Annotated in this window: 33 protein-coding genes; 21 read left to right on the top strand and 12 right to left on the bottom strand. The window is 69.4% G+C overall.

Translation table 11 applies throughout. The features are described 5' to 3' along the window. From BM144_RS21405 to BM144_RS21415, 3 genes are all read right to left on the bottom strand, one after another. The coding region (locus BM144_RS21405) for a dihydrodipicolinate synthase family protein (protein ID WP_175526102.1) at window positions 1–488 on the bottom strand (488 nt) is incomplete at its 3' end. 69 nt (window positions 489–557) lie between these two features. After that, window positions 558–1,529 (bottom strand): Bug family tripartite tricarboxylate transporter substrate binding protein, encoded by a 972-nt coding sequence (locus BM144_RS21410; RefSeq protein WP_092957430.1) that lies wholly within the window; start codon window positions 1,527–1,529, stop codon window positions 558–560. Window positions 1,530–1,622: 93 nt separating this feature from the next. Beyond that, complete coding sequence (locus BM144_RS21415) at window positions 1,623–2,441, bottom strand: FadR/GntR family transcriptional regulator (RefSeq protein ID WP_092957510.1); 819 nt, start codon at window positions 2,439–2,441, stop codon at window positions 1,623–1,625. A 65-nt stretch (window positions 2,442–2,506) separates the two neighbouring features. Here BM144_RS21415 and BM144_RS21420 point away from each other — a divergent pair, with 65 nt between their 5' ends. The 8 genes from BM144_RS21420 to BM144_RS21455 all read left to right on the top strand — a co-directional run bounded on the left by BM144_RS21420 (window position 2,507) and on the right by BM144_RS21455 (window position 10,691). Beyond that, a complete protein-coding gene (locus tag BM144_RS21420; protein WP_092957433.1) occupies window positions 2,507–3,319 on the top strand; it encodes an NAD-dependent epimerase/dehydratase family protein in 813 nt (270 codons plus the stop codon). 5 nt (window positions 3,320–3,324) lie between these two features. Next, window positions 3,325–4,263, top strand: a complete 939-nt coding sequence (locus tag BM144_RS21425) for an SMP-30/gluconolactonase/LRE family protein (protein ID WP_092957514.1) — start codon at window positions 3,325–3,327, stop codon at window positions 4,261–4,263. Window positions 4,264–4,371: 108 nt separating this feature from the next. Continuing rightward, window positions 4,372–5,340, top strand: a complete 969-nt coding sequence (locus tag BM144_RS21430; protein WP_092957436.1) for a TRAP transporter substrate-binding protein — start codon at window positions 4,372–4,374, stop codon at window positions 5,338–5,340. A gap of 114 nt (window positions 5,341–5,454) precedes the next feature. After that, window positions 5,455–5,943, top strand: coding sequence for a TRAP transporter small permease (locus BM144_RS21435; protein WP_092957439.1), 489 nt, complete (start codon window positions 5,455–5,457; stop codon window positions 5,941–5,943). A gap of 3 nt (window positions 5,944–5,946) precedes the next feature. Then, window positions 5,947–7,242 (top strand): TRAP transporter large permease, encoded by a 1,296-nt coding sequence (locus tag BM144_RS21440; protein WP_092957441.1) that lies wholly within the window; start codon window positions 5,947–5,949, stop codon window positions 7,240–7,242. 22 nt (window positions 7,243–7,264) lie between these two features. Further along, window positions 7,265–8,368, top strand: a complete 1,104-nt coding sequence (locus BM144_RS21445) for a lactonase family protein (RefSeq protein ID WP_092957444.1) — start codon at window positions 7,265–7,267, stop codon at window positions 8,366–8,368. Window positions 8,369–8,549: 181 nt separating this feature from the next. Beyond that, a complete protein-coding gene (locus BM144_RS21450) occupies window positions 8,550–9,626 on the top strand; it encodes an SMP-30/gluconolactonase/LRE family protein (protein ID WP_092957447.1) in 1,077 nt (358 codons plus the stop codon). Between the two features lie 69 nt (window positions 9,627–9,695). After that, window positions 9,696–10,691, top strand: a complete 996-nt coding sequence (locus BM144_RS21455; protein WP_092957450.1) for a Bug family tripartite tricarboxylate transporter substrate binding protein — start codon at window positions 9,696–9,698, stop codon at window positions 10,689–10,691. Window positions 10,692–10,754: 63 nt separating this feature from the next. Here the strand turns inward: BM144_RS21455 and BM144_RS21460 are convergent, their stop codons facing one another. From BM144_RS21460 to BM144_RS21490, 7 genes are all read right to left on the bottom strand, one after another. Next, window positions 10,755–12,923: a TonB-dependent receptor family protein gene (locus BM144_RS21460; protein WP_092957453.1), complete on the bottom strand. Its 2,169-nt coding sequence runs from the start codon at window positions 12,921–12,923 to the stop codon at window positions 10,755–10,757. A 14-nt stretch (window positions 12,924–12,937) separates the two neighbouring features. Beyond that, complete coding sequence (locus tag BM144_RS21465) at window positions 12,938–13,666, bottom strand: superoxide dismutase family protein (protein ID WP_092957456.1); 729 nt, start codon at window positions 13,664–13,666, stop codon at window positions 12,938–12,940. A 150-nt stretch (window positions 13,667–13,816) separates the two neighbouring features. Further along, window positions 13,817–14,716: a 3-hydroxyisobutyrate dehydrogenase gene (gene mmsB, locus BM144_RS21470; RefSeq protein ID WP_092957459.1), complete on the bottom strand. Its 900-nt coding sequence runs from the start codon at window positions 14,714–14,716 to the stop codon at window positions 13,817–13,819. 86 nt (window positions 14,717–14,802) lie between these two features. Next, window positions 14,803–15,189: a TfoX/Sxy family protein gene (locus BM144_RS21475; protein WP_092957462.1), complete on the bottom strand. Its 387-nt coding sequence runs from the start codon at window positions 15,187–15,189 to the stop codon at window positions 14,803–14,805. 26 nt (window positions 15,190–15,215) lie between these two features. Beyond that, on the bottom strand, window positions 15,216–16,382 hold the full coding sequence (locus BM144_RS21480; protein ID WP_092957465.1) for an acyl-CoA dehydrogenase family protein: 1,167 nt from the start codon (window positions 16,380–16,382) through the stop codon (window positions 15,216–15,218). Window positions 16,383–16,434: 52 nt separating this feature from the next. Beyond that, window positions 16,435–16,821, bottom strand: coding sequence for a lysozyme inhibitor LprI family protein (locus BM144_RS21485; RefSeq protein ID WP_092957517.1), 387 nt, complete (start codon window positions 16,819–16,821; stop codon window positions 16,435–16,437). Between the two features lie 164 nt (window positions 16,822–16,985). Continuing rightward, window positions 16,986–18,509: a CoA-acylating methylmalonate-semialdehyde dehydrogenase gene (locus BM144_RS21490; RefSeq protein ID WP_092957468.1), complete on the bottom strand. Its 1,524-nt coding sequence runs from the start codon at window positions 18,507–18,509 to the stop codon at window positions 16,986–16,988. 174 nt (window positions 18,510–18,683) lie between these two features. Here BM144_RS21490 and BM144_RS21495 point away from each other — a divergent pair, with 174 nt between their 5' ends. From BM144_RS21495 to BM144_RS21510, 4 genes are all read left to right on the top strand, one after another. Then, on the top strand, window positions 18,684–19,580 hold the full coding sequence (locus BM144_RS21495; protein ID WP_092957471.1) for a LysR family transcriptional regulator: 897 nt from the start codon (window positions 18,684–18,686) through the stop codon (window positions 19,578–19,580). Between the two features lie 476 nt (window positions 19,581–20,056). Beyond that, on the top strand, window positions 20,057–21,358 hold the full coding sequence (locus tag BM144_RS21500; protein ID WP_092957474.1) for an ATP-grasp domain-containing protein: 1,302 nt from the start codon (window positions 20,057–20,059) through the stop codon (window positions 21,356–21,358). Window positions 21,359–21,727: 369 nt separating this feature from the next. Continuing rightward, entirely contained in the window at window positions 21,728–23,176 is a 1,449-nt protein-coding gene (gene cycA, locus BM144_RS21505; RefSeq protein WP_092957477.1) for a D-serine/D-alanine/glycine transporter, read from the top strand. Between the two features lie 224 nt (window positions 23,177–23,400). Beyond that, window positions 23,401–23,988, top strand: coding sequence for an EF-hand domain-containing protein (locus BM144_RS21510; protein WP_092957480.1), 588 nt, complete (start codon window positions 23,401–23,403; stop codon window positions 23,986–23,988). A gap of 116 nt (window positions 23,989–24,104) precedes the next feature. On the opposite strand, the gene BM144_RS21515 is transcribed toward BM144_RS21510, so the two are convergent. After that, window positions 24,105–24,263, bottom strand: a complete 159-nt coding sequence (locus BM144_RS21515) for a DUF3309 family protein (RefSeq protein WP_092957483.1) — start codon at window positions 24,261–24,263, stop codon at window positions 24,105–24,107. A gap of 221 nt (window positions 24,264–24,484) precedes the next feature. Here BM144_RS21515 and BM144_RS21520 point away from each other — a divergent pair, with 221 nt between their 5' ends. Next, window positions 24,485–25,909 carry a hypothetical protein gene (locus BM144_RS21520; protein WP_139225807.1) on the top strand — a complete coding sequence of 475 codons (1,425 nt, stop codon included), beginning with the start codon at window positions 24,485–24,487 and terminating at the stop codon, window positions 25,907–25,909. A gap of 193 nt (window positions 25,910–26,102) precedes the next feature. Continuing rightward, on the top strand, window positions 26,103–26,666 hold the full coding sequence (locus BM144_RS21525) for a sugar O-acetyltransferase (protein ID WP_092957489.1): 564 nt from the start codon (window positions 26,103–26,105) through the stop codon (window positions 26,664–26,666). 148 nt (window positions 26,667–26,814) lie between these two features. On the opposite strand, the gene BM144_RS21535 is transcribed toward BM144_RS21525, so the two are convergent. After that, window positions 26,815–28,659, bottom strand: a complete 1,845-nt coding sequence (locus BM144_RS21535) for an ABC transporter ATP-binding protein (protein WP_092957492.1) — start codon at window positions 28,657–28,659, stop codon at window positions 26,815–26,817. 222 nt (window positions 28,660–28,881) lie between these two features. Between BM144_RS21535 and BM144_RS21540 the strand changes: the two genes are divergently transcribed. The 7 genes from BM144_RS21540 to BM144_RS21570 form a co-directional block, all read left to right on the top strand. Then, window positions 28,882–30,156, top strand: a complete 1,275-nt coding sequence (locus tag BM144_RS21540; RefSeq protein ID WP_092957495.1) for an SLC13 family permease — start codon at window positions 28,882–28,884, stop codon at window positions 30,154–30,156. Window positions 30,157–30,357: 201 nt separating this feature from the next. Next, window positions 30,358–33,519, top strand: coding sequence for a bifunctional diguanylate cyclase/phosphodiesterase (locus BM144_RS21545; protein WP_092957498.1), 3,162 nt, complete (start codon window positions 30,358–30,360; stop codon window positions 33,517–33,519). A 16-nt stretch (window positions 33,520–33,535) separates the two neighbouring features. Beyond that, a complete protein-coding gene (locus tag BM144_RS21550) occupies window positions 33,536–33,871 on the top strand; it encodes a YnfA family protein (RefSeq protein WP_092957501.1) in 336 nt (111 codons plus the stop codon). Between the two features lie 281 nt (window positions 33,872–34,152). After that, the gene (gene smc / locus BM144_RS21555; protein WP_092957504.1) at window positions 34,153–37,680 is read left to right on the top strand and encodes a chromosome segregation protein SMC; all 3,528 of its coding nucleotides are present in this window, start codon (window positions 34,153–34,155) and stop codon (window positions 37,678–37,680) included. A gap of 66 nt (window positions 37,681–37,746) precedes the next feature. Beyond that, window positions 37,747–38,871, top strand: a complete 1,125-nt coding sequence (locus tag BM144_RS21560) for a cell division protein FtsZ (RefSeq protein ID WP_092957507.1) — start codon at window positions 37,747–37,749, stop codon at window positions 38,869–38,871. Between the two features lie 77 nt (window positions 38,872–38,948). After that, complete coding sequence (gene ligA, locus BM144_RS21565; protein WP_092957520.1) at window positions 38,949–41,132, top strand: NAD-dependent DNA ligase LigA; 2,184 nt, start codon at window positions 38,949–38,951, stop codon at window positions 41,130–41,132. Window positions 41,133–41,337: 205 nt separating this feature from the next. Further along, window positions 41,338–41,776: contractile injection system protein, VgrG/Pvc8 family (locus BM144_RS21570; protein ID WP_281246078.1), on the top strand; the 439-nt coding region annotated here is incomplete at its 3' end.

Raw genomic sequence — 41,776 nt, forward strand, 5'->3', positions numbered from 1 at the left:
AGGTTGGCATTGCGCTCGGCCAGGCGCGCGAGCGTCTCGGGCGCGAAGCGGCTCTGGCCGCGGTTGTAGACGATGACGCCGAACTTCACGCTCTTGCACACGGCCTCCACGTGGGCGGCCAGGCCTTCCTGGCCCGCTTCGGTGAGGTAGTGCGGCAGCAGCAGGATGCCGTGGGCGCCGGCCTTCTCGGCCGCCTGGGCGCACTGGATGGCGAAGCGGGTCGGGCCGCCCGCGCCAGCGATGATCGGCACCTTGCCGCGGCAGGTCTGCACGGCGGTTTCGATGATGGCGGGGTATTCCTCGGCCGTGAGCGAGAAGAACTCGCCCGTGCCGCCGGCCGCGAAGAGGGCGCTGGCGCCATAGGGCGCGAGCCATTCCAGGCGCTCGGCGTAGCCGCGGGCGTTGAAGTTGCCTTCGCTGTCGAAGTCGGTCAGCGGGAACGACAGCAGGCCGGAGCCCATGATGGTCTTGAGTTCTTGAGGATTCATGGCAAGGAAACCAGAGTGGAAAGAAAAGGGGGAAGAAGCGGGCCAGGCCCGCGGTGGTTCACGCGGGTTTCAGTCCAGGCGGATCTGCGCTGCAGACACCACGCTGGCCCAGCGGGCGCGTTCTTTTTCGAAGAATTTGTCCTGCTCCGCCGTCGTCATGGTGACGACCTCCGCACCCTGGCCGGCGAGGCGGGAGCGGATGTCGGGCGTGCGGATGACGGAAATGAGCGCGCTGTTGATGCGCTGCACGACGGCTTCCGGCGTGCCGCGCGGGACCAGCACACCCTGCCAGGTGCCCGACTCGAAACCGGGCAGGCCCTGTTCGGCAATCGTGGGCACGTCGGGCAGCAGCGGCATGCGAGAGCCCTTGGACAGGCCCAGCACCTTGAGTTTGCCGCTCTGCACGTGCGGAAGCGTTGCCAGCATGCCGTTCATCAGCACCTGGGTCTGTCCGGCCATGGTGTCCTGGATGGCAGTGACACCGCCCTTGTAGGGCACGTATTGCCAGCGCGCGCCGCTCGCCGCGGCGAGTGCCACGCCGGCTAGGTGTGGTGCGCTGCCGGTGGCCGTGACCGCGAAGTTGAGATCGCTGGTCTTGGACAGCGCGATCAGCTCTTTCAGGTTGTTCGCCGGCACCGAAGGATGGACCACGAGCATGTGGGGCGAGTAGGCCAGCATGGTCGCGCCGCGCAGGTCCTTAGACGGGTTGAAGGGCAGCTTGGTGTAGACGGAAGGGCTGATCGCCAGGGCGCCCACATCGCACAGGAGCAGCGTGTAGCCGTCCGGCGAGGCCTTCGCCACGAAGTCGGCCCCGAGGTTGCCGTTGGCACCCGGCTTGTTCTCCACCACCACGGGTTGCTTGAGCGCTTCCGAGAGCGGCTGGCTGATGGCGCGGGCGATGATGTCCGAGCTGCCTCCCGGAGGGTAGGGCACCACGATGCGCAGCGGCTTGGAGGGCCATGGGGCGGGCTGGGCGCCCACGGAGGCGCATGCGAGGGCGAGGGCGCCTGCGGTCAGCAGGGTGCGGCGAGGAAAGGCCATGTCTCTGTCTCCACGGTTATGTTGTATGTCATCATACAACTTGATTCGCGGCAGAGACAAGCAGTTTGCTGCCGTTCGGAAGCCCGCTCAGGGTTAATGCGGAGAGGGTGCGGAGCCGCCCGACTGGTTTTTGGCGGCTTCCTGGGCCAGGCGCAGGCGCTCCCGGCTGTTGGTGAGGTGGATGCGCATGGCGGCACGCGCCGAGTCGGGGTCCTGGCGGGCGATGGCGGAATAGATTTCCTCGTGCTCGCGGTTCACGCGGCTCAGGTATTCGCTGCTGCGCTGCACACGCAACGCGGCGATGCGCGTGCGAGGAATCAACGTCGTGCCCAGGTGGTTCATGATGTCCGCGAAGTACGGATTGCCCGTGGCTTCTGCGATCTGCAGGTGGAAGCGGAAGTCGTGCGCCACGGTGTCCTTGCCGTTCTGGACATTGCGCTCGAAATCGTCCAGCGCCTCCCGCATCACGGCCAGATGGGTCTCCGTGCGGCGCATGGCGGCCAGGCCTGCAGACTCGGTTTCGAGGCTGATGCGCAGCTCCAGCACGGCCAGTACGTCGACCGATGTGCTGAGTTCGGACGGGTCCAGGCGGAACACGCCGCCCGCGCGCGGCGGCAGCACGAAGGTGCCGATGCCGTGCCTGGTTTCCACCAGCCCCGCCGCCTGCATCTTGGAGAGCGCCTCGCGCACCACGGTGCGGCTCACTTCATGCGCCCGCATGATTTCCGACTCGGTCGGGAGCTTGTCGCCCGGGTTCAGGATGCGGTCCCGGATCCGGCCGGAAAAGTCCTCGACGACCGCGTTGGCGAGGCCGCGGGCGCGCCGCACCGGCACCCCGCGCGCAGCTACTGCCGAGCCGGAAAGGTCGGCGGGTGGGGGGTATGCGGGTAATCCCTTTGTCGAGGTGGCCATGGCGTTGATCATAATCGCCTCGCGTTGTACGACAACATATGACAAATACCAGCCAGAGGAATTTCATGAGCCAGCCGTCCCGTTTCCACCGACTTCTGTTGACCGGTGCTGCCGGCGGACTTGGAAAGGTGCTGCGTGAGCGCGTCAAGCCGTTTGCCGAGATCGTGCGGCTGTCCGACATCGTGGAGGTCGGCGCAGCCCAGGGGGCTGACGAAGAGGTGGTGGCTTGCGATCTGGCCGACAAGGCGGCGGTCGATGCGCTGGTCGCGGGATGCGATGCCATCGTGCACCTGGGCGGGGTCTCGGTGGAGCGGCCGTTCGAGCAGATCCTCGAAGCCAACATCAAGGGCGTCTTCCATATCTACGAGGCGGCCCGCCGCCACGGGGTGAAGCGCGTGGTCTTCGCCAGTTCCAACCACGTGATCGGCTTCTACAAGCAGACCGACCGCATCGACGCCTCGGCACGCCGCCGGCCGGACGGGTACTACGGGCTCTCGAAATCGTTCGGCGAAGACATGGCGAGCTTCTATTTCGACCGGTACGGCATCGAGACGGTGAGCCTGCGCATCGGATCCTCGTTCCCCGAGCCGCGCGACCGCCGCATGATGAGCACCTGGCTCAGCTACGACGACCTCACGCAGTTGGTGCAGAAGGCCCTGTTCACGCCGGATGTGGGCCACACCGTGGTCTACGGCGCATCGGCCAACCGCGACCTGTGGTGGGACAACCATGCGGCGGCCCACCTCGGCTACGAGCCCAAGGACAGTTCCGAGCCGTTCCGTGCCAAGGTGGAAGCCCAACCCGCGCCGGCGCCGGGCGACCCCGGTGCGGTCTACCAGGGCGGCGCCTTCACGGCCCAGGGGCCGTTCGAGGGATGAGCGCCATGGCTGCTGCACCATCCTCCACGGCAGAACTGGTCCTGGATGCGCGCTGCGCCACGGGCGAGAGCCCTGTCTGGCGCGCCGCGGAAGAGTCGCTCTACTGGACGGACATTCCCCGGGCCGTGCTGCACCGCTGGTCGGCGCGCACGGGCGCCCAGGCCCAGTGGAAGGCGCCCGAGATGGTGGCCTGCATGGCCGCCTGGGCCGGCCAGCCAGGCCGCTGGATCGCCGGGCTGGAGAGCGGCCTCTTCGCGCTCGACCTGCCGGACGGCCCGGGCGATCTCGCGGCACGCCAGCTCGCAGGCGCGCCCCACGCCGCGCCCGGGATGCGTTTCAACGACGGCCGCTGCGACCGGCAGGGCCGCTTCATCGCCGGCACCATGCTGCAGGACATGGGCGCGGCGGCGCGGGTCGGGGCGGTCTACCGCTTCGGTGCGGCCGAACTCGCCGCCGGCAGCGCGACCGACCTCGGCCTGGGCGAGCTGATCGTGCCCAACGGCATCGCCTTCAGCCCCGATGGCCGCACGATGTACCTCTCGGATTCGCATCCCCAGGTCCAGAAGATCTGGGCGTTCGATTACGACACGGCCACCGGCACGCCGCACAACCGGCGCCTCTTCGTCGACATGGCCCCGCTGCCCGGCCGGCCCGATGGCGCGGCGATAGACGTCGATGGCGGCTACTGGATCTGCGGTAACGATGCCGGGCTGGTCCACCGCTTCACGCCCGATGGCCGCCTGGACCGGTCGCTGGCCGTGCCGGCCAAGAAGCCCGCCATGTGCGCGTTCGGCGGCCCGCGGCTGGACACGCTGTTCGTGACGTCCATCCGCCCCGGTGGCGACGCGGACCTCTCCGACCAGCCCCTGGCCGGCGGCGTCTTCGCCCTGCATCCCGGAACGCAGGGCGTTCCGGAGCCCGAGTTCAACCCGGTGCCGCTCTGACCGCGGCGCCGATGTGTGTCCATTCGATACGGTTCAGTGTTCCGTAAGCCGGCACCCGAAAGATCGGCCCCTTTTCCCACCTGACGAGAGTCTCTAGAGGTAGACAACATGAAGTTGATGAAGACCACCCTGGCCGCCGTCGCGGCCTGCCTTGCGGCTTTCTCCGCGCAGGCAACGGAGTTCCGCTCCGCCGACATCCACCCCGACGACTACCCCACCGTGACCGCGGTGAAGTTCATGGGCGAGCGACTCAAGGCGCTGTCCGGCGGCAAGCACACCATCAAGGTGTACAGCAGCGGCGCCTTGGGCAACGAAAAGGACGCCATCGAGCAGGCCAAGATCGGCGCGCTGCAGATGGTGCGCATCAACATCGGCGCGATGAACAACATCTGCCCCGAGACCGTGGTGCCGACGATGCCCTTCCTGTTCCGCTCGGTCGAGCATCTGCACAAGGTGCTGGACGGCCCGGTGGGCGAGGAGATCCTGAAGTCCTGCGAACGCCAGGGCTTCGTGGGCCTGGCCTTCTACGACAGCGGCGCGCGCTCCATGTTCACGGCCAAGAAGCCCGTGCGCAAGTTCGAGGACATGAAGGGCATGAAGGTCCGGGTGCAGCAGTCCGACCTGTGGGTGTCGATGCTCGAAGCCATGGGCGCCAACGCCACCCCGATGCCGATGGGCGAGGTCTACACGGGCCTGAAGACCGGCCTGATCGATGCCGCCGAGAACAACTACCCGACCTACGAGAGCTCGCGCTCCTTCGAAGTCGCCAAGTACTACACGAAGACCGAGCACTCGATGGCGCCCGAGATGCTGCTGTTCTCCAAGCGCGGCTGGGACCGCCTGTCCGCGCAGGAGCAGGGCTGGGTCCGCCAGGCGGCCAAGGAGTCGGTGCCCTACATGCGCAAGCAGTGGGCCGAGCGCGAGGTGAAATCCCTCGCCACCGTGAAGGCCGGCGGCGCCGAGATCATCGAGATCGACAAGGCGCCATTCCAGGCCGCGATGAAGCCCGTCTACGACAAGTTCATCACCGACGCCAAGCTGAAGGACCTCGTCAAGCGTGTGCAGGACACGCAGTAAAACCCATCCCCGCGCCGCGCACGGCGCGGGGATTTTTGTTTAAACGCTCCTGAATTGATAGCTGAAGTTTCAATGAAGACGGCGGCATCGGCAGGTTTTCGCTCTCAAATTAACATGTATACCCAAATTTGCCGCACGCTCGCGCGTGTCTGCATGTGGCTGGGCATCCTCGGCCTCGTGGCGGTGATCTGCGCCGTGAGCTGGCAGGTGTTCGGCCGGTACGTCCTCAACAACACCCCCACCTGGGCCGAGAGCCTGGCGCTGCTGCTGGTGATCTACGTGACGATGTTCGGCGTGGCCGTGGGCGTGCGCGACGCCGGCCACATCGGGCTCGAATCGTTCCTCGTGCTGGCGCCCGACTGGCTGCGCCTGAAGATGGAATACCTCATCCACGCGCTGATCCTGCTGTTCGGCGCCGCCATGGCCTGGAACTGCGGATCGCTCGCGCAGTCGGTGTGGGAATACCGCCTGCCCACGCTCTTCATCTCCGAAGGCTGGAAATACGTGCCGGCCAGCATCGCCGGCGTCCTCATCGTGATGTTCTCCGTCGAACACATCATCGCGTTGGCCCAAGGCCGCGAAGTCGAACCTTCCTGGGGCTGATCCATGACCGTGCCACTCCTGATCCTGAGCGTGTCATTTACGCTGTTCCTGCTGCTGGGCGTGCCGGTGGCCTTCTCCATCGGCCTTTCGGCCCTGGCCACGCTGCTGTACGAGGGCCTGCCGCTGGAGGTGGGTTTCCAGCAGATGACCTCCGGCATGGGCATCTTCTCGTTCCTGGCGATCCCGTTCTTCATCTTCGCGGGCGAGCTGATGCTCTATGGCGGCATCGCCGACCGCATCGTCAACTTCGCGCGGGCCCTCGTCGGCCACGTGCGCGGCGGCCTCGGCATGTCCAACGTGGTGGCCTGCACGCTGTTCGGCGGCGTCTCGGGCTCCCCGGTGGCGGACGTGTCCGCCATGGGCGCGGTGATGATCCCCATGATGAAGAAGGAGGGCTACCACGCCGACTACGCCGTGAACGTGACCACGCACGCGGCGCTCGTCGGGGCGCTGATGCCCACCAGCCACAACCTCATCATCTATTCGCTCGCTGCGGGCGGCAAGGTATCGATCGCTGCGCTGATCCTGGCGGCACTGGTGCCGGCCGTCGTGCTCACCGTGAGCAACCTCGCGGCTGCGTACTTCGTGGCGGTCAAGCGCGGCTACCCGAAGGGCACGTTCCCCGGCTGGCACATCGTCGGGCGTTCGTTCGCCGCCGCGCTGCCCGGCCTGTTCATCGTGGTGCTGATCCTGGGCGGCATTCTCTCGGGCATCTTCACGGCGACGGAATCGGCCGCGGTGGCGGTGCTCTACGCCCTGGCGCTCACGATCTTCCTCTACCGCACGCTGACCCGCGAGCACTTCATCAAGGCCGCCTCGAAGGCCGTGCGCACGACGGGCGTGATCCTGCTGCTGATCGGCATCTCCACCACGTTCGGCTACCTCATCAGCCTCTACGGCGTGGCCGAGATGACCGGCGAGATGCTCTCGCAGATCACATCCACCCCGTGGGTGATCTTCCTGCTCATCAACATCATCCTGTTCGTGCTGGGCACGTTCCTGGACATGGCCGCGACCATCCTGCTGTGCACGCCGATCTTCCTGCCCATCGCGCAGCATTACGGCATGAGTTCCGTGCAGTTCGGCATCGTGATGCTGATCAACTGCGCGCTGGGCCTCAACACGCCGCCCGTGGGCACGACGCAGTTCGTGGGCTGCGCGATCGGCGGGGTGTCGGTGGGCACGGTGATGCGGACCATCTGGCCGTTCTACGGCGCGCTGATCTTCGCCCTGGCGCTGGTCACGTTCGTGCCGGCGTTCTCCACGTGGCTGCCCAGCATGTTCATGGTGGTCCGCTGAGGCCGCCGCAAGGAGTGTCGCGATGAAGAACCTCTCCCGCTCGCCCGCGCTGCACAAGGCGCGCATCGCTGCCGCGGCCCTGCTGACCTGCCTCGCGGCCGGCACCGCCTCGGCCGCGACCTGGGTCTACGTGTCCAACGCCGACAGCCAGGACGTGTCGGTCTACGAGCTGGACCGCGCGGCGGCCGTGCTGACGCCCGTGGAGACGCAGGCGCTCGGTGGGCAGGCCATGCCGATGGCCGTCTCGCCGGACAAGCGCGTGCTCTACGTGGCGCTGCGTTCCCAGCCCTTCCGCGTGGCGAGCCTGGCGATCGATCCGGCCACGGGCCGGCTGCGCAAGCTCGGCGAAGCCGCGCTGGCCGACAGCATGGCCAACATCGACACCGACGCCACCGGCCGGTGGCTGTTCGCGGCCTCCTACCCGGGGCACAAGATCACGGTCAACAGCATCGGCCAGGACGGTACGGTGGGCGCGGTGCAGCAGCTCATTCCCACGGCGCCCAACGCGCATGCGATCCACGCCGATGCGTCGAACCGTTTCGTGTTCGCCACCAGCCTGGGAGGGGACCATCTCTCGAGCTGGCGCTTCGATCCGGACAAGGGCGTGCTCACGGCCAACGAGCCCGCGCTCACGCCCGTCGCCCCGGAAAAGTCGGGCCCGCGCCATTTCGTCTGGGACAAGGCGCAGCGCTACATGTACGTGCTCGATGAACTCGATGCCGGCCTGCACGTCATGGCCTACGACGCGGGGCGCGGCACGCTGCGTGCGGTGCAGCGCACCACCACGCTGCCGGCCGGGTTCGCAGGCAAGCCCTGGGGCGCCGACCTGCACCTGTCGCCCGACGGGCGCACCCTGTACGCGTCGGAGCGCAGCTCCAGCACGCTGTCGGCCTTTCGCGTGGATGGCGCCACCGGCCAGCTGCAGTTGCTGGGCCAGGTGGCGACCGAGAAGACGCCGCGGGGCTTCGCCATCGACAGCTCGGGCCGCTTCCTCATCGCGGCGGGGCAGGATTCGCACAGCGTCTCGCTGCACCCCATCGACCCCGCCACCGGCCTGCCGGGGGCGCCGAGCCGCGTGGCGGCCGGCCGCAACCCGAACTGGGTCGAGATCGTCGAGCTGCCCTGAACGCCAGCCGGCCGGCCGTCCGGGCCGGCGGCGCGGTTGCCAGGCCGCCCGCAGCCTGACTGCCTGCCTCCCGCGGGAAGCGGCCACGTCCGGAGCGGCGCAGGTGCCCACCCATGCCCGTGGCCCATGCGCAGAGCCCGGCCCCGGATTTCCATTCCAGAACGACAAGGAGAGAGACAACATGACGGCAGAACAAGCATCCACCGCCCACGGCACCGGCCGCCGGGCGTTCCTCGGCGGCGCCATCGCCTCGGCGGCCGGCGCGGCCGCCTGGCCCGCCGGCGCGGCGGCGCAGGCATTCGACTTCAAGCCGAACCAGCGCTACCCCGATCCCGCCGTCCAGGTGCTGGACCCGTCGTTCGGCAAATACCGCATCTTCAGCAGCAGCGTCGAGCAGGTCGCCACGGGCCTGCGCTGGGCCGAAGGTCCCGTCTGGTTCGGCGACGGGCGCTACCTGCTGGTCTCCGACATTCCCAACAACCGCATCGTGCGGTGGGACGAAGCCACCGGCCAGCTCGGCGTGTTCCGCCATCCCTCGAATTTCGCCAACGGCCTGGCGCGCGACCGGCAGGGCCGGCTGCTGGCCTGCGAGCACCTGACGCGCCGCATCACCCGCACCGAGTACGACGGCAGCATCACCGTGCTGGCGGACGGCTACGCCGGCAAGCGCTTCAATTCGCCCAACGACATCGTCTGCAAGAGCGACGGGTCGGTCTGGTTCACCGATCCGCCGTTCGGCATCGCGGGCCATTGGGAGGGCGACAAGGCGGCTGCGGAACTGCCGCACTCGGTCTACCGCATCGATCCGCAGAGCGGCAAGACCGAACTCGTGCTGGACGACCTCGCGGGCCCGAACGGGCTGTGCTTCTCGCCGGACGAGCAGCGCCTCTACATCGTCGAATCGCGCGCGCAGCCGCACCGCGTGGTGTGGGCGTTCGATGTCGCGCCGGGCGGCAAGCGGCTCTCGAACAAGCGGGTGCACATCAATGCCGGCGGCCCCGGCGCGCTCGATGGCATCAAGTGCGACGAGGACGGCAACCTCTGGTGCGGCTGGGGCAGCAACGGCTCGGCCGGCGCCAGCGCGGCCGATCTGGACGGCGTGATGGTGTTCAACCCGCAGGGTCAGCCGATCGGCCACATCCGGCTGCCCGAGCGCTGCGCCAACCTGGTGTTCGGCGGTGCCAAGCGCAACCGGCTTTTCATGGCGAGCAGCCATTCGATCTACGCCCTCTACGTGGAGACCCGCGGCGCGGTCTGATCCCGTTCACCGCATTCCCGGGCGGCCCGTCCGTCCGGACCGATCCCTTTCGCAATCAGGAGACACACCATGCAACGCAGAACCTTCGCCCTCCACGCCCTCGCGCTCGGTGCCGGCGCCAGCCTCGGCGCGCTGCCGGCCCTCGCGCAGGCGCAGTGGCCCACCGGCAAGGCCATCACCTACCTCGTGCCGTTCGCGGCGGGCGGCACCACCGACACGCTGGGCCGGCTCATCAGCCAGCAGCTCGGCACGGCGCTCGGCGCCACGGTGGTGGTGGACAACAAGGGCGGGGCGGGCGGCAGCGTGGGCTCGGAGATCGGTGCGCGCGCGGCACCCGATGGCTACACGCTGCTGGGCGGCACCATCAGCTCGCACGCCATCAACGTGAGCCTGTACCCCAAGCTGGGCTACGACCCGGTGAAATCGTTCGCGCCCGTGACGCTCATCGGCACCAACCCCGTGGTGCTGGTGGTGGCCGCCAGCAGCCCCTACAAGACGCTGCAGGACGTGCTCGCGGCCGCCAAGGCCAAGCCCGGCGGCCTGTCTTCGGCCTCGGCAGGCACGGGCACCTCGCAGCATCTGGCGCTGGAATTGCTGGCCTACAAGTCGGGGGTGAAATTCACGCACGTGCCCTACAAGGGCAGCGGCCCCGCCATCCAGGACGTGATCGGCGGCCAGGTGGACATGATGTTCGACACCACGGTGGTCGCCGCGCCGCACATCCAGAGCGGCAAGCTGCGCGCCATCGCCGTGACCTCGGCCAAGCGCCTGGCATCGATGCCCGAGGTGCCCACGGTGGCCGAGTCCGGCGGCGCCAGCCTGAAAGACTTCGAGGTGGTGTCGTGGCAGGCGATCTTCGTGCCGGCCGGCACGCCCGCCGCCATCGTCAACCGCCTGCACGACGAGATCCGCAAGATCCTCGCGCAGCCGGACATGCAGGCCAAGCTCAAGGGCTTCGGCATGGAGCCGGCCGACATGACCACCGCGCAGATCTCGGCCTTCCAGAAGGCCGAGGTCGAGAAGTGGGCGCAGGTCATCAAGGCGGCCAACATCAAGGTGGACTGACCCAGGCGGTGGCGCGCCGGGGCCGGGCAGGGCGGCCCGACCGGATGCGCCCCGCGCGCGCCCTCAGAGGAACTGCGCGCGCAGCCCCACCATCACGCGGCGGCCTGCCGCGGGCTCGAAGAAGCGGCCGTTGCCGTCGTTCACGATGAGCGAGCCGGCGTAGCTGCGGTCCAGCAGGTTGTCCAGGCGTGCCCAGGCCTGCCAGCGCACGGCGCCGCCGGTCTTCCAGGTATACCCGGCACGCAACCCCAGGACGGCGTAGCCGGGCGCGGACTCGGTGTTGGTGTCGTTCGCCTGCACCCGGCCGGACACGTCGACGGCCGCTCCCACCGTCCACGCCGCGCCGTGCGCATAGTCCAGCGAGAAGCGCGCGACCTGCCGGGCCGTGCCAGGCAGGCGGTTGCCCGCGGGCACGGCCGCGCCCCCTGCGCCCGTGTAGGCGCTCTCGAAGAAGGCATCCAGGTAGGTGTAGGCAGCGCGGGGCGTAAAGGCGCCGGCCTGGGCGCTCCAGGTCAGCTCCACACCGCGCCGGCGCACGCGGTCGGCGTTCTGGTACACGGTGCGGCCGTTGACGGTGGCGGCCGGAACGATCTCCCCGCGCGTCCTCGCGTCGAACCACGCGGCTTCCATGCGGTGGACCGTGCCTTGCCATTTGGCGCCCACCTCCACCTGGCGGCTGCGCGCGGCCTCCAGGCCATAGTTGGGGCCGCTGTTGGTCTGGCTGTAGGCCATTTCGGCCAGGGTGGGGGTTTCCAGGCCCTGGCCGGCATTTGCGTACAGGTTCAGTTGCTCGGACGCGGCCCACACCAGGCCCACGGCCGGGCTGGTGCGCCGCCAGCTGCGCTGGCCGCTGTCGTCCGGGTTGGCGGCGCTGGCCGGGTAGCGGTCGTCCACGGACAGCCGTACGCGGCTGGCGCGCACGCCCGCGATGGCGCGCACCGTGGGTGCGATCCAGGCGTCCACCTGGGCGAACAGGTCGGTGTTGCCGGCGCGATCCTGCTCGTCGCGGCGCAAGGCCCCCGGTGCACCGGCGTCGTTGACGAAGCCGCGCCGGTGCTCGGAGAGGCGGTCGGCGTCCACGCCCAGCGTCCAGGACAGCGGCAGACCGGCGGGCGTGCGGGCCGTGTGCGTCCAGGCGAGCCCGACGCCGTAGTAGTCGCGGTCCAGGTCCACCACGCCGCCGGCGCTGTTGGAGGCAGCGCCCGAGAACGACAGCGTCTGCACCAGCGTGCGCGTGCCGCCGTAGAGGCGAGCACGCACGCTGTCCTGCGCGCCCAGCGCGCGCTCCACCACCAGCCCGAGCTGGTTCTGCCGCACGGATTTGCGGGTGTCGAAGCTGTTGGCCACGGCGGGTGCCTGGCGCGGATCGGCATTCCACTGCGCCCGGGTGAGGCCCAGAGGGTCCTGCGCCAGCGGCTGGTCGAACAGGTTCAGCAGCGCCGTGACGCGGGTGTCGGCATCGGGGCGGGCCACCACCTTCGCGTTGAGGTGCGTGCGCTCCGCGGCGCTGTGGTCGCGCCAGCCGTCGGTCTCGAACCGGGAGATGTCCACGAGCCCGCCCAGCGTCCGGTCGCCGAAGTCCAGCGACGCTTCGGCCAGCCGCTGGCCGAAGGATCCGGCGGCGACCGAGGCCGATGCGCCGCCACCCGGCCGCGGCTCCCGCGTGGTGACCTGCAGCACGCCTCCCGCCGAATTGCCGTACTGCTGGGCGAGCGGGCCGCGCAGCACCTCGACCTGCGAGGCCGAGGCCAGCTGGGCCGTGGCCGCCTGGCCCTGGCCATCGGGCATGGTGGCGGGAATGCCGTCCACGAGGATGCGCACGCCGCGCACGCCGAAAGTGGAGCGCGACCCGAAGCCGCGCACGGCGATCTGCAGGTCCTGCGCATAGTTCTGCCGATCGGACGCGACCACGCCGGCCTGGCCGGCCAGCAGCTCCGACAGGTTCACCAGCGGGGTGGTGGCCGTGAACGGGTCCACGGCGATGGCGGTGTGGCTGGCCGCCGCATCGAAGCGGCGCTGGGCCGCGGCCTGCCCGCCCGACACCTCGACGGTCGGGAGCTGTGCTTCGGCGGGCTGCGCGAAAGCGGCCTGCGGTGCGGCGGCGCAGAGCGTGCAGCCGGCCAGCGCCGCCCAAAAGGGCAGGCTCCGGGTCGTCCGGACAGGCGGGGCGCTACGGGGAGAGAACGGGGCCGGGTGGGCGGGGGAGGCTTTGTGGGGGCGCGGGGTCCGCATGTGGCTGCGGTCTGTCAGCTGCGGGGCGCGGCCTGGGTCTTCTCGCCGACCACGCTGCTGGGCTGCGCGGGCTCGATCACGCCGCACAGCACGCGGCCGCCCGAATTGCCGGCGGGGTTGGTCTTGTAGTCGTCTTCCTTCTCGTGGACGACGATGGCACGGCCCATGACCGAATTCTTGCCGGGCACGAGCGTGATGTTTTCATTCACGTAGCGGACGGTGCCGCGGCCGTCCGAGCCCACGCTGATGTTGGGCAGCTCGCCCGCGTGGGCCTTGTCGGCCGCCTGGCCGGGGTGGCCATGGCGCTGCGACTGGCCGGGATCGAAATGGCCGCCCGCGGCACCGAAGGCGACCGTCTGCCCGGTGGCGGCGTCCGGCCCCGGGGCGCACTGGCCGTTCGCGTGGATGTGGAATCCGTGCAGGCCGGTGGTCAGGCCCTGCACCTGGGCCATGATCTCGACGCCGTTCGGGGTCTCGGTCAGCACGGCGGTGCCGGCGGGCGTGCCGGAGGCGGTCAACAGGCGGGCGGATGCCGTGGCGCGCTCGGGGCCGGGCACGGGCGTGCGGGCCGCCTGGCTGGCTGCTGCCGTCGCGTGCGGAGCCGGGGTGCCGCCGCCCTGCGCGCCGCAGCCGGCCAGAGCCAGCAGCACCGCGCCCACGGCGGCCGCCGGTGCGGACCGGCGGGTGGAGAAACGGGAGGACGAGGAGGAAGAGGGGGTGCTGCGGAAGGAGGATGAGGTCATGGTCGGCGTCGGTGGAGGCTGAAAGACGGGCCGGCCTGTCAGGGCCGGCACAATCCGGGCAGCATGGAGCCTTGCACCGATATCGTGCGTAGGACAAAGGCGGCGCCTGCCGCCGTGGCCCCCGCCACCAGCGCCCCGCGGCCCCGCTGGTCAGGCCCCCGGCTTCTGCACGAGCCGCAGGATGCTGGAGAAGTCCAGCGCACCATGGCCCGCCAGGCTGTGCGCCGCGTACAGGCTGCGCGCCAGCCCGCCCAGCGGCGTGGCGGCCTTCACGGCCGTGGCGTTCTCCTGCGCGAGGCCCAGGTCTTTCAGCATCAGGTCGGTGCCGAAGCCTCCGGCATAGCCTTTGCTGGCCGGCGCATTCGGCATGACGCCGGGCCAGGGGTTGTACTTCTCCAGGGCCCAGTTGCCGCCCGAGCTGCGGCGCATGATTTCCGACAGCACCTGCGGATCGAGCCCATTGGCCACGCCCAGCGCGATGGCCTCGCTGGTGCCGGCCATCAGGATGCCCAGCAGCATGTTGTTGCAGATCTTGGCCGTCTGGCCCGCGCCCACCGTGCCGGCATGGAAGATGTTGCTGCCCATCTTCTCGAGCAGCGGACGGGCGCGCTCCAGATCGGCCGCCTCACCGCCCACCATGAAGGTCAGCGTGCCGGCGATCGCCCCGCCCGTGCCGCCCGACACCGGCGCATCGATGAACGCGATGCCGCGCGCCCGGGCCGCCTCGGCCACCTTGCGCGCGGAGGCTGCCGCGATGGTGGAGCTGTCGATCACCAGCGTGCCCGCCGGGAGCTGATCCAGCAGCCCCGCGGCTGTGCCGCTGCCCAGGTAGAGCGATTCGACGTGGTGGCTGGCGGGCAGCATGCTCACCACCACCTGCGCATCGCACACGCACTGGCCGGCATCGCTCGCGATGCGCACGCCGTCGGCCGCCAGCCTGGCGCAGGCGGGCTGGGACAAATCGAACGCGCCGACCTCGTGGCCGGCCTTGTGCAGGTTGAGCGCCATGGGGCCGCCCATGTTGCCCAGGCCGATGAATGCGATCTTCATGGTGTGTCTCCGGTAGTGAAAGCGAATTGGTATGTTTTTGATAGCAAACTATTCAATGAATACGGCGGCATGGGGGCGATTCGGTTCTAAACCTCTGCGTCCCGTGCGCCCGGGCGCTGGCGGCGCGCGGGAGTGGCCCGCGCCAGCGGGTTGAAGGCCAGCGCTTCGTGCAGCCAGGCCTCCCACTGCGTGCGTGTCGCATACCCATCGGGCTCGACCCAGAAATACCCCGGCATCTTTCCGGTGGGAGACATCTCGCGCGCGCCCTGCCGTTCCTGGAATTCGGCGTGCCGCTGCGGCGGCAGGCGCACCAGCAGTTCATCGCCCTTCACGCCGAGACAGAGCTTGCCGTCCACCATGAAGGCGAGGCAGCCGAACAGCGTGCGTTCCTCGACATCGCCGCGGTGCGCAAGCGCATCGCGCACGGCGGCAGCCAGTTGCAGGGCTTCGTCGGAGAGGGGGCGGGCGGGCATGGCGCAGGTGTGGCTGAGTGGCAGGGTCAGCGGATCGCTTCGGGAGCGTCCCCGTCCAGCATCCGGCGCGCGATGATCACCCGCATGATCTCGTTCGTGCCTTCCAGGATCTGGTGCACGCGGGCATCGCGCAGCAGGCGTTCGAGCGGGTATTCACGGATGTAGCCGTAGCCGCCATGCAGTTGCAGCGCCTCGTTGCAGACCGTGAAGCCGACATCGGTGGCGAAGCGCTTGGCCATGGCGCAGTAGGTGGAGGCATCGCGCGCACCGGCATCCAGCCGCGTGGCGGCCAGGCGCACCATCTGGCGGGCGGCCACCAGTTCGGTCGCCATATCGGCCAGCTTGAACTGCAGGGCCTGGAAGCCCGCGAGGGGTTTGCCGAATTGCCTGCGGTCCTGCATGTACCGCTGCGCATGCCCCAGCGCGCCCTGGGCCGCACCGACGGAGCAGGTGGCGATGTTGATGCGCCCTCCGTCCAGGCCCTTCATGGCGATCTTGAAGCCTTCGCCTTCGCGGCCCAGCAGGTGGTCGGCCGGAATGCGCACGCCGTCGAAGCTGATGGTGCGCGTGGGCTGGCTGTTCCAGCCCATCTTCTCTTCCTTCTTGCCGTAGTGGATGCCGGGCGCATCCGCCGGCACCGCGAAGGCGCTGATGCCGCCGGCGCCGGAATCGGGCGCGCCGGTGCGGGCCATGAGCACGAGCATGTCGGTGCTGCCCGCGCCGCTGATGAACGCCTTGGCGCCGTGGATGGCGTATTCGCCGCCGATCCGCTCGGCACGGGTCTTGAGGGAGGCCGCGTCCGAGCCCGCGCCGGGCTCGGTGAGGCAGTAGCTCGCCAGCTTCTCGCCGCGGGCCAGCAGCGGGCCCCAATGGTCGCGCACGGCGGGCGTGGCCCAGGTGCCCAGCATCCAGGTCGCCATGTTGTGGATGGTGATGAACGCGGTGGTGGAGGGGTCCACGGCAGCCATCTCCTCGAACACCAGCGTGGCGTCGAGCCTCGGCAGGGCGAGGCCGCCGGCATTCTCGGGGGCGTAGAGGCCGCAGAAGCCCAGTTCGCCGGCCTTGCCGATCGCCTCGCGCGGGAAGATGCCTTCTGCGTCCCAGTGCGCGGCATGCGGCGCCAGCTCGGCGTGCGCGAAGTCGCGGGCGGTGTCGGCGAAGGCGCGTTGTTCCTCGGTCAGATCGAAGTCCATGGTGCTTGTCTCGTTCCTGGCGTGTCGTTGTCGTCGTGGTGGGGGAGGGGCGTCACGGCCTGGCGGAGGGATGCTCCAGTGTCAGCCAGCGCATCAGGCCCTTGCGGCGTGCTTCGGTTTCGGCGGTGAGGCACGCGTGGTAGAGCCGGGGCCATTCGGGCAGTGGCTCGCTGGCCCGCGTGGACTGCTTGCACCGCAGCAGGCGCTCGCGCTGCCATGCGCTCTGCTCCTGCCGCAGCTGAGGCCGCTCATGGGCCGAGAGGGCGCGCATCACGTCGCCATACAGCACGGCGATGGCGGTGTCCGCCTGCTGGTAGGCCTGCACGGCGCAGGCATTGGTTTCTTCCACCGTGCCCCCGGGTCTGCAGGCCGCACCGGCCTGGGCGTGCGCGCCGGCGTTGCAGAGCAGGGCGCCGATCAGCACCGCGCCCGCTGCCATGGCCGGCGCGGCGGTTGTCGTCTTGAAAATGTCCATCCTCCGCTTCTACCACTGCGCGCGCCCCTGAACGGCCCGGGCCGGACGGCACCCTCCCGCGCGCCCCCACCGGAGCGGTGCAAGGGCGGGCGAGGGGAGCGGTGCGAAGCCCTTCGGGGCGTCGCTGGTTACTTCAGGCTGATCGTGGTGTTGACGCCGTGGGCCACGGTGCTGTCGTCGAACCAGCGGGCGGTGACCGTCTTGGTCTGCGTGTAGAACAGCACCACCTGCTTGCCGTACGGGCCCAGGTCGCCCAGCTTGGAGGCACGCGAGCCCGAAAACGAGAACAGCGGCACGGGCACGGGGATCGGCACGTTGATGCCTACCTGGCCCACGTCGATCTCCTCCTGGAACTTGCGCGCGGCCGCGCCCGACTGCGTGAAGATCGCCGTGCCGTTGCCGTTCGGGTTGTCGTTGATGAAGCCGATGGCCTCGTCGATGTCGGCCGCGGCGGCCAGGCACAGCACGGGCCCGAAGATTTCCTGGTCGTAGATGGACATGCCCGGCTTCACGCCGCTGAACACCGTCGGACCGACGAAGTTGCCCTTCTCATAGCCCGCGACCTGGGGCTTGCGGCCGTCCAGCTCCAGCGTGGCGCCGTCGGCAATGCCGCGCTCGATCAGGCTTTCCACGCGATCCCGGGCGGCGCACGACACCAGCGGGCCGACGTCCGTGCCCTTCTCGGTGCCGGCGCTCACCTTCAGCGTCTTCGCCTTGGCGACCAGGTCCGGAATCCAGTTCTGCGCCTCGCCCACCAGCACCACCACCGACAGCGCCATGCAGCGCTGGCCCGCCGCGCCGAAGGCCGCGCCCGCCAGTGCATTGAGCGTCTGCTCCTTGTTGGCGTCGGGCAGCACGATGGCGTGGTTCTTCGCGCCCATCATGCATTGCACGCGCTTGCCGTTCAGGCTGGCGCGGTTGTAGACGTGCGTGCCGACTTTCGTGGAGCCCACGAAGCTGATCGCCTTGATGTCCGGATGGTCGCAGATCGCATTCACGGCATCTTCGCCCCCGTGCACCACGTTCAGCACGCCCGGCGGCACGCCGGCTTCCAGCGCCAGCTCGCACAGGCGCATGGTCACCATCGGGTCCTGCTCGGAGGGCTTGAGCACGAAGGTGTTGCCCGTGGCGATGGCCATCGGGAACATCCAGAGCGGAATCATGGCCGGGAAGTTGAAGGGCGTGATGCCCGCGCACACGCCCAGCGGCTGCATCAGCGTGTAGGTGTCCACACCGCCGGCCACGTTGTTGGCCAGCTCGCCCAGCTGCAGGTTGCCGATGGCGCTCGCGTGCTCGACCACCTCCAGCCCGCGGAACACGTCGCCCTCGGCATCGGGCAGCGTCTTGCCCTGCTCGGCGGTGAGCAGCGCGGCCAGTTCCTGCATGTTTTCGCGGATCAGTTGCTGCAGTTTCAGGAAGATGCGTGCCCGGGCGCCGATGGGCGTCTTCTTCCAGGTCTTGAAGGCCTCCCGGCCGCTGGCCACGGCAGCGTCGATCTCCGCCGGGGTGGCGAAGGGGACGCGCGCCAGCACTTCCTGCGTGGCGGGGTTGACCACGTTGCGCCATTGCGTGGTGGTGGATTCGACGAACTGGCCGCCGATCAGCAGCTTGACCGTGGGCGCCAGGACGGCCGTGGATTGGGGGGCATTCATGCGCTTGTCTCCTGTGTTGGGTGGAATCGCGTCTTCGAGGGTTCGGACAACCCGGGCCGTGACATGCTATCCGTGCGAAATTGCGAGTTCAATAGAGAAAAGCGCACGTCCGCTTTGCGAATTTGCACATCAGAATCGGCCGCATCGCGTCATTTCTTCTTTTTGGCTGAACGAATGGACTGGGACAACCTCCGCTACTTCCTGGAACTCGCCCGCACCGGCACCCTGGCTGCTGCGGCACGCCGCGCCGGAGTGGAGCACACCACCGTGGCGCGCCGCATCCAGGCGCTGGAAAAGCAGATGGGCGAATCGTTGTTCGCGCGCGAGGCCGGCGGGCACCGCCTGACCGAGGCGGGGCGGCACCTTCTGCCCGCCGTGGAAGCCATGGAGACGGCGGTGCTCGGCGTGGAGCGCGTGCGGCCCACGGGCAGCGGCATCGGGCCCGTCGGGCTCGTGCGCGTGGGGGCGACCGAGGGCTTCGGCACGCTGATCCTGGCCCCGCACCTGGCAAGGCTGACGCTGCAGTACCCGCACCTGAGCGTCGATCTGCTCGCGCTGCCGCGCATGCTGCATCTCTCGCGGCGCGAGGCCGACATCGTCATCTCGCTGGAGCGGCCCACGCGCGGCTCGGTCATCGTCTCGCGCCTGGCGGACTACACGCTGCACCTCTACGGGCAGCGCGAATACCTGGCCCGCCGGCCCCTCATCGCGCGGCGGGAAGACCTGCGGCACCACGCCTTCGTGAGCTACGTGGACGATCTGCTGTTCACGAAGGAGTTGCAGTTTCTTGACCAACTGGTGCCGCCGGAGCGCTTCGCGTTCCGCAGCACGAGCGTGACGGCGCAGTACGAGGCGGTGCGTGCCGGGGCGGGCCTGGCCGTGCTGCCGGCATTCCTCGCAGACCGCGATCCGGTGCTGGAGCGGGTGCTGCCGCAGGAGGCACGGTTCACGCGCACTTTCTGGATGAGCATGCCCGCGGAAGCGAAGTACCAGGCGCGCACGCAGGCCGTCTGGGCTTTCCTGAAGGAAGTGGGCCTGAGCGAGGCGGACCGCCTGGTACCGCCGGCCTGATGCGCGCCCGGGCCTGAGCGGGCCGGGCACGCACGCCGGAATCGGCCCCGGTTGCTGCGCCGTGGCCGGGTGCATCGCAGCGCGGGCGCTGCGCGGGATTTTCTGCCTGCGCGCCGCCGCTGCCTTGGCGAATATCCGCGACACCGCTCCATATTCCGCACCGCATTGCGGCCGGGACTCCAAATAAAATTAATGTCGTGCATGCCATCCCGGGGCGATGGATTACCCGGAGCACATGCCATGATTACCCCATTCGCGATTGCAGGGTAGGGCGGCCCCGATTCAGGGGAGGCGCTTCTTGTTGATAAAAATCAAATGCAAACCAATCGAATGGCAATGGCGGGATGGGAGGAGGCATTCTCATCGAATATCCCAAGAAGAAATACACCGCAGCCCTGTAACCCTCTGGAAGCCGGCTGTCTGAAATCCGCCGACGCAGCGCCGCGAATTTCGTGGATCGCCGGGTCGGCCTGTCTATGAATATCCTGATCCTTCACCGTATTCCTTATCGAACCGCTGAATACCACCGAGGCATCGACCATTCACGGCACGACGTCACCTATTTCGGCACCGAGGCAGCGCTGGCGACCGTGCCGGCCGGCCTGCGTTGCCAGAAGGTGGCCCGCCCCGGCATGGGTTCTGTGGACGACGAAGCCCGCGCCTGGCTGGGCGAGCGACCGGCAGGCTTCGATCGCGTCATCGCCCTGGCCGAGAAAGACCGGCTGGAGGCAGCCCGTCTGCGCGAATGGCTTGGCGTGGCGGGGCCGTCGGCCGAACAGGTCACGGCAGCCCGCAACAAGATCGCCATGAAACGGGCGGTCGCCCAGGCCGGGCTGAAGGTGCCGCGCTTCCTCCCCCTGCCGGATTTCCTCGCGCTGCGCGACGCGCCGCCCTGGCGCGGAAAGACCATCCTCAAGCCGCAGAGCGGTGCCGCCAGCGAAGACGTGGCCGTGTTCGACTCCACCGTCGCCGCGCGGGCCGCGGTGCTGGGTTTCTGCTCGGGCATCCCTCGCCTGGATGCCCTGCAGGCGGCCGACGCCTGCGGCGATTTCGAGGTCGAGGAGTACCTCGAAGGCCCCGTCCTGCATTTCGATGGGGTGGCCATTGGGGGCCGGACCGTGGCGCTCACCGCCAGCCGTTACCTGAACACCTGCCTGGACTATGCGCGCGGCCGGCCCCTGGGGTCCATGCACATTCCGCTGACCGATACCGCGCGCCGCTGGGTCGCCCGCGCGCTCGAAAGCCTCGCGCTGCACGACGGCTGTTTCCACCTCGAGGCGATCGGCCACCAGGGTGAACTGGCGTTCCTCGAAATCGACAACCCGGTGGATGTAGCGCAGGCGGTCACCACCTTCGAGCTGGCCACCGATGTCCATCTGCCCTCGGTCGAGCTGAAGCTGATGCTGGGTGAAGACCCCGGCTCCGCCGTGCGGCGGTCTCCGGAGGCCGGTGCCGAGCCGCGCTGGCACGGCTGGTTCGCGGTTCCGGGCCACCACCTGGGCCGCTCCGTGCATGCCGGGCTCGGCGGCATCGCGATGTTCCGCCGCAGCGAGGCCGTGCTGCGCTGGCATGAATTGCCGGCCGGCGCACCGCTGCCGGAGCGCATCAGCTACCAGACCCAGGAGGTTCCCCTGGCCGGCATCGTTGCCACTGCGGGCCCGCCGCAGACGCAGGCCTGGATCGAGTCCCTCTTCACGGCCCTGCGCTGGATCCCGGCGCCCGCGGTCGCGGCCAGCGCCGCCGACGAGATCGACCACGAACTGCATGTCCAGGCGTGAAACGGCCCGGGCGGCGCGGCCGCGGGCCGAAGCAGCGCTTTCCGCAGAAACGGTGACGCCGGCGCCGACCGGCGCAGTCCCGGGCGGGCCCTTCCCTTGCGGCCTGGTGGCAGGAAACCCGGATACCGCGTGCGCAGCGCCAGCCTTCAGCCCCTCGGCACCCTTTGCCAGACACGGTAGGTCTGCCGCCGCAGCACAAGACCGCTGCCACCGCGGCGGTTGACCCCGGGCCTTGGACCCCATACGCGTGGTATGGCGCCACACGCGCCTCTTTTCATTTCCTTTTCTTTCCTTTTCTCCCCCGTTCCTTTCCGCCGCTTCCTTTCTTTTTCTCTTTTCTCTCTCTCTTCTCTTTTTGGAGCTTCCTGAATGACGCGCCAGGCCACCCCTGCAAATCCGGACCCCTCGGGTCCCGAGCATCTGCAGCGCAATCTCACCAACCGCCACATCCAGCTCATCGCCATCGGCGGGGCCATCGGCACCGGCCTTTTCATGGGGTCCGGCAAGACCATCAGCCTCGCCGGTCCGTCCATCGTGTTCGTCTACATGGTGATCGGCTTCATGCTGTTCTTCGTGATGCGCGCGATGGGCGAACTGCTGCTGTCCGATCTCCGGTACAAGTCGTTCATCGATTTCTCGGCCGATCTGCTGGGGCCCTGGGCCGGCTTCTTCACGGGCTGGACCTACTGGTTCTGCTGGATCGTCACGGGCATCGCCGACGTCATCGCGATATCGGCCTATGCGCAGTTCTGGTTTCCGCACATGCCCCAGTGGGGGCCCGCGCTGGCCTGCGTCGGGCTGCTGCTGTCGCTGAACCTGCTCACGGTGAAGCTCTTCGGCGAAATCGAGTTCTGGTTCGCGATGATCAAGATCGTGGCCATCGTGGCGCTGGTGGGCACGGGCCTGTACATGGTCGCCACGGGATTCGTCGCCCCGACGGGGCGCGAGGCCAGCCTGGGCAACCTGTGGAACGACGGCGGCATGTTCCCGCACGGGCTCATGGGCTTTTTCGCGGGCTTCCAGATCGCGGTGTTCGCCTTCTCCGGCATCGAACTGGTCGGCACGACCGCCGCGGAGGCACAGGACCCCGAGCGCAGCCTGCCGCGCGCCATCAACTCGATCCCCGTGCGCATCATCGTGTTCTACGTGCTGGCGCTGATCGCGATCATGGCCGTCACGCCCTGGCGCGAGGTCGTGCCGGGCAAGAGCCCGTTCGTCGAGCTGTTCGTGCTGGCGGGACTGCCGGCCGCGGCCGGCGTCATCAATTTCGTGGTGCTGACCTCCGCGGCCTCTTCGGCCAACAGCGGCGTTTTCTCCACCAGCCGCATGCTGTACGGCCTGGCGCTGAAGGAAGACGCGCCCAAGGCCTTCCGGTACCTCTCGCCCCGCAGCGTGCCCTCGCGCGGGCTGCTGTTCTCGTGCACCTGCCTGCTGGCCGGCGCCGTCCTCATGTGGGTGATTCCGGACCTGGTGGAGGCTTTCACCCTGGTCACCACCGTGTCGGCCATCCTGTTCATGTTCACCTGGTCGCTGATCCTGCTGTCCTATCTGGCGTACCGCAGGAGCCGGCCTGAACGGCATGCGGCCTCGCGCTACAAGATGCCCGGCGGCGTGGTGATGAGCGTGGCCTGCCTCGCGTTCTTCGTGTTCATCCTGGGGCTGCTGGCGCTGGAGTCCGACACGCGCAAGGCCCTGGTGGTCACGCCCGCGTGGTTCCTGCTGCTGGCGGGCGCCTACGGGTTCCGGCGTGCCAGGGCCGTCCGCGCAGAGGCCTCCGCGCCAAGCGCGCCCCGGGGCATGGGCTCGGCCCGGACCTGACGGAGTCGCTCCGTTCGGCGGCCGCCGCCCTGAAGACCCGGATCACCGCCGAAGGCCCTGCGGAGAAGCGCCGCCTAGGCCGCCGGAAAAGCAGGGCGGTTACCGCTTTCTTCCCGGGACCGGCGGGGCCGGTGCCGCGTAACCTGCCGTTGGGCGCGTGTGGCTTGCGTCCCGGGCAGGGTGCACGGGATGGCCGGCGCGCCTTTCCACAGGAGTCTGCGGCCATGTCCCCCATCGTTTCCGGTCTTGCGTCCGTCGCATCCATGCTGTTCAACGCGGCCTCGTCCGCCAAGCCGGTCTCCGGGCAGACCAAGCCGGACAGGGCCCCCGCGCCCGAGCCGTCGTCCATCGTGACGCTCAGCCAGGATGCCAGCGCGCTGGCGCGCCTTGCCGACCAGGGCGTCCTGACCGCCAGCACGGCGGCGGACGCGCGCAGCGGCGCGGTCGCCGGGCGCGGTGCGGCCGGCGTGGCCACGGGCGCGGCGCTGCAGGCATCGGGCGCCAACCGCGCCGTGTCGAAGGAGGATTTCCAGGCGCTGCTGACCCGCTTCGGGGCCACGGATGCGCAGAAGGAGCAGCTCACGGCCGGCTTCGATACCGACAACGACGGCTCCATCACCCGCGACGAATTCCTCAAGCGCGTGGCCCAGACCACGGGGCCGCAAAGCGGCGGGGAGTTCGCCCAGTCGCTGCTGCAGCTCATGGACCGGGGGCCGGGTGGTAACGCCGACGGCTCCGTCGGCGCCGGGGAGTTCAGCGCCTTCTCCACGGCCTTCGCCACCGTGTCGCAGCGGTTCCGGACGGCGGCCTGAGCCGGATCGGCCGGCAGGCCTGCGCCCCGGCGCGATCCCCCAACGAAAAATGCCCGGTGTGGATGCACCGGGCATTTTTTCTTTTCAGCCGCCGCACACTGCGGCGCGGGTGGGGATCAGATCCGTCCCATGAGCAGCAGGATCAGCAGGATCACCAGCACCAGGCCGACGCCGCCGCTGGGACCGTAGCCCCACGACCGGCTGTGGCCCCACGTGGGCAGCACGCCGATCAGGATCAGGATCAGGATGATGAGCAGGATGAGCGAGATCGACATGTTGGATTCCTTTTTGTGGCGTTGGTGAAGATGGACGGATTGTTGAAGGTGCTCCACACCCCTCCGGCAGGCCGGGAACGCTGCCACGCGTAGGAGGGCATCGACGCTGCGGTGGTCGCGATGCTTCGCCTGCCGCGGCATCGCCTTCGCATACCACCCCCGCCAAGCGATACCCGCTGTGCACACTCGCCCGAACACCACTTCTTCACATCGGGGTCGCCATGAATGCCAAGGTCGGCAGTTTTCCCTCTCTTCTGTCCACGGGCCTTCCGCTCCCGAAGGAGACCGGGACGGCCCACGAGCCGGCGCTGAAAAAGTCGGGGTCGCACAAAAGCCTGGGTGGACCCGCGGGACTGGGCTCCCGCAACCCCCCAGTGGCGCAGGAAGCGGTCGCTGGAAACAGGGCACCCCGCAGCGGTTTGCCCGGCGGCACCAATGAACTGCAGAACAACCCGCTCTTCAAGAAGCAGCAACTGGCCAACAATGCCGATGCCCAGGCCGCCACGCCCCACCATGGCCTGGCGGTGCCCGCGCGAGCGAGCTTCAAGGCGAGCAGCAGCCTGCAAAAGAACGCGCTCTTCCTGAAGCAGCAGGCGCTGCACAATGCGGAGGCGGCCTCCCACCAGCCGCCCGCGGCGGCTCCGCACCAGAGCGGCGGCTTCAAGGCCGGTGGCAGTCTGGAGAATCTGCAGGACAACCCGCTCTTCCTGAAGCAGCAGCTGAAGAACAATCCGGATGCCGCCCCCACGGCGCCCCAGTCGGAAGCCCGGCCCGAGAGCGCCGTACCCGATTCGCCGCCCGAGGTGCCGCAGCAGAAGGCCGAGGTATCCGCCGAGCCCGAAGGCAACGTGCCCACGGGCGGGCCTGAACTGCAACCCGCCGCGCAACCCGAAGCCAGGACCGCCTCCGAGCCGGAGCCGAAAGATGCCAGCGCCGTGCCCGATTCGCCCCCGGAGGTGCCCGAGCAGAAGGCCGAGGTATCCGCCGAGCCCGAAGGCAAGGTGCCCACCGGCGAGCCCGATCTGCAGTCCGCCGCACAACCCGAAGCCAGGACCGCGTCCCAGCCGGAGCCGAAAGATGCCAGCACCGTGCCCGACTCGCCCCCAGAGGTGCCCGAGCAGAAGGCCGAGGTATCCGCCGAGCCCGAAGGCAAGGTGCCCACCGGCGAGCCCGAACTGCAACCTGCCGCAGAACCCGAAGCCAGGATCGCCTCCGAGCCGGAGCCGAAAGACGCCAGCACCGTGCCCGACTCGCCCCCGAAGGTGCCGCAGCAGAAGGCCGAGGTGCCCTCCGAGCCCGGCAGCCACGTGCCCCCGGACGGACCGGGACCGGAGGCAGCGAACCAGCTCGCCACGACGCACCCGCCGGGCGCCGACCTGGACGTGGATGCCAAGAAGCTCGCGGCCGCCGGCCACGACGGCGCCCATGGGGCCCAGCAACCGGAAGGCGCCACACAGGCCGATGCCGCCACGCAGGACGCGATCAAGACCCAGGAGCAGCAGATGGCCAACCAGAATGCGTTGACCGAAGCCACCATGCGGTCCCAGATGCAGGCGGCCATCAACGACTTCCTGGTGAAGAGCTACGAAGCCGTGGCCAAGTGGATCTCCAAGCTCAGCAAGTCGCTGGCCGATCTGGTCAATTGACGGCTGCTGCGGCACCACCGAAGCGGCCCAGGACTGCGGTCCGGGGCCCAGGGTGTCGATTGCTACTGATTTGATAGCAAAGTATCGAATGGAATCGGCGGCATGCAGGCAAAAACACCTTGATCCGCCCGGACCGGGGTTTTCAGGCGCTGCGCCGACAGCCCGGGCCCCGGGCCCCGGCCAGAATGCCGCCATGACCACCGAGAAACAGAAGATGCTGGCCGGCGAGCTCTATCACGCCGGCGACCCCGAGCTGCAGGCCGATCTGGCCGCCGCACAGCGCTGGATGGCGCGCTACAACGATGCCGCGGCCCGGGGCGCGCTCGATGCGCCGGCCCGCCTGCGGTTGCTGGCCGAAGGCCTGGGCTCCGTGGGGGAAGGGACCGTGGTGCGCCCGCCGTTCCATTGCGACTATGGCTTCAACATCCACCTGGGCGCCGGGGTGTTCCTGAATTTCAATTGCGTGGTCCTCGACGTGGTCGAGGTGCGCATCGGCGACGGCACGCAGATCGGGCCGGGGGTGCAGATCCTCGCGGCCGATCACCCGCGCGATGCGGCCACGCGCGCCACGGGCGCCGAGTTCGGCAGGCCGGTGCACATCGGCCGCGATGTGTGGATCGGCGGCGGCGCGATCCTGCTGCCCGGCGTGACGGTGGGGGACGGGGCGCTGATCGGCGCCGGCAGCGTGGTCACGCGCGATGTGCCGGCGGGAGCGACGGTGGCCGGCAATCCCGCGCGCCAGTTGCCCCGCGGCTGAAACGCCGTCGCGCCTTTTCCCCATCGCTCCCCCCATCGCTCCCCCCATCGCTCCCCCCATCGCTCCCCCCATCGCTCCCCCCATCGCTCCCCCCATCGCTCCCCCCGTCACGGATGGCCGGCAGCGGGCAGGGCGGCCGGCCCGCCGTTCATTCCACGCCCTGGTCTTCCGATTCGCCGAGGAAGCCGCCGCTCTGGTGGGCCCACAGCCGCGCGTACACGCCGCCCTGCGCCAGCAGTTGGGCATGGGTGCCTTCCTCGACGATGCGGCCGGCATCCAGCACGATGAGCCGGTCCATCGCCGCGATGGTGGAGAGGCGGTGCGCGATGGCGATCACGGTCTTGCCGCGCATGAGGGTGTCCAGGCTCTGCTGGATGGCGGCCTCCACTTCGGAGTCGAGCGCACTGGTGGCCTCGTCGAGCAGCAGGATGGGCGCATCCTTGAGCATCACGCGGGCGATGGCCACGCGCTGGCGCTGCCCGCCGGAGAGCTTCACGCCGCGCTCGCCCACCTGGGCTTCGTAGCCGCTGCGGCCCTGCAGGTCGGTGAGCTGGTCGATGAAATCCGAGGCCTCGGCGCGCACGGCGGCCGCGTGCATCTCGGCCTCGGTGGCGTCCGGCCGGCCATAGAGGATGTTGTCGCGCATCGAGCGGTGCAGCAGGGACGTGTCCTGCGTGACCATGCCGATGGACTGGCGCAGGCTGTCCTGCGTCACATGCGCGATGTCCTTGCCGTCAATGAGCACGCGGCCGGCCTGCACGTCATGGAAGCGCAGCAGCAGGTTCACCAGCGTGGATTTGCCGGCACCGGAGCGGCCGATCAGGCCGATGCGCTCGCCGGGCCGGATGCGAAGGTGCAGGTCGTCGATCACCGGCCGGCCGGGCTGGTAGCCGAAGGTCACGCCATCGAATGTCACCTCGCCGCGCGCCACGGCCAGGGGCCTGGCATCCGCCGCATCGACCACGGTGCGGGGCCGCGTCAGCGTGTTGATGCCGTCCTGGATGGTGCCCACGCTCTCGAACAGCGTCGTCACTTCCCACATCACCCAGTGGGCGTGGCCCGACACCCGCAGCGCCATCGCGGTCACGGCCGCCACGGCGCCCGCGCCCACCTGGCCCTGCGACCAGAGCCACAGCGCCATGCCGCAGGCGCCCAGGATCATGCCCACCACGAGCACGTGGTTCACGATCTCGAAGGTGCTCACCAGCCGCATCTGCGCGTAGCCGGTCTGGCGGAAGGCATCCATGGCAGCGCGTGCGAACTCGGCCTCGCGCCGGGTGTGCGAGAACAGCTTGACCGTGGCGATGTTGGTGTAGGCGTCGGTGATCCGCCCGGTCATCACGGAGCGTGCATCGGCTTGCGCCTTGCCGACCTTGCCCAGCCGCGGCACGAAGTACCAGCAGGCGATGGCATAGCAGAGGGCCCAGACGAGGAAGGGCACCAGCAGCCGCGCGTCGAAACCGGCGGCCAGCGCCAGGATGGTGATGAGGTACACCCCCATGCCGATCACCACGTCGGTGGTCGTGAAGATCATGTCGCGCACGGCCAGTGCGGTCTGCATGATCTTGGTGGTGATGCGGCCGGCGAATTCGTCGGCATAGAACGACATGCTCTGCCCCAGCATCAGCCGGTGGAAGTTCCAGCGCAGCCGCAGCGGGAAGTTGATGGCCAGCACCTGGTGCTTCACGCTGGTCTGCAGCACCACGAGCACCACGCTGGCGAGCATCAGCGCGACGATCATCCACAGCGTGCCGCGCCGTTCGGCCCAGAGGTCGCCGGGCGCGGTGCCCGTGAGCCAGTCCACGACGTGCCCCAGCACGGAGAACAGCAGGGCCTCGTAGACGGCGATGCCGGCCGACAGCCCGGTCATCGCCAGGACATAACCGCGCAGGCCGCGCGTGCCGGCCCAGACGAAAGCCATGAAGCCCTGCGGCGGCAGGGCGGGTTCGGCGGCGGGATAGGGGGGAAGGCGTTTTTCGAAAAACTGGAACACGGGCGGCTCGCTCTACTCCTGGTCAACCCGCGATGGTAGGCGGCAGTGGCGCCGGGCGTGCCGATGGGGTTATCCGGCCCCTGTAGGCCGAGAGCGCTTTCCGGGCCCCGGGCGGCCGGCGGGCCGCGAAGCCACCGCCGAGTTTCCTAGAATCCGCGTCCGGCGGCTCCCCCCATCACAAAATCCACCACACCGGCCCGCCGACAGAAAGAAGAACTGCCCATGCTGACACTCGCCCATTCCGGTTGGACCTGGGGCGTCATCGCGATCGCGACGGCCGCCGTGATCGTGCGGCCCGCGCGCATCCCGGAGGCGGTCTGGGCCGTCGGGGGGGCGCTGGTGCTGGGCATCCTGGGCCTGCTGCCCTGGGCCGAGGCGGGGAAGGGCGTGCTGCGCGGGCACGATGTCTATCTGTTCCTCGCGGGGATGATGCTACTGTCGGAGATGGCCCGGCGCGAAGGCGTGTTCGACTGGCTCGCGGTGCAGGCCGCGCGCCGTGCCCGCGGCTCGGGCGAGCGGCTCTTCGCCTGGGTGTTCGGCGTGGGCACGCTGGTCACCGCCACGCTCTCCAACGATGCCACGGCGGTGGTGCTCACGCCGGCGGTCATCGCGGTGGCGCGTGCGGTGGGCGCGGCGCCCTTGCCGTACCTGCTCATCTGCGCCTTCGTGGCGAATGCGGCGAGTTTCGTGCTGCCGATCTCGAACCCCGCCAACCTGGTGCTGTGGGGCGGCGGCCGCATGCCTTCGCTGCCGCACTGGCTCGCGCTGTTCGGACTGCCGTCGATCGCGGCGATCGGCGCCACCTATGCCGTGCTGCGCTGGCGCGTGCGCCGGGAAATCGCGGGCCCGGTGGCCGCGCAAGTGCCCGCGCAGCCGCTCGGCGCGGGCGGGCGGCTCGCCGCCGCGGGCCTGGCGCTGTCGGCCGCGGTGCTCATCGCCTGCGCCTGGTGGCGCGTGCCGCTGGGCGGGCCCACCCTGGGCGCGGCACTGGTCACGCTGGTGTTGCTGCGGATCGGCTGCGGGCATGCCGTCGGCCCGGTGCTGAAGTCGGTCTCCTGGGGGGTGCTGCCGCTGGTGGCGGGGCTGTTCGTGTTCGTGCAGGCGCTGGAAGTCACGGGCGTGGTCGGGCACCTGGCCCACCTGCTCGCGCGCGCCGCGGCGGCTGCGCCCCTGGCGGCAGGGCCGGCGCTGGGGGCGCTGCTGGGGGTGGGGGCCAACCTCGTCAACAATCTGCCGGCCGGGCTGCTGGCCGGCGCCGCGCTGGAGGCGGCCCAGGCCGCCGAACCCTTGCGGGCGGCCGCGCTCATCGGCATCGACCTGGGGCCCAACCTCTCCATCACCGGGTCCCTGGCCACGCTGCTGTGGCTGGCCGCCCTGCGCCGCGAGAGCATCGAGGTCGGCGCCCTGCAGTTCCTGAAATACGGTGCCTGGGTGATGCCGCCCGCGCTCGCTGCCGCGTTGCTGGCGCTGATGGGCGCGTCGGCCTTCTGGCACTGAGCGGGGGACCAGCGCGGGGCGGCCTCGGCCTGGACCGCCGTGGGCGCCCGGGTCCGGGGGCGTGCCGCCGTGCGGACTGCTGTTACAAAAATGCACACAAGTGCGGCGTTTCCCGAAATCGCCGCCGGTTGCCGCTATCCTCCAACGTTCCGCAGCACGGACTGCGTTGCCCCATCCGCCGAGATTTCCGCCCGCCCCGCCATGCCGTTCCCTTCGATCCAGCGCTTGCTTCCGTGGTTGCGGGGGCCGGGCATCGCCGTGCTGCTGGCGGGGCTCGTCGCCAGCGCGAGCCTCTGGCAGTGGCAGAGAAACGCCGTGGCCGGCATCGCGCAGGAGCGGTTCACGCGGGAGGCGACCGCCGCCACCCTGGCGCTGGAGTCGCGCATCGGCAGCTATGTCGGTCTGCTCACCGGGCTGCGCGGGCTGTTCCTCGCCAATCCCAGGCTGGGCCGGGCCGACTTCGAGAACGCCCTGCGCGAGCTGCGGCTCGGCCAGCAGTACGCCGGCGTGGTCAACCTGGCGTTCACGCGCTATGTGGTCCAGTCCGAGAAACAGGCGTTCGAGGCGAGCGTGCGTGCGGACACCTCGCAGCATCCCGACGGGTTTCCGAAGTTCGCGATCCGCCCCGAGGGCAACCGCCCCGACTACTACGTGGCCGACTATGTCTGGCCGCGCTCCGGCAACGAAGGCGTGATGGGCCTCGACGTGGGGGCGATGGACGCCACCATGGAATCCGTCCGCTACAGCCGCGACAGCGGCAGCGCCGTCGCTTCCGCGCCCTACGATCTGGCGCAGGCCACCGAGCACCGCGCGGCGTTCAGCCTGCGCCTGCCCGTGTTCATCGACACCGATGGGGCCGGGCGGCGCTACATCGGCTCGGTCGCCGCCACGATCCGCTTCCACGATCTCATCCGCGCCCTGCGCGAGGAGGGCCGCCTCGCGGGGATGGCCATGGGCGCCCAGGACATGGGCTCGGTGCGCGGCGTGCATTCCGCCGGGGCACGGTCCCTGCTGTCGCTTCCAGCGGCGCGCGGCACCCCCTTGCCGCCCTACGAGCGCGAGATCCAGGTGCACGACCGCCGCTGGAAGCTGCGCTTCGTGCCGGAGAGCAGCTTCCTGTCTCCGGCCGAGCAGGCGCTGCCGGCCGTGACCGCCGTCGCGGGCGGGCTGGCCACGCTGCTGCTGGCGCTGTTCGCGTCCGGTCGGCGCTGGCGGCTGTGGCTCCGGCAGAGCCCGGAACGCAGCCCCGGCGACGTGCGCTTCCAGGCGCTGTTCGATCAGGCCGCCGTGGGCGTCGTCCAGGTGGACACCCGCTCCGGGCGGTTCGTGCGCGCCAATGGCCGCTTCTGCGAGATGCTGGGCTACACGCCCCAGGAGCTGGAGCGCCTCACGGTGCGGGACATCACGCACGACGAAGACAGGCTCCAAAGCCAGTCCTTCATCGACCGCATGGCCGCGGACGAGGGCGGGAGCGACGAATTACGCTACGAGAAGCGCTACCGCCACAAGGCCGGGCACACGGTGTGGGCCGAACTGCGCCTGGGCCCCATGCGCGGCAGGGGCGTCCCCTCCGGCCACCACATCGCGGTGGTGCAGGACATCACCGAGCGCAAGCGCATGGAAGACGCGCACCAGGGCAGCGAAGCCCGGCTGCGCCAGATGCTGTACCGCCTGCCCGTCGGCGTGTGCCTGGTCGACCCCGACGGCATCCTGCGCTTTCGCAATGAGCGCTTCGACCAGATCTGCCGCCTCGGCGAGCAGGGCGCGCTTTCGATGCACGAGTGGTGGTGCCTGGTGCTGCCGGACGCGGCACTGCGCGAGCAGGCGATGGCCGACTGGGATGCCGCCTGCGAAGCGGCCCGCGCCGGTGGCGGCACCATTCCCGCCCGCGAGCATGCGATCACCTGCGGCGACGCCACCGTGCACCCGGTGGACATGGCGGGCGTGCGGCTCGACGGCGTGTGCCTGATCACCCTGGTGGACCTGAGCCAGCACAAGGCGGCCGAGCGCGAGATCCACTACCTGGCCTATTACGACCCGCTCACGCAGTTGCCCAACCGGCGCCTGCTGGTGGACCAGCTGCAGCAGGCCCTGGCCGCCAGCACCCGGCGCGGCCGCTGCGGTGCCGTGCTGATGCTAGACCTCGACAACTTCAAGACGCTCAACGAAACCCAGGGCCACGAGCGGGGCGACCTGCTGCTGCGGCAGGTCGCCCAGTGCCTGCGCAGTTGCGTGCGCACCGAAGACACGGTGGCCCGCCATGGCGGCGACGAGTTCGTGGTGGTGCTGGAAGACCTGGGCCAGAGCCCGCAGGGCGCGGCGGCCCGCGCGGAAGAAATGGGCCAGAAGATCCTGGCGGCGATGCGCCAGCCCTTCCTGCTGGAGGGCGAGGCGCGCCACACCACGCTCAGCATGGGCGTGACCGTGTTCCAGGGCGTGCGCGAGACGGCGGACGAACTGCTGCAGCGCGCCGACCTTGCCATGTACCAGGCCAAGGCCGGCGGACGCAACGCGCTGCGGTTCTACGACCCGCAGATGCAGGCCTCGGTCGCGGCACGCGCCGCGCTCGAGTCGGACCTGCGCGACGGGCTGGGCCGCGGCGAGTTCGAGCTTTTCTACCAGCCGCAGGTGTACCTGGGCCGCATCATGGGCGCCGAGGCCCTGCTGCGCTGGCGCCACCCGGTGCGCGGGTTTGTCTCGCCGGCCGAATTTATCCCGCTGGCGGAAGAAACCGGCCTCATCCTGCCGCTGGGCGAATGGGTGCTGCGGGCCGCGTGCGAGCGCCTCGCGCTGTGGGCGCGGCAGCCGGCGCTGGCGCCGCTGGGGCTGTCGGTGAACGTCAGCGCGCGGCAGTTCCACCAGGGCGGCTTCGTGGGCCAGGTGCTGGCCGCGCTGGCCGGCTCCGGCGCCGAGGGGCACCGCCTGAAGCTCGAGATGACCGAGAGCCTCCTGCTGCAGGACCTGGAGGACACGATCGCCAAGATGCAGCAGTTGCGTGCCTACGGCGTGGGCTTCTCGCTGGACGACTTCGGCACCGGCTATTCGTCGCTGGCCTACCTCAAGCGGTTGCCGCTGGACGAGCTCAAGATCGACCAGAGCTTCGTGCGCGACGTGCTCACCGACCCGAACGACGCGTCCATCGCCCGCACCATCGTGGCCCTGGGCACCAGCCTGGGCCTGCGCGTGATCGCCGAAGGCGTGGAAACCGAGGCGCAGCGCGTCTTCCTGGAGCGCAACCGCTGCAACGCCTGGCAGGGCTACCTGCTGAGCCGGCCCATCGACGCGGATGCGTTCGAGCAGTTGGTGATCGCGCGGGCCGCCGGGGATGCCCTGGGCGCCGGCATCCCCGTAGGCTCGGACTGACCCGCCCGGCACGCCCATGCCCGAACTCAAGACCCTCGCGCTCTACGTCGCCACCGCCCTGGCCGAGATCGCGGGCTGCTACCTTCCCTGGCTCTGGCTGCGCCAGGGCCACAGCGCCTGGCTGCTGGTGCCCGGCGCTGTCAGCCTGGCGCTGTTCGCATGGCTGCTGACGCTGCACCCTGCGGCGGCCGGCCGCGTCTACGCGGCCTATGGCGGCGTGTATGTCGTGGTGGCGCTGGGCTGGCTCTGGGCCGTCGATGGCGTGCGGCCCGACGCCTGGGACATCGCGGGCGGGGCCGTGACGCTCGCGGGGATGGGGATCATCGCCTTCGCACCGCGCAGCGGCGCGTGATTCCATTGCTATATATTCAATAGCAAACTATTGAATGGATCCGGCGGCATGGAGGTGATTTGGCTTGCACTCCGGGTGCGATGCCGCCCCCGGGCCCGCCGCGTGGCGCACGCACCCGCGGGCGCCGAGGGGCCGGCGCGGGTTTTGCCTCCGATGGGGCGGTGCGCCACGGTATCATCCGGCGCTGCCCGCCGGGCCGGGGCGCGCCGTCCCGGCCGGCCCGTCCCGGGCTCTTGCGCCCTTCGCCACGCCCGCTTTCCTGCCTGCCCGCTGTCCGCCCCGTGCGCCTGAACTCCATCAAACTCGCCGGCTTCAAGTCGTTCGCCGAACCCACGCACTTCGTGCTGCCGGGGCAGCTCGTGGGCGTGGTGGGCCCGAACGGCTGCGGCAAGTCCAACATCATGGATGCGGTGCGCTGGGTGCTGGGGGAGTCCAAGGCCAGCGAACTGCGCGGCGAGTCGATGCAGGACGTGATCTTCAACGGCACCACGCACCGCAAGCCCGCCAGCCGCTCCAGCGTGGAGCTGGTCTTCGACAACGCGGACCACCGCGCGGGCGGCCAGTGGAACCAGTACGGCGAGATCGCCGTCAAGCGCGTGCTCACGCGCGAGGGCAACAGCAGCTATTTCATCAACAACCAGCCCGTGCGCCGCCGCGACGTGCAGGACGTGTTCCTCGGCACGGGCCTGGGCCCGCGGGCCTACGCCATCATCGGCCAGGGCACCATCAGCCGCATCATCGAGTCGCGCCCCGAGGAGCTGCGGCTCTTCCTGGAAGAGGCGGCGGGCGTCTCCAAGTACAAGGAACGCCGCCGCGAGACCGAGAACCGCCTCGCCGACACGCGCGAGAACCTCACGCGCGTCGAAGACATCCTGCGCGAACTGAACGCCAACCTCGAGCGCCTCGAAAAGCAGGCCGAGGTGGCGGCCCGCTACAACGCGCTGCAGGCCGATGTCACCCTGCGGCAGCACCAGCTCTGGTTCCTCAAGCGCGCCGACGCCCAGGCCGACCAGGACCGCGTGCGCACCGAAGGCCTGCAGGCCGTGAACGACCTCGAATCGCGCACGGCCGACCTGCGCCATGTGGAGGCCGATCTCGAAACCATCCGCCAGGCCCACTATGCTGCCGGCGACCAGGTCAACCAGGCCCAGGGTCGCCTCTACGAGGCCACCGCCGAAGTCGGCAAGCTCGAAGCCGAGATCCGCTATGTCGTGGAAGGCCGCCAGCGCGTGGAGCAGCGCCTGGCGCAACTGGCCGAGCAGATCGTGCAGTGGTCCACGCGCCAGGAGGAGGCGGAGGCCGAAATGGAGGGCCTCGCCGGTGCCGGCGTGGATGCCGAGGAGCGCGCCGAACTGCTGGCCGCCCAGGTGGAAGAGCAGGCCATGCAGCTGCCCGATCTGGAAGATGCCCTGCGGCAGGCCCAGCAGCGGGCCGAGGCGCAGCGCACGTCGGTGGTCCAGGTGCAGCAGCAGATCCAGGTGCTGGCCGCCGAGCAGCGCAGCCTGCAGGAGCAGCGCCGACAGGCCGAAGCCCGCCACGAGCGGCTGCGCGCCGACCGCAACGCCCTGGCCGCCCCCGACGAAGCCCGCCTGGCCAACCTGGGCGAGCAACTCACCGCCGCCGAGGAAGCGGCCGAGATGGCCGAGGCGCGGCTCGCCGAACTGCAGGACAGCGTGCCCCAGCTCGACGACGAGCGCCGCCAGCGCCAGCAGTCCGTGAACGCAGAAGGCGCGCGGCAGGCCGATCTGTCGGCGCGGCTGGAGGCGCTCAAGGCCCTGCAGGAAAAGGTCAAGACCGACGGCAAGCTCAAGCCCTGGCTCGCCCGGCACGGGCTGGAAGGCCTGCAGGGCCTCTGGAGCCGGCTGCACATCGAGCCCGGCTGGGAGAACGCGCTGGAAGCGGCCCTGCGCGAGCGCCTGGGTGCCCTGGAAGTGGGGCGCCTCGACACCGTGCGCGGGTTCCTCGGCGCGGGCGCGCAAGACGCGCCGCCGGCCCGGCTGGCGTTCTACAGCACCTCCGCACCGTCCGCCGCGGCGCCTGCGCCGGCCGGCGCGCACCGGCTGGCCGATCTGCTGGAGGTGGCCGACGCCGGCCTGCGGTCCGTGCTCGGGGACTGGCTGCAGGGCTGCCAGACCGCGGCCACGCTCGACGAAGCCCTCGACCGCCGCGCGCAACTGCGCCCCGGCGAGACGGTCTACGTGCCGAGCGGCCATGCCGTGAGCGCGCACGGCGTGAGCTTCTACGCGCAGGATTCCGAGCAGTCAGGCCTGCTCGCCCGCGCCCAGGAGATCGAGCACCTCGAAAAAGAGCTGCGCGCCCAGACCCTCATCCACGACGAATCGCGCACGGCGCTGGTGCGGGCCGAAGCCGCCTACGCCGACGCATCGCAGCGCCTGGTGTCCGCGCGCCGCGAGGCCAGCGAGGCGCAAGGCCGCCGCCACGAGCTGCAGGTGGAGACGCTGCGCCTCACGCAGCTCGCGGAACAGGCGCGGGCGCGCAGCGCGCAGATCGGCGCGGACCTGGCCGAGGTCGATGCCCAGCTCTCCGATCTGCAGGAGCGCGCGGTCACCGCCGAGGCGCGGTTCGAAGAGCTGGACATGCAACTGGCCGACAGCCAGGAGCGCCACGCCCAACTCGGCGACCGGGTGATCGAATCCGAACGGCGACTGGCCGAGTGCCGCGAGCAGCAGCGCAGCCTGGAGCGGCAGGCCCAGGAAGCCACCTTCTCGCGCCGCAGCCTGGAGGCCCGGCGCGCCGAGCTGGCGCGCACCATCGACACCGCGCGCGCGCAATGCACCGCATTGGCCGACGAGCGCCAGCGGGCGCAGGACGAAGCGGGCCGGCTGTCGTCGGCAGCCGCGCAGGGCGGGCTGCAGCAGGCGCTGGATCTGAAGATGGAGCGGGAGAAGGCGCTGGCCGCGCAGCGCAGCGAATACGACGACCTCACCGCCCGTCTGCGCGCGAGCGACGAGCGGCGGCTGCAACTGGAGCGGGCGCTCGACCCGCTGCGCCAGCGCATCACCGACTTCCAGCTCAAGGAGCAGGCCGCGCGCCTGGGCCTGGAGCAGTACACCGGCCTGCTGGCCGATGCCCAGGCCGACCTGGAGGCGGTGGCCCGCTCCATCGAGCAGGGCGGAGTGCGCTCGGCCGGGCTGCAGTCCGAGATCGACCGCCTGCACCGCGAGATCGCCGCCCTGGGGGCCGTGAACCTCGCCGCGCTCGAAGAGCTGCAACTCGCCCGCGAGCGCAAGACCTTCCTCGATGCGCAGACGGAAGACCTGACGCTCGCCATGAACACGCTGGAGGACGCCATCCGCAAGATCGATGCGGAGACGCGCACCCTGCTGTCGGGTACGTTCGAAACCGTGAACGGGCACTTCGGCCGCATGTTCCCCGAGCTGTTCGGCGGCGGGCAGGCCCGCCTCATCATGACGGGCGACGAGATCCTCGACTCCGGCGTGCAGGTCATGGCCCAGCCGCCGGGCAAGAAGAACCAGACCATCCACCTGCTCTCGGGCGGCGAGAAGGCACTGACCGCCATCGCGCTGGTCTTCGCGATCTTCCAGCTCAACCCCGCGCCGTTCTGCCTGCTCGACGAAGTCGATGCCCCGCTGGACGACGCGAACACCGAGCGCTATGCCAAACTCGTCGCCAGCATGAGCCGGAGCACCCAGTTCCTTTTCATCAGCCACAACAAGATCGCCATGGAAATGGCCGAGCAACTCATCGGCGTGACCATGCAGGAGCAGGGCGTCTCGCGCATCGTCGCGGTGGACATGGAGTCCGCGCTGTCGATGGCGGATGCCTGACGTCCTACACGAGATCCGCATGATGCAGGGCAGCCGGCCACCGCGCCACACCGTTTCACTCACACCATGAGCAATTTCCAACTCGGCCTCATCATCGCGGGCGGCGTGGTTCTGGCCATCGTCATCGCCTACAACGCCTGGATCAACCACCGCAACGCGCCGAAGCGCGCCAGCCCGCACGAAGCGGGCGACGGCCCTGGCGACTCGCTGCTGCGGCAGGAGCCCGGCTTCGATCTGCCGCCGGGCGCGCTGCCGACGGCCGCAGCCACGGGCCTGCCGGCCGGCGACCCGATGGCCCAGGCTGCCGACGGCGGCCATGCCGTGGACTGGCAGGATTCGCTGCAGATGCCGGTGCCCCCCGCCGAGCGCCGGGGTGGCCTGGACCCCTTGATCGACGCCATCGCCCCGGTCGTGCCCGAGCACGTCGTCTCGGGCGACGCGGCCCTCGCGGCCCTTCCGCCCACGCGCCGGGCGGGCAGCAAGCCATTCGCCATCGAAGGCTTCAGCGACGCGGCGCAGCAGTGGGAAACGCCCGTGGCCGGCCAGCGCTACACCCAGTTCCAGGCCGGCGTGCAACTGGCCAACCGCGTGGGCGCGCTCAACGAGATCGAGTTTTCCGAGTTCGTGCTCAAGGTGCAGGGCTTTGCCGATGCGGTGAATGCCACCCCCGATTTCCCCGACATGCTGCACGAGGTCGGCCGCGCCCGCGAACTGGACCAGTTCGCCAGCGACCACGATGCCCAGCTCGCGTTCTGCCTGCGGGCCCGCCACGCGACATGGAGCCCGGGCTATGTGCAGCAGAACGCCGCACGCCTGGGTTTCACGCCCGGCGCGATGCCCGGCCGCCTCGTGCTGCCCGCCGCGGGCCCGGGCCTTCCGCCCGTGCTCACGCTTTCCTACGACACCCAGGCCGCGATGTCGGACGACCCCGAGCAGTCCGCCATCCGCGACATCACCCTGAGCCTGGACGTGGCCCAGGTGCACCGCAGCGAGCAGCCGTTCGCGCGGCTGCGCGAGATCGCGGCCTCGCTGGGCCAGACCATGGACGGCGTGCTGTGCGACCAGAACGGCACGCCGTTGCCCGCCATGACCATGGACCCGATCGCCGCCGACCTCGAACTGCTCTACGACAAGCTCGACAGCCGTGACCTCTCGGCGGGCTCCGTGCTGGCGCGGCGCCTTTTCAGCTGAACTGGATCCACTGGTCAGGTTTGACCCCGCGAGATGCCTAACACAGAAATATGGCAAACAAGCTGCAAGAGCGTGAAATGAACGATGAAGTAGATTTATTTGGGGATACCGAGCCTACTGACGCGGCAGTGCGGGCGGCAAAAAGGATTGCTGAGTTAAGAGAAATTCTGCGTGATTATTCTTTTCAGTACTATGTTTTCGATAACCCTGTCGTTTCAGACGCCGAGTACGATGCACTGTTTAATGAGCTCGAGCAGTTAGAGTCGCGTTATCCACAATCGGTTTCACCAGACTCTCCCACGCAAAAAGTGGGGGGGCAGACGCTCAACTTCTTGCCTAAAGTGCGGCACCGGGTGCCGATGCTCAGCATCCGCACCGAGACCGATACCGAAGCCAGCGGAGCGGAAACCTTCGATGCGCGGGTGCGCCGCGAACTCAAGCTCACGCCTGCAGACCCTCCGGTCGAATACGTCGCCGAACCCAAGTTCGACGGCCTCGCGATGAGCCTGCGCTACGAAAACGGGCGGCTGGTGCAGGCTGCCACCCGCGGCGACGGTGAAGTGGGCGAGGACGTCACCCACAACATCCGCACCATCCGGCAGATCCCGCTGACCTTGCCGGACGGCGTGCCCCCGGTGCTGGAAGTGCGCGGCGAGGTCTACATGCGCCGCGCGGATTTCGATCGGCTCAACGAGCGCCAGCGCGAAGCGGGGGCCAAGACCTTCGTCAACCCGCGCAACGCCGCGGCAGGCGCGGTGCGGCAACTCGACTCGGGCATCGCCGCGCGGCGGCCGCTCAGCTTTTTCGCCTATGGCCTGGGCGATATGACCCCGTCCGCCGAAGGCGGGCCGGCCTTCGCCACGCACTACGACATGCTGCAATCCCTGAAGGACTGGGGTTTCCCTGTGGCCTCCCAGGTGCAGGTGGCGCAGGGCGCCCCCGCGCTGGTCGCCTTCCACCAGGCAGTGGGTGCGTCGCGTGACCGGCTCCCGTACGACATCGACGGGGTGGTCTACAAGGTCAATCGGCTCGACCTGCAGCGCCAGCTGGGTTTCGTCACCCGCGAGCCGCGCTGGGCCGTCGCCCACAAGTACCCGGCGCAGGAAATGGTCACGCGCGTGGAGGGCATCGACATCCAGGTGGGGCGCACCGGCAAGCTCACGCCGGTGGCACGGCTCGCGCCCGTCTTCGTGGGCGGGGTGACGGTCACCAACGCCACGCTGCACAACCTCTTCGAGCTGCGGCGCAAGAAAGTGCGCATCGGCGACCAGGCCATCGTGCGCCGGGCCGGCGACGTCATCCCCGAAGTCGTGGGCATCGTGCCGCCGGGCCTGCCTGCCGCCAGTGCCGGCGCCGCGGATTCCGAAGCGCTCGTGGACCAGGCCACCGCCCCCGACGGCACGGTGGCGCCCAGCACCCCGGCCAACGCGCGGCACCCGTACGTGCCGAACTTCCGCATGCCGCGGGCGTGCCCGATCTGCGGCAGCGCCGTCGTGCGCGAACAGGGCGAGGTCAACCACCGGTGCTCCGGCGGCCTGTTCTGCGCCGCCCAGCGCAAGGAAGCCATCCTGCATTTCGCGCAGCGCCGCGCGGTGGACATCGAAGGGCTCGGCGAAAAGCTCGTGGACCAGCTGGTCGAGGGCAACGTCGTGCGCACGCTGCCCGACCTGTACCGGCTGGGACTCACCGCCCTGGCGGCCCTCGATCGCATGGCCGACAAATCCGCGCAGAACGTGCTGGCCGCGCTGGAGAAATCCAAGCGAACCACGCTGCCGCGCTTCTTGTTCGGGCTGGGCATCCGCCATGTGGGCGAGGCCACGGCCAAGGACCTGGCGCGCCATTTCGGCAACCTCGACGCCATCATGGCGGCGAACGTCGATCAACTGCTCGAGGTGAACGATGTCGGGCCCATCGTCGCCGAAGCCATCCGGACCTTCTTCGACCAACCCCACAACCGCGAGGTCGTGGAGCAATTGCGCGCCTGCGGGCTGACCTGGGAAGAGGGCGCGCCCACCGAGCGCGCCACCCTGCCGCTGGTGGGCAAGACCATCGTTCTCACCGGCACCCTGCCGACCCTGAGCCGCGAGGATGCCAAAGAGCGCCTGGAAGCAGCCGGTGCCAAGGTGGCGGGATCGGTCAGCAAGAAAACCAGCTATGTGGTGGCGGGCGAAGAAGCGGGCAGCAAGCTCACCAAGGCGCAGGAACTGGGTGTGCCGGTACTGGACGAAGCCGGCTTGCTGGCCCTGCTGAACGGCGGCTGAACACGCATCGCCAGACGGCGGGCGCGCGGGCTGTGGTCCGCGCGCCCGTTTCTCTTGATTGACATCGAATATCCGGAAAATTGCGGCACGTCAAACCGCGTATTTCCAGGATTTGCACCAAAACGGATCAAAGATATGATTCGCCGCTCCATTAATCCCGTAAATACGTAATTCAATAATACGTTTAAATACGTTTGGTTTCATTATGACACGTCGAGTCACCATACAAACGCCGGTAGGGGATGCGCTGCATTTCCGGGAGATGCGGGGCCGTGAGGGGTTGAGCGAGGTGTACAGCCTGGAGATCGACCTGCAAAGCGAGAGCCGGGAGGTGGACCCGAAGGCGCTGTTGGGCAAGAACGCGACGGTGGTGGTGGAGACGGAGGGCGGTGGGCGGCGCTACATCGACGGGATCGTGACGCGGTTCGGGATGCAGGGTCAGGACCACCGGTACTACTCGTACCGGCTGAGGCTGCAGCCGTGGGTGTGGCTGGCGTCGCGCAAGAGCGACTTCCGGATATTCCAGAACAAGAGCGTGCCGCAGATCATCGAGGAGGTGCTGGGGGTCTACGGATATCCGCTGGACAAGAAACTCAGCCGCAGTTACCGCACGTGGGATTACTGCGTGCAATATGGGGAGAGCG

It is taken from the genome of Paracidovorax konjaci (genome assembly GCF_900112675.1).
GTDB classification, from domain to species: Bacteria; Pseudomonadota; Gammaproteobacteria; order Burkholderiales; family Burkholderiaceae_C; genus Paracidovorax; species Paracidovorax konjaci.

What these genes read in the sequence shown, in the direction of transcription:
- BM144_RS21445 (WP_092957444.1), top strand. Translation starts at nt 7,265, where the DNA reads ATGAAGAACCTCTCCCGCTCGCCCGCGCTGCACAAGGCGCGCATCGCT.
- BM144_RS21490 (WP_092957468.1), bottom strand. Translation starts at nt 18,509, where the DNA reads ATGAATGCCCCCCAATCCACGGCCGTCCTGGCGCCCACGGTCAAGCTG.
- BM144_RS21550 (WP_092957501.1), top strand. Translation starts at nt 33,536, where the DNA reads ATGCCCGAACTCAAGACCCTCGCGCTCTACGTCGCCACCGCCCTGGCC.
- BM144_RS21430 (WP_092957436.1), top strand. Translation starts at nt 4,372, where the DNA reads ATGAAGTTGATGAAGACCACCCTGGCCGCCGTCGCGGCCTGCCTTGCG.
- mmsB (WP_092957459.1), bottom strand. Translation starts at nt 14,716, where the DNA reads ATGAAGATCGCATTCATCGGCCTGGGCAACATGGGCGGCCCCATGGCG.
- BM144_RS21545 (WP_092957498.1), top strand. Translation starts at nt 30,358, where the DNA reads ATGCCGTTCCCTTCGATCCAGCGCTTGCTTCCGTGGTTGCGGGGGCCG.
- BM144_RS21415 (WP_092957510.1), bottom strand. Translation starts at nt 2,441, where the DNA reads ATGGCCACCTCGACAAAGGGATTACCCGCATACCCCCCACCCGCCGAC.
- BM144_RS21435 (WP_092957439.1), top strand. Translation starts at nt 5,455, where the DNA reads ATGTATACCCAAATTTGCCGCACGCTCGCGCGTGTCTGCATGTGGCTG.
- BM144_RS21480 (WP_092957465.1), bottom strand. Translation starts at nt 16,382, where the DNA reads ATGGACTTCGATCTGACCGAGGAACAACGCGCCTTCGCCGACACCGCC.
- BM144_RS21525 (WP_092957489.1), top strand. Translation starts at nt 26,103, where the DNA reads ATGACCACCGAGAAACAGAAGATGCTGGCCGGCGAGCTCTATCACGCC.
- BM144_RS21410 (WP_092957430.1), bottom strand. Translation starts at nt 1,529, where the DNA reads ATGGCCTTTCCTCGCCGCACCCTGCTGACCGCAGGCGCCCTCGCCCTC.
- BM144_RS21510 (WP_092957480.1), top strand. Translation starts at nt 23,401, where the DNA reads ATGTCCCCCATCGTTTCCGGTCTTGCGTCCGTCGCATCCATGCTGTTC.
- BM144_RS21425 (WP_092957514.1), top strand. Translation starts at nt 3,325, where the DNA reads ATGGCTGCTGCACCATCCTCCACGGCAGAACTGGTCCTGGATGCGCGC.
- BM144_RS21520 (WP_139225807.1), top strand. Translation starts at nt 24,485, where the DNA reads ATGAATGCCAAGGTCGGCAGTTTTCCCTCTCTTCTGTCCACGGGCCTT.
- BM144_RS21460 (WP_092957453.1), bottom strand. Translation starts at nt 12,923, where the DNA reads ATGCGGACCCCGCGCCCCCACAAAGCCTCCCCCGCCCACCCGGCCCCG.
- BM144_RS21465 (WP_092957456.1), bottom strand. Translation starts at nt 13,666, where the DNA reads ATGACCTCATCCTCCTTCCGCAGCACCCCCTCTTCCTCCTCGTCCTCC.
- BM144_RS21455 (WP_092957450.1), top strand. Translation starts at nt 9,696, where the DNA reads ATGCAACGCAGAACCTTCGCCCTCCACGCCCTCGCGCTCGGTGCCGGC.
- BM144_RS21485 (WP_092957517.1), bottom strand. Translation starts at nt 16,821, where the DNA reads ATGGCAGCGGGCGCGGTGCTGATCGGCGCCCTGCTCTGCAACGCCGGC.
- BM144_RS21495 (WP_092957471.1), top strand. Translation starts at nt 18,684, where the DNA reads ATGGACTGGGACAACCTCCGCTACTTCCTGGAACTCGCCCGCACCGGC.
- BM144_RS21500 (WP_092957474.1), top strand. Translation starts at nt 20,057, where the DNA reads ATGAATATCCTGATCCTTCACCGTATTCCTTATCGAACCGCTGAATAC.
- cycA (WP_092957477.1), top strand. Translation starts at nt 21,728, where the DNA reads ATGACGCGCCAGGCCACCCCTGCAAATCCGGACCCCTCGGGTCCCGAG.
- BM144_RS21475 (WP_092957462.1), bottom strand. Translation starts at nt 15,189, where the DNA reads ATGCCCGCCCGCCCCCTCTCCGACGAAGCCCTGCAACTGGCTGCCGCC.
- BM144_RS21515 (WP_092957483.1), bottom strand. Translation starts at nt 24,263, where the DNA reads ATGTCGATCTCGCTCATCCTGCTCATCATCCTGATCCTGATCCTGATC.
- BM144_RS21560 (WP_092957507.1), top strand. Translation starts at nt 37,747, where the DNA reads ATGAGCAATTTCCAACTCGGCCTCATCATCGCGGGCGGCGTGGTTCTG.
- ligA (WP_092957520.1), top strand. Translation starts at nt 38,949, where the DNA reads ATGAACGATGAAGTAGATTTATTTGGGGATACCGAGCCTACTGACGCG.
- BM144_RS21450 (WP_092957447.1), top strand. Translation starts at nt 8,550, where the DNA reads ATGACGGCAGAACAAGCATCCACCGCCCACGGCACCGGCCGCCGGGCG.
- BM144_RS21440 (WP_092957441.1), top strand. Translation starts at nt 5,947, where the DNA reads ATGACCGTGCCACTCCTGATCCTGAGCGTGTCATTTACGCTGTTCCTG.
- BM144_RS21420 (WP_092957433.1), top strand. Translation starts at nt 2,507, where the DNA reads ATGAGCCAGCCGTCCCGTTTCCACCGACTTCTGTTGACCGGTGCTGCC.
- BM144_RS21540 (WP_092957495.1), top strand. Translation starts at nt 28,882, where the DNA reads ATGCTGACACTCGCCCATTCCGGTTGGACCTGGGGCGTCATCGCGATC.